Source organism: Saccharopolyspora sp. NPDC050389, from assembly GCF_040655595.1.
Lineage (GTDB): Bacteria > Actinomycetota > Actinomycetes > Mycobacteriales > Pseudonocardiaceae > Saccharopolyspora.
Map to the genome: position 1 here is coordinate 203086 of NZ_JBFAKG010000002.1, position 44293 is coordinate 247378.

At 69.7% G+C, this 44293-nt stretch carries 34 protein-coding genes, 2 tRNA genes, 1 rRNA gene and 2 riboswitches; of the genes, 18 read left to right on the plus strand and 19 right to left on the minus strand.

Translation table 11 applies throughout. The features are described 5' to 3' along the window. Positions 1-340: 340 nt before the first annotated feature. The 3 genes from AB0I53_RS02290 to AB0I53_RS02300 are packed head-to-tail and all read left to right on the plus strand — an operon-like array spanning position 341 to position 4280. Positions 341-3199 carry a DEAD/DEAH box helicase gene (locus AB0I53_RS02290; RefSeq protein WP_358595118.1) on the plus strand — a complete coding sequence of 953 codons (2859 nt, stop codon included), beginning with the start codon at positions 341-343 and terminating at the stop codon, positions 3197-3199. After that, positions 3196-4014 carry a hypothetical protein gene (locus AB0I53_RS02295; protein WP_358595122.1) on the plus strand — a complete coding sequence of 273 codons (819 nt, stop codon included), beginning with the start codon at positions 3196-3198 and terminating at the stop codon, positions 4012-4014. Before AB0I53_RS02290 ends, AB0I53_RS02295 begins: the two co-directional genes overlap by 4 nt. Next, positions 3933-4280 (plus strand): type II toxin-antitoxin system PemK/MazF family toxin, encoded by a 348-nt coding sequence (locus tag AB0I53_RS02300; protein WP_358595124.1) that lies wholly within the window; start codon positions 3933-3935, stop codon positions 4278-4280. The genes AB0I53_RS02295 and AB0I53_RS02300 overlap by 82 nt, the downstream gene beginning before the upstream one ends. 4 nt (positions 4281-4284) lie before the next feature. Here the strand turns inward: AB0I53_RS02300 and AB0I53_RS02305 are convergent, their stop codons facing one another. The 9 genes from AB0I53_RS02305 to AB0I53_RS02345 form a co-directional block, all read right to left on the minus strand. After that, complete coding sequence (locus AB0I53_RS02305; protein WP_358595127.1) at positions 4285-5220, minus strand: heme o synthase; 936 nt, start codon at positions 5218-5220, stop codon at positions 4285-4287. Continuing rightward, positions 5217-5615 (minus strand): DUF3817 domain-containing protein, encoded by a 399-nt coding sequence (locus tag AB0I53_RS02310; RefSeq protein WP_358595129.1) that lies wholly within the window; start codon positions 5613-5615, stop codon positions 5217-5219. Before AB0I53_RS02310 ends, AB0I53_RS02305 begins: the two co-directional genes overlap by 4 nt. 119 nt (positions 5616-5734) lie before the next feature. Next, positions 5735-6823, minus strand: a complete 1089-nt coding sequence (locus tag AB0I53_RS02315; protein WP_358595130.1) for an LLM class flavin-dependent oxidoreductase — start codon at positions 6821-6823, stop codon at positions 5735-5737. A gap of 285 nt (positions 6824-7108) precedes the next feature. Further along, positions 7109-8416, minus strand: a complete 1308-nt coding sequence (locus AB0I53_RS02320; protein ID WP_358595133.1) for a lysine N(6)-hydroxylase/L-ornithine N(5)-oxygenase family protein — start codon at positions 8414-8416, stop codon at positions 7109-7111. Positions 8417-8507: 91 nt separating this feature from the next. Then, entirely contained in the window at positions 8508-9335 is an 828-nt protein-coding gene (locus AB0I53_RS02325) for a siderophore-interacting protein (protein WP_358595135.1), read from the minus strand. 97 nt (positions 9336-9432) lie between these two features. Further along, positions 9433-10824 carry an MDR family MFS transporter gene (locus AB0I53_RS02330; RefSeq protein ID WP_358595138.1) on the minus strand — a complete coding sequence of 464 codons (1392 nt, stop codon included), beginning with the start codon at positions 10822-10824 and terminating at the stop codon, positions 9433-9435. Further along, positions 10824-11012: an MbtH family protein gene (locus AB0I53_RS02335; protein WP_358595141.1), complete on the minus strand. Its 189-nt coding sequence runs from the start codon at positions 11010-11012 to the stop codon at positions 10824-10826. Before AB0I53_RS02335 ends, AB0I53_RS02330 begins: the two co-directional genes overlap by 1 nt. Positions 11013-11142: 130 nt before the next feature. Next, entirely contained in the window at positions 11143-18387 is a 7245-nt protein-coding gene (locus AB0I53_RS02340) for an amino acid adenylation domain-containing protein (protein ID WP_358595143.1), read from the minus strand. A gap of 92 nt (positions 18388-18479) precedes the next feature. Then, the gene (locus AB0I53_RS02345) at positions 18480-19835 is read right to left on the minus strand and encodes a GNAT family N-acetyltransferase (RefSeq protein ID WP_358595146.1); all 1356 of its coding nucleotides are present in this window, start codon (positions 19833-19835) and stop codon (positions 18480-18482) included. Between the two features lie 315 nt (positions 19836-20150). On the opposite strand from AB0I53_RS02345, the gene AB0I53_RS02350 reads away from it, so the two are divergent. After that, complete coding sequence (locus tag AB0I53_RS02350) at positions 20151-21113, plus strand: hypothetical protein (RefSeq protein WP_358595149.1); 963 nt, start codon at positions 20151-20153, stop codon at positions 21111-21113. 12 nt (positions 21114-21125) lie between these two features. Next, entirely contained in the window at positions 21126-21530 is a 405-nt protein-coding gene (locus AB0I53_RS02355; RefSeq protein WP_358595151.1) for a hypothetical protein, read from the plus strand. Between the two features lie 19 nt (positions 21531-21549). On the opposite strand, the gene AB0I53_RS02360 is transcribed toward AB0I53_RS02355, so the two are convergent. Further along, on the minus strand, positions 21550-21849 hold the full coding sequence (locus tag AB0I53_RS02360) for a DUF2218 domain-containing protein (protein ID WP_358595154.1): 300 nt from the start codon (positions 21847-21849) through the stop codon (positions 21550-21552). A gap of 142 nt (positions 21850-21991) precedes the next feature. Between AB0I53_RS02360 and AB0I53_RS02365 the strand changes: the two genes are divergently transcribed. Next, complete coding sequence (locus AB0I53_RS02365) at positions 21992-23107, plus strand: polysaccharide pyruvyl transferase family protein (protein ID WP_358595157.1); 1116 nt, start codon at positions 21992-21994, stop codon at positions 23105-23107. Positions 23108-23557: 450 nt separating this feature from the next. On the opposite strand, the gene tenA is transcribed toward AB0I53_RS02365, so the two are convergent. From tenA to AB0I53_RS02380, 3 genes are all read right to left on the minus strand, one after another. Next, positions 23558-24268 carry a thiaminase II gene (tenA, locus tag AB0I53_RS02370; RefSeq protein WP_358595159.1) on the minus strand — a complete coding sequence of 237 codons (711 nt, stop codon included), beginning with the start codon at positions 24266-24268 and terminating at the stop codon, positions 23558-23560. A 280-nt stretch (positions 24269-24548) separates the two neighbouring features. After that, entirely contained in the window at positions 24549-25346 is a 798-nt protein-coding gene (gene thiD, locus AB0I53_RS02375; RefSeq protein ID WP_358595162.1) for a bifunctional hydroxymethylpyrimidine kinase/phosphomethylpyrimidine kinase, read from the minus strand. After that, a riboswitch (TPP riboswitch) is annotated at positions 25334-25428 on the minus strand. (Overlaps the previous gene by 13 nt.) A gap of 47 nt (positions 25429-25475) precedes the next feature. Continuing rightward, the gene (locus AB0I53_RS02380) at positions 25476-25733 is read right to left on the minus strand and encodes a hypothetical protein (protein WP_358595165.1); all 258 of its coding nucleotides are present in this window, start codon (positions 25731-25733) and stop codon (positions 25476-25478) included. 212 nt (positions 25734-25945) lie between these two features. Between AB0I53_RS02380 and AB0I53_RS02385 the strand changes: the two genes are divergently transcribed. After that, positions 25946-26686, plus strand: coding sequence for a hypothetical protein (locus AB0I53_RS02385; RefSeq protein ID WP_358595167.1), 741 nt, complete (start codon positions 25946-25948; stop codon positions 26684-26686). Between the two features lie 90 nt (positions 26687-26776). On the opposite strand, the gene AB0I53_RS02390 is transcribed toward AB0I53_RS02385, so the two are convergent. Further along, complete coding sequence (locus tag AB0I53_RS02390; RefSeq protein WP_358595170.1) at positions 26777-26962, minus strand: hypothetical protein; 186 nt, start codon at positions 26960-26962, stop codon at positions 26777-26779. Between AB0I53_RS02390 and AB0I53_RS02395 the strand changes: the two genes are divergently transcribed. The 5 genes from AB0I53_RS02395 (at position 26961) to AB0I53_RS02415 (ending at position 30803) form a co-directional block, all read left to right on the plus strand. Further along, on the plus strand, positions 26961-27518 hold the full coding sequence (locus tag AB0I53_RS02395) for an NIPSNAP family protein (RefSeq protein ID WP_358595172.1): 558 nt from the start codon (positions 26961-26963) through the stop codon (positions 27516-27518). The two genes, AB0I53_RS02390 and AB0I53_RS02395, sit on opposite strands and share 2 nt — an antisense overlap. A 454-nt stretch (positions 27519-27972) precedes the next feature. Next, entirely contained in the window at positions 27973-28170 is a 198-nt protein-coding gene (locus AB0I53_RS02400) for a hypothetical protein (protein ID WP_358595175.1), read from the plus strand. 122 nt (positions 28171-28292) lie between these two features. Beyond that, positions 28293-29930 (plus strand): AMP-binding protein, encoded by a 1638-nt coding sequence (locus tag AB0I53_RS02405; RefSeq protein WP_358595177.1) that lies wholly within the window; start codon positions 28293-28295, stop codon positions 29928-29930. Positions 29931-29978: 48 nt separating this feature from the next. Then, positions 29979-30620, plus strand: a complete 642-nt coding sequence (gene orn, locus AB0I53_RS02410; RefSeq protein ID WP_358595180.1) for an oligoribonuclease — start codon at positions 29979-29981, stop codon at positions 30618-30620. Positions 30621-30730: 110 nt separating this feature from the next. Continuing rightward, positions 30731-30803, plus strand: a tRNA-His gene (locus tag AB0I53_RS02415). 103 nt (positions 30804-30906) lie between these two features. Here the strand turns inward: AB0I53_RS02415 and AB0I53_RS02420 are convergent. Further along, entirely contained in the window at positions 30907-32049 is a 1143-nt protein-coding gene (locus tag AB0I53_RS02420) for an Ig-like domain-containing protein (protein WP_358595182.1), read from the minus strand. A 357-nt stretch (positions 32050-32406) separates the two neighbouring features. Here AB0I53_RS02420 and AB0I53_RS02425 point away from each other — a divergent pair. Next, positions 32407-32479, plus strand: a tRNA-Lys gene (locus AB0I53_RS02425). 303 nt (positions 32480-32782) lie between these two features. After that, positions 32783-33394 (plus strand): DUF5134 domain-containing protein, encoded by a 612-nt coding sequence (locus AB0I53_RS02430; RefSeq protein ID WP_358595184.1) that lies wholly within the window; start codon positions 32783-32785, stop codon positions 33392-33394. A 94-nt stretch (positions 33395-33488) separates the two neighbouring features. On the opposite strand, the gene AB0I53_RS02435 is transcribed toward AB0I53_RS02430, so the two are convergent. Next, on the minus strand, positions 33489-34136 hold the full coding sequence (locus AB0I53_RS02435; RefSeq protein WP_358595187.1) for an alpha-ketoglutarate-dependent dioxygenase AlkB: 648 nt from the start codon (positions 34134-34136) through the stop codon (positions 33489-33491). Positions 34137-34272: 136 nt separating this feature from the next. On the opposite strand from AB0I53_RS02435, the gene AB0I53_RS02440 reads away from it, so the two are divergent. Next, entirely contained in the window at positions 34273-35214 is a 942-nt protein-coding gene (locus AB0I53_RS02440) for an iron-siderophore ABC transporter substrate-binding protein (RefSeq protein WP_358595190.1), read from the plus strand. A gap of 30 nt (positions 35215-35244) precedes the next feature. On the opposite strand, the gene AB0I53_RS02445 is transcribed toward AB0I53_RS02440, so the two are convergent. After that, entirely contained in the window at positions 35245-37614 is a 2370-nt protein-coding gene (locus AB0I53_RS02445; protein ID WP_358595193.1) for a glycoside hydrolase family 3 C-terminal domain-containing protein, read from the minus strand. 117 nt (positions 37615-37731) lie between these two features. After that, positions 37732-37947: riboswitch (cobalamin riboswitch) on the plus strand. A gap of 110 nt (positions 37948-38057) precedes the next feature. On the opposite strand from AB0I53_RS02445, the gene AB0I53_RS02450 reads away from it, so the two are divergent. From AB0I53_RS02450 to AB0I53_RS02460, 3 genes are all read left to right on the plus strand, one after another. Beyond that, positions 38058-40472: a ribonucleoside-diphosphate reductase subunit alpha gene (locus tag AB0I53_RS02450; protein ID WP_358595196.1), complete on the plus strand. Its 2415-nt coding sequence runs from the start codon at positions 38058-38060 to the stop codon at positions 40470-40472. A gap of 170 nt (positions 40473-40642) precedes the next feature. Further along, positions 40643-41731: a ribonucleotide-diphosphate reductase subunit beta gene (locus AB0I53_RS02455; RefSeq protein ID WP_358595237.1), complete on the plus strand. Its 1089-nt coding sequence runs from the start codon at positions 40643-40645 to the stop codon at positions 41729-41731. Between the two features lie 170 nt (positions 41732-41901). Continuing rightward, complete coding sequence (locus AB0I53_RS02460) at positions 41902-42153, plus strand: zinc-ribbon domain-containing protein (RefSeq protein WP_358595199.1); 252 nt, start codon at positions 41902-41904, stop codon at positions 42151-42153. On the opposite strand, the gene ilvD is transcribed toward AB0I53_RS02460, so the two are convergent. Beyond that, positions 42154-43854 (minus strand): dihydroxy-acid dehydratase, encoded by a 1701-nt coding sequence (gene ilvD, locus AB0I53_RS02465; protein ID WP_358595202.1) that lies wholly within the window; start codon positions 43852-43854, stop codon positions 42154-42156. It abuts the gene before it with no gap. A 128-nt stretch (positions 43855-43982) separates the two neighbouring features. Continuing rightward, a 5S ribosomal RNA gene (rrf, locus tag AB0I53_RS02470) occupies positions 43983-44099 on the minus strand. Positions 44100-44293 lie beyond the last annotated feature (194 nt).

Below are 44293 nucleotides of genomic sequence, written 5' to 3' on the forward strand. Positions count from 1 at the left end.
AACCCCGCTTCTTAATTTACCTAATTCTGCTTAACGCCCCCGCTTCCGCCCCCCCGGGGGCCGGTGAGTTTTTGGCCACCAAACCCCACCAAAAACCCCCCACGGCCCCGTTCGGAAGCCGCACCGGAACCGCGTTATTCGCGGCGCCTCCGCAGCGGTGGATTCGCAGGTCAGCGACGCATTGGATGGCATCTTCGATGATTTGTCAAATCAGTTCGAGGACAGGATCTGCGGCATTTGTCAAATAGCGCGCTGAACAGGATTTCTGGGCAGCGCAACGATTCTTGTGTACCGTTCGTCGGCGGCGGGGAAATCGTGGCATCGCGTTCGGGGGACAACTGTGCCCGCCGACCGGCCTGAACGGAGGACACCCATTACCGCTCCGGCACGCACCAGAACATCCGGCATCCCGGCGCGGCTGCAGGCGACCTTCCGGCCGCGCGGCCCGCTGCCATCCGCCGGGCACCTCGCCCTGTGGGGCACCGACGACCCGTCCGCGACGGCGAGCGACCTCGGGTTTCCCCTTGGTGCGCAAGAAGAACTGCCGACCGTCCTGCCGTCCGGCCGCGAGGTCGAGGCGGCCGACGTGCCCGCCGTGCTGATCCCGATCGGCTACGCGCTCGCGCCGCTCGCGGCCCTGCCGAGCCCGGACCGGTGGCCGGGCTGGCGCCGTCCCGGCGACTCGCTGATCGCCTGGAGCGTCGCCGCGAAACTGGCACTGGAGCACGTCGCCGCCGGACACCTGGTGCCCGAGGCGCGCGACGACGTCGCCTGCTGGCGCCTGGCGAACCCGCACGACGACCGGCTCGCCGCGCTCGCCGAGGCCCTGCCTCCGGCCGCGCACGCGCTGCGCCGCGACGGCGTGCTCTGGAGCGCGGCGGAACTCCTCGCCGCCTTCGGCGACGCCGTCGCGGACGCGTGCGCGCGAAGCACGGCGATCGCCGGGAACGGCTCCTGGGGAGGCAGGTGGGTCACCGCGCTGACCGGCCCGGATCCGGCCGTGCGGCTCGACGAGCAGGCGAGGACCGAGGTCCTGGCGTGGGCCCGGCCGCTTCCGGCGGGCCCGCCCGGTCCGCTCGGTGGCCGGCTCCGCCTGCGCCTGGAGGTGCCCGCCGATGACGGCGCACCGTGGGCGCTGAGCTTCCACCTCCAGGCCGCCGCCGACCGGAAGGTGTCGGTGCCGGCCGAGCGGGCCTGGTCTGCCGGCTCCGCGACGCTCCGGCTGCCGGGCGGTTCCATCGGCGCACCACAGGATTCGCTGGTGCGCGGGCTGGCCGAGGCGGCCCGGATCTTCCCGCCGCTGGACGCGGCGCTGTCCGAGCAACGCCCGACCGAAGCCCGGCTGGACGTCGCGCAGGCGGCGGAGTTCCTGGCCACCGGCGAGGCCGAGCTGACCGCCGCGGGCATCGCCGTCGACGTGCCGACCGACCTCACCGGGGTGCGCCGCCTGCGGGCCCGCCTCCACTCCCTGGATTCGGCGCAGTTCCGCTGGGAGGCCGCCATCGGCGACCGGGCGTTGACCGCGGACGAGCTCGACGAGCTGATCGCGGCGGGCCGCCCGCTGGTGCGCTGGCACGGCCGCTGGGTGCGCGTCGACGTGCACGAGGCGAGGAACGTCCGTGCCGTGCTCGGGAAAACGCAGAGGTTGTCGGAGTCCGAAGCGCTGGCGGCGGTTCTGGAGGGACGCCGGGCCACCGAGCTCGGCGACGTCGAGGTGTCCGCCGGTGGCCGACTGCGCGAGTTGGTGGAGCGGCTCGGCGAACCTTCGCGAGAACCACGGTTGGTCGGCATCGACGCGACGCTGCGCGGCTACCAGCAGCGCGGCGCGGCCTGGCTGCAGAGCATGGCCGAGCTGGGATTCGGCGCGGTGCTCGCCGACGACATGGGGCTCGGCAAAACGCTGCAGACCATCACGCTGCTGGCGGCACGTGCCGGTGCGCGGCCGCAGCTGGTGGTGTGCCCGACGTCGGTGGTGGACAACTGGCAGCGCGAACTCCACCGCTTCGCGCCGAAGCTGCCGGTCGTGCGCCATCACGGCCCCAGGCGGCCCACCACGCCCGACGCGTTCGCGCCCGGCTCCGTCGTGATCACCACCTATCCCCTGCTGCGCACCGACGCCGGCCTGCTGTCCGAAGTGGACTGGGAGGTCGTGGTGCTGGACGAGGCGCAGCAGATCAAGAACCACGCCGGGCAGACCGCGCAGGCCGCCCGCCGGTTGCGCGCAGGCGCCCGGGTGGCGCTCACCGGCACGCCGGTGGAGAACCGGCTCGCCGAGCTGTGGTCGATCATGCACTTCGCGAATCCCGGCCTCCTGGGCGGATTCCCCCGCTTCAAGGAGCGGTTCGCGGTGCCGGTCGAGCGCTGGCAGGACGCCGACGCCGCGCGGCGGCTGCGTTCGGTCGTCGCGCCGTTCCTGTTGCGCCGCCTCAAGAGCGAGGTCGCCACCGACCTGCCGCCGAAGGTCGAGTCGGTGGTGACCTGCACGCTGACCGACGAGCAGGCCGGGCTGTACCGGAGGACGGTGCGGGACACCTTCGACGACGGCCTCGGCAGCGGAATCGGTCGGCGCGGGCGCATTCTCAAGCTGCTGACCGCGCTCAAGCAGATCTGCAACCATCCCGCGCAATTCCTCGGCGAGGCCGGGCCGCTTCCGGGCCGTTCCGGGAAGCTCACCCGCGTCACCGAGATGCTGGCCGAGGTGGTGGCGGCCGACGACCGGGCGCTGGTGTTCACCCAGTACCGGGTGATGGGCGAACTGCTCGCCGAGCACCTGGCGGCCGAGCTGGGCCTGCCCGCAGTCCCGTTCCTGCACGGCGGCGTCACGACGGCGCGGCGGCAGGCGATGGTGGACGCCTTCCAACACGACGACACCGCCCCGCCGCTGCTGATCATCAGCCTGAAGGCGGGCGGCACCGGCCTGAACCTGACCCGCGCGACGCACGTCGTGCACTACGACCGGTGGTGGAATCCGGCGGTGGAGGACCAGGCGACCGACCGGGCGCACCGGATCGGCCAGTCCCGCCGCGTGCACGTCCACAAGCTGGTCACGCACGGGACGCTCGAAGAGCGGATCGCCGACCTGCTGGAGCAGAAGCGAGCCCTGGCCGACTCGGTGATCGGCAGCGGCGAGACCTGGCTGGCCGAACTGACCGACGACGCGCTGCGCGAACTCGTCGAACTGTCCACGGAGGACTCATGAGCGGCAAGCAGCGGACGGAATCCTTCGGCGCGACGTGGTGGGGACGGCGCTGGCGGCGCGCGCTGGAGTCACTCGGCGCCACCTACCCAAACCCGCGGCTGCCGCACGGAAGATCGCTGGCGCGCAAGGGCGCGGTGCAGGGCCTGGTCGTCGAGCCGGGCCGGATCCGCGCCCAGGTGCAAGCGCGCAGCCAGGCCCACGACGTCGCCCTGACGCTACCGGCTTTCGCCGACGACGATTGGGAAACGGCCGTCGAGGCGCTCGCCGGTCAGCTCCGGCATGCCGCCGCCCTGCTGCAGGGCGAGCTGCCGGAAGATGTCGACGACACGCTGCGCCACGTGGATCTGTCGCTGTTCCCGCGCCCCGGCGAACTCGGCTCGACATGCACCTGCACCAGCAAGATCGAGCCGTGCGCGCACGCCACGGCGGTGCACTACGTGCTGGCCCCGATGCTGGACGCCGACCCGTTCCTGCTCACCAGGCTGCGCGGCCGCGACCGCGAACCGCTGCTGGCCGCGTTGCGCGCGGCGCGCTCCGGCCGACGAAGACGTCAGCTTCGTCGACGAGTATGCCCAGCAGATCGGCGCACCATCCCGCTCGGCAGTGATCCACCAGGCGATCAACCTGCTGCGCAGCGCCGATCTGGAAGACGCCTACGCCAGCGCCTGGGAGGAATGGGACGGCAGCGACGACGCGCGGCTGTGGGACGCGACGGCCGCCGACGGGATCGTCGATGCGTCGCGGTGACATCTACTGGGTCGACTTCGAACCGATCCGCGGCTCGGAGGCCAACAAGACCCGGCCCGCGGTCGTGATCAGCAACGACGCCGCGAACCGCAGCGCCCAGCGCGCGGGCCGCGGGGTGATCACCGTCGTGCCGGTGACGTCCAACGTCGACCGGGTCCACCCGTTCCAGGTGCTCCTGCGGGCCGACGAATGCGGCCTGCCCAACGACTCGAAGGCGCAGGCCGAGCAGATCCGGGCGGTGGCGGTGAACCGCTTCGGCAACAGAATCGGCACGCTACCGCGCAAGACCTTGGAGAGACTCGACAACGCCCTCCGGCTGCACCTGCGGCTGTAGCGGCTCAGACCACGGCGGGCAGGCCGACCGCGGCGTCCACCGCGATCGCCACGAACAGCAGCGCCAGGTACGAGTTCGACAGGTGGAACAGCTTCATCGGGTTGAAGGCACGGCCGTTGCGCACCGCCACGTGCATGCGCTGCGCGACGATCAGGAACGCCGCCCCGGCGAGCACCGCGAACGCCAGGTACACCCAGCTCGTCACCGGCACCAGCAGCAGCGTGCAGCCCACCGTCGCCCAGCTGTAGGCCAGGATCCGCGCGGACACCTGCCGCGTGGTGGCGACCACCGGCAACATCGGCACGCCGGCGCGCGCGTAGTCGTCCTTGTACTTCATCGCCAGCGACCAGAAGTGCGGCGGCGTCCACAGGAACACCACGCCGAACATCACCAGCGCCGGCCACTCCACCTTGCCGGTGACGGCGGCCCAGCCGACCACCACGGGCATGCAACCCGCCGCGCCGCCCCACACGATGTTCTGCGAGGTCCGGCGCTTGAGAACCAGCGTGTAGACGAAGACGTAGAACAGCAGCGCGACCGTGGCCAGGATCGCCGCCAGCAGGTTCGCGCCCAGCCACAGCACCGCGAAGGACACCACGCCCAGCACGATGCCGAAGATCAGCGCGTTGCGCCGCGGCACCTCGTAGCGCACCAGCGGGCGCTTCTTGGTCCGGTGCATCACCGCGTCGATGTCGGAGTCCGCCACGCAGTTGAGGGCGTTCGCGGCACCGGCCGACATGGCGCCGCCGAGCAGGGTCACGACGACCAGCCACGGCGACGGGATGCCGCGCTGCGCGAGGAACATCGCCGGGATCGTGGTGACCAGCAACAGCTCGATGACGCGCGGCTTGGTCAACGCCACGTAGGCGGCCAGCACGCCGCGCCGGCGACCGGCGGGCGGGGCGGACTCGGGAGCGGCGGACTCGGGGATGGCTGTCATGAGGCGCGCGATTCCTCCGACTTCGCGGGGCTCTGCGGCTCGACGATCGGCTTGCCCGCCATCCGCAGCTCGTGCCAGTGCGTCACCTTGCGCTCGGCGACGAACGCGCCGAACGGGATCGTGCCGGCCAGCAGCACCAGCAGCATCCGGCCGATCGGCGCGCGGAGCTGCGTGGTGGCGACCACAGCGACGAGCAGGTAGACCATGTACAGCCAGCCATGCGCCACGCCGATCCGGAAGGTCCACGTCACGCCTAGCTGCTGGGTCGCGGAGCCCTCCGCCCACAGACCGGCGTAGTGGCCGTACTTGAGCACCATCGACGCGCAAAGCAGGATCAACAGCACCGCGGTGACGTACGCCATGATCCGGTAGAACGCCAGCACACCAGGCTTCACGCCAATCCCTCAATCCCGCCTCGTGCTTAGAAAGACCGGTGTCAATAGACCGTACGCCACACGTCAGGAGGACCTGCGCCGACCTCGAACAAGAGTGGCGGCGCCCACCTGGCGATCGGCTAGATCATCCGGTACGCCTTGGCGATCAGCTCGAAGGAGTGCAGCTTGCTGTCCCGGTCCGGGACGTTGGCGGTCAGCATCAGCTCGTCGGCGCCGGTGCGCTCGCGCAGCTCGTCGAGCCCGGCCCGGACGGTGCCCGGCGCGCCGTGCACGGCATCTGCCAGCCAGCTGTCGAGGAAGCTCCGCTCCAGCTCGGAGTACGGGTACTCGCGAGCCTCCCGGCGGGTCGGCTGCTTGCCGGGCATGCCGCGCCGCAGCCGAAGCATGCTCAGCGCGACCGGCCGGATGATGTCCAGCGCCTCCTCGTCGGTGTCGGCGGCGATGGCCTGCACGCCGATCAGCGCGTACGGCTTGTCCAGCACCTCCGAGGGCTTGAACGACTGCCGGTAGAGCTCCAGCGCGGGCAGCGTGTTCCGCGCGCTGAAGTGGTGCGCGAAGGCGAACGGCAGGCCGAGCTCGCCGGCCAGCTGCGCGCTGAAACCGCTGGAGCCGAGCAACCAGATCGGCGGCGTGGGGCCGTGCGGCACGGACTGGATCGCGGCGTATGGATGGTCGACCGGGAAGTCGTCGCCGAGGAAGGCGATCAGTTCGCCGAGCTGCTGCGGGAAGTCGTCGGCGGACAGCGGCCCGGTGGTGCGCCGCAGGGCGCGGGCGGTGGCCTGGTCGGTGCCGGGAGCGCGACCGATGCCGAGGTCGATGCGGCCGGGGTGCAGCGCCTGGAGGGTGCCGAACTGCTCGGCGACGACCAGCGGCGCGTGGTTCGGCAGCATCACGCCGCCGGAACCCAGGCGCAGGCTGGTGGTGTGCGCGGCGAGGTGCGCGATCACCACGGCGGGCGCGGAGCTGGCGATGCCGGGCATGCCGTGGTGCTCGGCGACCCACAGCCGGTGGAATCCCCACTGCTCGACGCCGCGCGCCAGCTCGGTGGTGGTGTTCAAGGCATCCGTCGGGCTGTGCGCGACGCCGACGGTGGACAGGTCGAGCACCGACAGCGGCACGGGCGAATCGCCGCGGGCCACGCCCCTGATCGGATCGTCCTGGTAAGAGGTCACGCTGCCCTCGCGCTCCGGCGTCGCATCAGTCTCCATCGCCAAACCCAACCACCGGGCCGTTGCCCTTGTTCCCCGGCCACGCCGGCTGTGCCCGCGATTACAACGCGCCCGCAGCGCCCCGCTCCCGGCCAATCCCCGGGTTCAAGACGTTCCGATTTTAGACAAAATTGGAATCCGCCCCACCCGGGAATCCGCACGCCGGCGATCGGAAGTTCCCAATTTCAGGCAGAATCGGGAACACGAGAGGCCCGCGTTTCGAGCCGGTGCGGCGAGCGGGCTCCCAATGTCAGGCAGAATTGGAAGCCCGCCGCAGTGGCGATTTCAGCCTGGTGTCAGGGCGTAGTCGCGGGTGGTTTCCGGTGCCAGGCGGCGGGTGATGATCGAGTCGCGGATCTCGCCCGCTCGGACCGCTCCGTTCGACAGCAACGACGACGTGAGGCCGTGGGTGTGCTCGGTGCCGCCCTGGAGGTAGATGCCGCCCCGGAGATCGTCGGTGGTGCGGATCCGGTAGTCGCGTTCCACCTGCAACCGGCCCTGGTCGTCGCGGGCGCAGTACCGGGCGGCCTCGCCGAGGAGCCCGAACGGATCGCGCGGGCGGCATCCGGTCGCGTACACGAGCACGTCGGACTCCAGCACCGTCCGCTCGCCCGAGGGCAGGAACTCGACGGTGACCGCCACGCCGTCCGCGCGCGTCGAAACGTCGGTGACGCGGGAGGCGTTGAGGATCCGCAGCCGCTGCTCGCCCCGCACCTTCTCCTGGTACGCCCGCGAGTAAAGCTCCTCGATGAGGTCGAGATCGACCACCGAGTAGTTGGTGTTGCGGTGGTAGTTCATCAGGTCACCGCGGACCTCCGGGGACGCCGCGTAGAAGTCGTCCACCGCCTGCGGGTCGAAGATCCGGTTGGCGAACGGGCTGTCGTCGGCCGGGCTGAACCCGTACCGGCTGAACACCGAGCACACCTCGGCGGCGGGGAACGTCCGGTGCAGGTACTCGGTGGCCTCGGCGGCGCTCTGCCCGGCACCGACGACGACACAACGCCGCGGCGCGTCGGTGAGTTCGCCGACGCGGTGCAGCAGATCCAGGTTGTGCCACACCCGGTCGCCGGGCTCCGCGCCCGCCGGCAGGTTCGCTTCCAGCCCCACCGCGAGCACGACGTTGCGCGCCCGGTGCACCGTCGGCCGGCCGCCGTGGCGCACCACCACCTCGAAGTGCTCGCCGTCGGGCCGGACCTCGACGACCTCCGAGTCGTAGCGCACGACGTCGTCGAGCCGGGCGGCGGCCCATTCCAGGTAGTCGTGGTATTCGACGCGGGTCGGGAACATCGTCTTGTGGTTGATGAAGTCGACCAGCCGCTGCTGGTCGTGCAGGTACGAGAGGAACGAGAAGTCACTGGCTGGGTTGCGCATCGTGACCAGGTCCTTGAGGAACGACACCTGCATTGTGGTGCCGTCGATCAGCATGCCCTGGTGCCACCCGAACGCCGCCTTCCGCTCGAAGAACACGCCGTCGAGCCGGTCGGCCTCTGGCGCGGTGCGGTTGTGCTCCTCGATGGCGATGGCCAGCGCCAGGTTGGACGGTCCGAATCCGATTCCCAGCACGTCGTGAATTTTTTCGTCGACCGAAGACACGTCTTCCCCTCAGCTTCGCCGGCACCGTTTCGCGGGCACCCGGATTTACCGGCGAAATCCGCTGGATCGCGCCGGGGCCCGGACCGGGTCGTCAGTCCCGGTCGTGGTTGTGCTTGTCGTGGTATTCCGTTTCGGCCATGCCGTATTTCCAGTAGCCGATGGCGAGGACCGACTGCGCGCCCATGCCGCGGTCCGCGCGCAGGTGGCGCCGGATGCCGCGGACGATTCCGGATTCTCCCGCGACCCACGCCGAAACGTCCACGTCCGACGGCATTTCCAGCCCTTGCACGGCGTCGATCAGCCGCTGCGAACGGCCGGCGGTCACGCCTTCCCGGGGCAGCCAGGTCCACCGCATGTCCAGCGGCGTCTCGACGTGCTGCTGGTAGGCGGAGTCGCCGATCTCGACGAACACCTGGCCGCGCGCGGTGGGCGGCAGGCCTTCGACGATCGCGGAGATCGCGGGCAGCGCGGTCTCGTCGCCGACGAGCAGGTACCAGTCGGCGGCCCGGCAGGTCTTGCCGCCCGGCCCCATCACGCCGAGCCGGTCGCCGGGGCGGGCACCCCGCGCCCAGTTGGAGGCCACGCCGTGCTCGCCGTGCAGCACGAAGTCGATGTCGAGTTCGCCTCGGCCCTCGTCGTAGCGGCGCACGGTGTAGGTGCGCATGGTCGGGCGCTCGTGCAGCTCCGGCCACCGGTAGCGGCCGGTGTCCTCGTCGACCACCGGCAGCACCGGGCTCTGCTGCCCCTGCTGCGGCACGAAGACCTTGACGTTCGGGCCGGTGTGCTCGTCCAGGAATCCCGCGAGTTCCGCGCCGCCCAGGGTGATCCGTCGCATCGACGGGCCGAGTTCAGCTGTGCGCAGCACCTGCAGGTCGCGCGCCGGGGGCCGGTTGCGCCGGATTCGATCCGCGGTTCCCATCGGTCATGCATTCCTTCCTGCCGCCCGTAATCATGTCAGTTAAGGCTAACCTAACCACAGACGTCGGTCGTTGTCTTCCCCGCGGTGGCTCAGATCTCTACCGCCGCCCGGCGACGAGTTTCCGGCCCAGTGGCGCGGAATCCGGGATGCGCGCCGCGAGGATCACGCCCACCAGCGCGAATCCGGCCGACACCAGCATCGCCAGGTGGTAGCCGCCGAGCCCGTCGGTGCCGGCGGCCGCCAGCACGGTCGCGGTGATCGCCACGCCCAGCGCGGACCCGATCTGGCGCTGGACGTTGAACAGCGTCGAGGCTCCGCCGGTCGCGGACTTGTCGATCGTCGCGAAGGCGACGACCTGCAGCTCGGCGGAGGCCGCGCCGACGAAGAAGCCCGAGGCCAGCTGGACGGTGGCGGCGAGCCAGGCGTCGCCGGGGCCGATCGTGTTCATCAGCGCGAACGACGCCGCGGCGCCGAGCATCGAGGCCGCGATCAGCCGCCGCGGCCCGAATCTGCGGTGCGCCCAGCCGACCAGCTGCGAGGCGATCATCAACCCGATCGCCTTCGGCAGCGTCACCAGCCCGGTCTCCCACGCCGACGCGCCCAGTCCCGACTGGTACATCAACGTGAATCCGTAAAGCGTGCCGAGGAATCCGGCGACGCAGGTGAACAGGATCAGGCTGCCGCGCCGGAACGACGGGTCGGCGAGCAGCCGCAGGTCGAGCATCGGCTGCTCGGCCCGCAACTGCGTCCGGACCAGCACCGCGAGGCAGCCGAGCCCGGCCAGCCCGCAGGCCCAGAAGTGCGGCGAAGCGGGTCCGGTCTGCGACACCGCCTCCAACGCGAACATGACCAGCCCCAAGCCCGGTGCGGCCAGGGCGAATCCGAGCCCGTCGAAGCGCTTCGCGGGCTCCTCGACGTGCTCGGCCAAGAACAACGCGCCGAACAGCAGGGCCAGCAGCCCGACCGGCAGGTTCACGTAGAAGCCCCAGCGCCAGGTGAGGTGCTCGACGAAGAACCCGCCCAGCACCGGGCCGAGCGCGGGGGCCACCGCGGTCGGCAGCAGCAGCACGCGGGACAGCCGGATCCGTTCTTGCGGCGGATAAGCCCGGAACAGCATGGTCAGCGCGACCGGGCTCATCACCCCGCCACCGGCGCCCTGCAGCACCCGCGCGAGGGTCAGCTGCGTCAGGTCGGTGGCCAGCCCGCAGAGCGCCGACGCGACGACGAACGCCCCGAAGGCGCCGAGGAAAACCCGTTTCGTGCCGAAGCGGTCGCCGAGCCAGCCGGAGACCGGGATGCACGCCGCCAGGCTGACCAGGTAGCCGACGTTGATCGCCGAGGTGGCGGTGGGCGGGACGGCGAACTCGGCGCCGATCGCGGGCAGCGCCACGTTGACGATCGTGGCGTCCATGCCGTTCATGAACATCGCCGCCACGTAGCAGACGCACACCGCGACCTGCGGGCGAACACCGCGCAGCAGCGTCGCCATCAGCGGGCGGGCCGCATGTCGGTCCAGTTCACCTCGATGTGGTCGACGCAGGACTCCCGGTCGGCGGGGCCGTGCGCGACGCTCCACCCGGCGGGCACGTCGATCGCGGCGGGCCACAGCGAGTACTGGTCCTGCTCGTTGATCAGCGCGTAGTACTCCGCGCCCGGATCCTCGAACGGGTTCGTCATGGTCGTGCTCCTTGCAGTGTTGAACTCCCACCGGCCGCGATGGTCCGTGAGTGTTTTGGGGTGCCATCGCGCCCCAAAACACTCACGGAAGCGGCCCGCAACGCTCCTGGCGGACAGGATTGGCGCCCGGTCACGTGGTGATCTCGGTCAGGGCTCGGTCGACGATCGCCGCGATCTCCGCGAGCGGTTCGCGTTGCGTCATGTCCTTGTGCTCGCAGGCGACGTCGTGGTTGTGCACCGTGCCATCGACGTACGGCTGCCACATCTGCGCGGTCAGCTCCGCCTTGGCCGGGTTGACCGTGGCGGTGAAGAACAGCACGTCACCGCGGAACTTGTCGTGGTCGGCCTCGTTCTCCAGCACCGCGCAGTTGGCGAAGTTGTCGATGATCGCGGTGATGCTGTGCTCTTCGAGGTTGGCCAGCGCGCTGCCCTCGGCCGACAGGATCGCCATCACGTCCGCCCTGGTCAGCGGCCCGGCGCCCAGCTCGGAGAAGTCGTAGCCGGCCATGTAGAGCAGCGCCATCAGCGCTTCTTCCTCGGTCGGCAGCTCGTCCCACACGTCCTTCGGGTACGAGTCGAGCATGCACAGGAACCGCACCTCTTCGCCCTGTTCCTGCAGCTGGGTGCTCATCTCGTGAGCGACGACGCCGCCGAAGGACCAGCCGAGGAAGTAGTACGGCCCGTGCGGCTGCACCTCCCGGATGTGCTCCAGGTATTCGGCGGCCATTTCCCGCAGGCTCGCCGCGACGGGCTTCGGCTCGGCGAGCCCGCGCGACTGGACGCCGTAGATCGGCCGTTCGTCGTCGATGTGCTTGAGCAGCCCGGAGAACGGCCAGGCCAGCCCGGCCGCCGGGTGCACGCAGAACAGCGGTTCCTTGCTGCCTTCGGTGCGCAGCGGCAGCAGGATCTCCAGCGCGTCGCGCGATCCTCCGCTGTGCAGCCGCTCCGCGAGGCCGGCCACGGTCGGCGCGGCGAAGAGGCTGCCGACGTTGACGCGCAAGCCCAGCGCGTCGCGGATGCGGCCGATCAGCTTGGCGGCCAGCAGCGAATGCCCGCCGAGGTCGAAGAAGCCGTCCTCGATCCCGACCCGCGGCAGCCCGAGCACCTCGGCGAACAGCCCGCAGAGGATTTCCTCGGTCGGGTTGCGCGGCATCGCGTTGCCGACGGATTCGCCGAGGTCCGGCGCGGGCAGCGCCCGGCGGTCGAGCTTCCCGTTGGGCAGCAACGGCAACGCGTCGACGAACACCACCGCCGCGGGCACCATGTAGTCCGGCAGCGACTCGCCCACGTGCCGCCGCAGCTCGGCCGGGTCGCCGCCGCCGACGACGTAGGCGACGAGCCGCTTGTCGCCCGGCGTGTCCTCGCGCACCACGGCCGCGACCTGCGCGACGTCGGGATGCTTTGCCAGCACCGCCTCGACCTCGCCGAGTTCGATGCGGAACCCGCGGATCTTCACCTGGTCGTCCGCGCGCCCGGCGAAGTCCAGCACGCCGTCGGCCCGCCAGCGCACCAGGTCACCGGTGCGGTACATGCGGGAACCGGGCGGCCCCAACGGATCGGCGACGAAGCGCTCGGCGGTCAGGCCCGGCCGGTCGAGGTAGCCGCGCGCCAGCCCGTGCCCGGCGACGTAGAGCTCGCCGACCACGCCGGGCGGCGTGGGCTGGAGCTCCTTGTCCAGCACGTAGAGCCGGGCGCCGGGATCGGGCACACCGATCGGCACCGTGCTGCCGACGACGTCGGGATCGCAGTCCCACAGCGTGGAGTTGACGGTGGCTTCGGTCGGCCCGTAGCAGTTGAGCATCCGCCGGTCCCGAGCCCACCGCAGCACCAGCTCGGACGGCACGCTCTCGGCCCCGCACAGCAGGGTCGCGTTCGGCGGCAGCTCGGTGTCGGCCGGGAACATGCCCATCATCGACGGCCCGATCGCCAGGTGCGTGACGCGGTGCCGCCGGGCGTACTCCGCGAGCGGCTCGCCCGGCACCCGCAGGTCCGAGGGCACCACGACGAGCGTGCCGCCGCCGAGCAATCCCATGCACATCTCCCAGAACGCCACGTCGAAGCTCGGCGAGGCGAACTGCAGCACCCGGCTGTCGGCGGTGATGCCGACCCGGCGGTGCTGGGTGGCGAGCAGCTTGGCGATGCCGCGGTGCGGCACGACCACGCCCTTCGGGGTGCCGGTGGAGCCGGAGGTGTAGATGACGTACGCCGCGTCGTCCAGCCCCGGCCTCGGCAGAAGTTCCTTTCCTGCAGCGTCTGCTTTATAAGCGGCGTCAGCCGCTTGCGGTGTGGGACTCAGCTCGCACCGCCGCGGGTTCTCAGACTGTGCCCGCCCGAAAGGGCTCTCGGCGAGGACAGCCCCAGCGTGGTGTATTGGACATACATGAGTCGGGGATCCCGCAGTCGAGGCGGCGTCTGAGGTTCCGCTACCGGCGCCGCTACGCAAACCGCTTTCGAAACCGTCTTTAGGGTTGTCTTTGCAGCTCAGCAAGGCTGTTGGCAGGTCGGCGCGGAGATCGTCGGTGAGCACCAGGCGCGGTTTCGCATCCTCGACCATGTGCCGCAGCCGTTCCGCCGGGTACTCCGGGTCGAGCGCCAGGTACGCCGCGCCGGCGGTCATCACCGCGACCAGGCCGATGATCAGCTCGGGCGAGCGGGGCAGCAGCACGCCGACGATGTCGCCCGGGCCGACGCCGTGCTCGGCCAGCAGCCGCGCCTGCTCGGCCACCCGCCGGTCGAGCTCGCGGTAGCTCAGCTCCACGTCTTCGAAGATCAGCGCGGGCTTGTCCGGCTCCCGCGCGACCTGCTCGGCGAACAGCTCCGGGAAGGTCCCGGCCGCGGCCACGTCGCCGGCGGCGTCGCCCCAGGCCAGCACCTCCTGCCGGGCCGCATCGCCCAGGACGTCCAGGCGCTCGATGGGCGCGGCCGGGTTTTCGACGGCGGCGGCGAGCAGCCGGACGAACCGCGCGGCCAGGTCCTCGACGGTGCGCTCGGTGAACAGGTCGGTGCTGTACTGCACCAATCCGTCGGCCCCGCCGTCGGCGCCTTCGCTGAGGCTGAACGCCAGGTCGAACTTGGCCGCCCCGGCGGGCACGGTGTCCACTGCGGTCTCGAGTCCGGGCAGGTCTGCTGCGACGGCCTCGGCCGCGCCCCAGTACGCGAGCATCACCTGGAACAGCGGGTGCCGGGACAGCGAGCGAGCCGGGTTGAGCACCTCGGCCAGCCGCTCGAACGGCAGCTCCGCGTTGTCGAACGCGGCCAGGTCGACCTGCCGCACCCGGTCGACCAGCTCGGCGAAGCTCGGCTCCCCGGAGGTGTCGGTGCGCAGCACGAGGCTGTTGACGAAGAACCCGACCAGGTCGTCGAGCGAATCGTCGCCGCGACCGGCCACCGGCGACCCGATCGGGATGTCGGTACCGGCGCCGTGCCTGGTCAGCAGCGCCGCCAGCCCGGCCTGCAGCACCATGAACACGCTGGCGCCGTGCTCGCCGGCCAGCCGCCGAATCCGCTGGTGCAGGGCGGGATCGAGCTGGAACCGCACCGCCTCGCCCCGGTGGCTGGACACCGCCGGGCGCGGGAAGTCGGTGGGCAGCTCCAGCTGGTCGGGCAGGTCGGCGAGGGCCTGTCGCCAGAACGTCAGCTGCCGCCCCGCGAGCCCGCCCGGATCGGTCTCGTTCCCGAGCAGTTCCCGCTGCCAGAGCGTGTAATCCACGTACTGCACGGGAAGATCCGGCCATTCCGGGGCCATGCCCGCCGCCCGCGCGGCATAGGCGGTCGACAGGTCCCGCACCAGCGGTCGTGTCGACCACTCGTCACCGGCCACGTGGTGCAGCAGCACGAGCAGCACGTGCTCGTCGCCGGTCTCGAACAGGGTGGCGCGGATCGGCTGCTCCTGAGCCAGGTCGAAGCCCTGCCGCACCGCGGTGGCGAGATCACCGTCCACATCGGACGACTGCACCACCGTCAGCTCGGGCGCGGTGTCGAGCACCTGCTGCCGGGGCTCGCCCAACTCGTCGGGGAAGATCGTGCGCAGGCTCTCGTGCCTGCGCACGACGTCGCCGATAGCGGCGCGCAGCGCCGCCACGTCCAGCTCGCCGGACATCCGCAGCACCAGCGGCATGTTGTAGGTGGCGCTAGCGCCTTCCAACCGGTTCAGGAACCACAAGCGCTGCTGTGCGAACGAAAGCGGGATCTGCTGCGGCCGCTCCACCTGCCGCAGCGCGGGCCGACGCGCACCCGTTTCGAGCTGCGCGGCGAGGCCCGCGACGGTCGGGTGGTCGAAGAGGCTGCGGATGGTCAGCTCCGCACCGAGCTCGGTGCGCACCCGCGCCAGCAACCGGGCGGCCAGCAGGGAATGCCCGCCCAGCTCGAAGAACCCGTCGTCGATGCCGACCTCGCCGACGCCGAGCACCTCCGCGAACAACCGGCACAGCGTCGCCTCGACGGCGTTGCGCGGTTCCCGGCCACCGCCATCTCCGCCGAAGTCCGGCGCGGGCAACGCCCGGGTGTCGAGCTTCCCGTTGGCGGTCAACGGGATCGCATCCACCGACACGAAGGCCGACGGCACCATGTAGCCCGGCAGCCGCTCCGCCAGGTGCCCGCGCAACTCGATCGCCGCGACCGCGCCCACCGCGTAGCCGACGAGCCGCTGGTCGCCCGGCTGGTCCTCGCGCACCACGACGGCGGCCTGCCGCACCGCCGGATGCGCGAGCAGCTGCGCCTCGATCTCGCCGAGCTCGATGCGGAATCCGCGCACCTTGACCTGCTGGTCGGCGCGGCCGACGAACTCGATGCCGCCGTCCGGCCGCCACCTGCCCAGGTCGCCGGAGCGGTACATGCGGGTCCCCGGCGCACCGTGCGGGTCCGCGACGAACCGCTGCGCGGTCAGCCCGCGCCGCCCGAGGTAGCCGCGGGCCAGGCCTTCGCCGGCCACGTACAGCTCCCCGACCACGCCCGGCGGAACCGGCTGCAGCAGCCCGTCGAGCAGGTAAACCCGCAGGTCCGGGATGCCGCGGCCGATCAGGCTGCCGTCGCGGCGGCGGACCACCTCGCGGTCGAGCTCCGCATAGGACACGTGCACGGTGGTCTCGGTGATCCCGTACATGTTGATCAGCTTCGGCGACTCCGGCCGCCGGGCGTACCAGTCGTCCAACCTGGACAGTTCCAGCGCCTCGCCGCCGAAGATCACGCACCGCAGCGCCAGCTCGGTGCCCGGGCTCTCCCGGTCGGCCTGGCTGAGCTGGTAGAACGCCGAAGGCGTCTGGTTGAGCACGGTCACGCGCTCGCGGGCGAGCAGCCGCAGGAACTCCTGCGGCGATCGGCTGACCTCATGCGACACCACCACCAGCCGGCCGCCGTGCAGCAGTGCGCCCCACAGCTCCCACACGGAGAAGTCGAAGGCGTAGGAGTGGAACAGCGTCCAGACGTCGTCGCCGCCGAAGGAGAACCACGGGTCGGTGGCGCCGAACAGCCGGACCACGTTGTGGTGCGGGATCGCCACGCCCTTGGGCTGCCCGGTCGAGCCGGAGGTGTAGATCACGTAGGCGGCGTGCTCGGCCGTCAGCGGCCCGCGCTCGCCCGACTTCGGGTCGCGCTGCGAATGCCGCGCGATCTCCTCGATCTCGCCAGGATCGTCCAGCAGGATGCGGGTGATCCCGTCCGGCAGCCGGGCCGCGTGTTCGGCGTCGCTGATCAGCACGGTCGGCTGCGCGTCGCCGATGATGTAGCGGATCCGCTCGGCCGGGTGCCCCGGGTCCAGCGGCAGGTACGCGGCACCGGCCTTCAGCACCGCCAGCAGCGCCACGACCAGCTCGGCGGAGCGTGGCAGCGCCAGCGCGACCAGCTGCTCCGGCCCGACGCCGTGGTCGATGAGGTGGTGCGCGAGCTGGTTCGCCTGCGCGTCGAGCTCGGCGTAGGTGAGGTGCTGCTCGCCGAAGGTGACCGCGACCGAGTCCGGCGTGCGCAGCGCCTGCTCCTCGAACAGCTGCGGCAGGGTCGTCGCCGGTTGTTCCCGGATGCCGGGCAGCGGCGCGTTCCACTCGTTGAGGATCCGGTCGCGCTCCTGCGGCGAGAGCAGATCGATCCGGCCGACCGGGGTGTCGCCTGCGCAGTCCGCGAACGCCTGGAGGAACCGCAGGAACCGTTCGCGGTGCGCGGTGAGCTCCGGCTCGCTGTAGCGCTCCGGGTTGGCGTCGAACTCGAACCGCAGGTCGTCGTCGCCGGTCGCGTACGCCGCGACGGTCAGGTCGTCGACCGGCCCGGCCGCGAGGTTGTGCACGGTCGCCGGGCTGCCGTCGAAGGCCAGCCCGTAGTCGAAGGACTTGATGTTGATCAGCGGCCCGAACAGCGGCCGGTCCGAGCCCAGCAGCCCGAGGTCACGCCGCAGGTCTTCGCCGCGGTAGCGCTGATGCTTGTGCACCTCGCGCATGGCCTTCCCGACCTGCGAAATCAGCTCGGCGCGCGTGGTGTCCGGGCCGATCCGCAGCCGCAGCGGCAGCACGTTGACCACCATGCCGGGCACCCGCAGCAATCCCGCCGACCCGAGCCGCCCCATCACCGGCAGCCCGAGCACCACATCCGCCGCTCCGGTCATCCGGTGCAGGTAAGAGCCGAAGGCAGCGATGAGCGCATGGGTCCCGGTCGCGCGGCTCTCGCTCCCGGCGAGGGCCAGCGCGCGCCCCGCCGCGGAGGTGTCGGCCTGCCGGCGGAAGGTGTGCGCGGTGGGGCTCGAATCGCCGGCCAGCGACACGACATCCGGGTGGTCGGCGAACTGCTCGCGCCAGAACTCCGCGTCCCGGGCGAACTTCGGCGACTCCCGGTAGTCCCTTTCCGCGGCCGGCAGCGAGCTCAGCGGGCCGAACGGCGACGGCCCGGCGTCCGGCGCGTTGTACAGCTCGGCGACCCGCAGGAGCAGCAGCGAGAAGCCGTACCCGTCGATGGCGACGTGATGGATCCGCTGGTACCACCACCAGCGCTCGTCGCCGAGCTTGAGCAGCGCCGCGGTCCACAGCCGGCCGCCGTCGGCCCGCGACCGCGTCAGGTCCACGGGTTCCCGCAGGTCGGCGCGCATCCAGGCAAGCGCCTGCGCGTCGGGGTCGGCGGCGGTCGAGCAGTCGATCACCGGGAGCTCGAAGTCGTCGGGCTCGTCGATGACCTGCCGCGGCTCACCGGCCTCGTCGACCACCCGCAGCCGCAGCGTCTCCGCCTCGGCGACCACCTGGCGCAGCGCCGACGCGAACCGGGCCGGGTCCACGGGCCCGTGGACCTCGACGTACTCGGCGGTGTTGAAGATCGGGTTGGCCCGATCCAGCTGCTGCGCGAACCAGATCCCCGCCTGCGCGGTGGACAACGGCAGCTGTTCGTCAGCACGGCCCGGCATCGCTCTCCCCACGATCAACAAAACAGGTAAGGCTTACCTTAATTCTTGCCCGTTCCGCGGTACAGCCGATAGCCGCAACGGCCGACGTGGGACTACTCACCCAACGCGAGCCGCCCGAACACCATCAGGGCCGAGTTCTTGTTCGGCAAACCCACCTCGGCGGCCTGACCGAAGCCGGCCTTGCCGAACGCGCCCACCGAAGCTCCATTGTGGACGTTCGGCTCGGCGACGACCCGCCGGCAGTCCGGGTCGGCGGCCAGCAATCCCTCGGCCACCGCCCGCAGCAGCGCCGACCCGACGCCGCGCCCGATCGCATCCGGCTCGCCGATGGCGATGTGCACGCCGAGATCGTGCGGCTCGTGCGAGTAGCAGCGCGCCAGCTTGTCGCGCTGCACCCGGTACAGCTCGACGTAACCGACGTCCCGCCCGTCGAGCCCGACGATGCACGGCACGGAATGCTGCCCGGCGAGCTGACCTGCCAGTTCATCCCGCCACTGCGCCACCGGCCACGCCTGGTCCCAGTTGACCGCGACATGCTCGTTGTTCATCCAGCGGTGCACCAGCTCGACGTCCGGCCCGCCGTCGGTGCCCTCGACCCGGACCGGCCGCAGCGACCAGCCCGCGCCCAGCTCCGGAATCGGCACGCCGGGAACGTCCGGAACGTCCGAGCGCAGCGGGTTCCGCACCTCGAACGGCACGGCCCGCACCTGGATCTCCCCCGACTCCGCGCGATACCGCAGCCCGGAACCGTTGAGCGCGGCGAGATCGGTCAGCGTCGGACTGGTCAACCAGTACCCGACCAGCCGATCCACGTCCGGATACGCCTCGGCGACCGCCCGCAGCCGATCCGCGAGCTCGGCGAGCAGGTCCGCCTCGTGCACGACACCGCGCCGCCCCAGCAACCCGATGACCGCGAGCACGCCACGCGTGAGCAGCGCCGCGGTGGCACCGGCGACATCGTCGGGCTGCCAACCACGAGCCGCGGGCAGCAACCGGCTCTCGACGTGCGAGGACAACCAGCGCCGCGCCTCCGCGGCATCGGAAATCGAGCGGGCCACCGCGACCAGGTCCTCGGGCAGCGCCAGCGGATCGACCGCGCGGCGCGGCAAGGCGTCCACCAGCCAGTCCAGCAGCGAGCCCGAGCCGGCGGCGTTGATCGGCGCATCGGGCAGCGCGCGGGCGCGCGCATCGGCGGAGCACGCGGCCGCGAGCAACGCGGGCTCGGCCGCCTCGACCGGCGCGCCCGACGCGTCCAGCACGTGGATCGGCCCGAAGCCGTGCGCGCCGGTCGGCGAGTCGTAGACGACGTCCGCGCGCAGACGCAGCGATCCGACGGTCAACCGCAGCGGACCCTCGGCGACCGGGGTGTGCGTCTCGGCCAGCCACCGCCGCAACAGCACCGAGGTCCGCTGGTGCGGCTGCCCGGCAAGGTCGACTCCAGTCGTCACGCAACGCTCCCTAAGCACAGCAATCCGTTCCGGTCTGTGAGCGAAGCCTAACCTGACTACCCGATCTCGTGACTGTGGCTCACCCGACTGACGCATCCCGGCACCCGGCCGACCCGGACGCGTCACCAAACGTGCGAAACGAGCACAGTGGACGAATCCGCGTCACGATCACTGAGCGTGCGCTGAGGTTTTGATCGCCTGATCATCAGTACCTGATCTGGTGATGATCGTTGTTTTCCGCTGGGCGAGCACCCACCATCGCCCCTACTCTCCGAGCTATCGAATCGGCCGCACCGTCCGGAGAGGAGTTCACCAATGGAAGACGCCGACTCTGTCGTGCCGCTCCGGCCGGGGTTCGACATCCAGGTCCGAGGCTTCAACCGCCACCAGGTCATCGAGCACCTGGAACTGCTGGAGGACCAGCTGCGGCTGGTCACCATCGATCGCAACGAAGCGGCGCAGCTCAACTCGGACCTCCGCAAGCTCTGCGACGACACCCGCCGCAGCCTGGACGCCGCCGAGCAGCGGCTCAAGCGGATCGAGTCCTCCGACACCGGGCTGCCCGCCGCCTCCCAGCGCGTGCAGAACATGCTCTCGATCGCCGAAGAAGAGGTGCAGACCCTTCGCGATCAGGCGCGGCGGCAGGCCGAGATCATCCGCGGCACCGCGGAGACCGAGGCGCGCGAGCTGATCAGCGAAGCCGAGCGGGCCGCCGGCGAGCTGCGCAACGAGTGCAGCGAGCTGGTCTCGGACGTCGAGTCGAGGCGCGCGCGGCTGCACCGCGAGCACGACCAGAAGGCCAGCGACCTGCGCACCCGGGAACACCGGCTGCGGCAGAACATCCGCAACGAGTACAAGCAGACCGTGGCGGCGGCCCAGGAAGAAGCCGACGAGCTGATCGCCCAGACGCGGCGGCAGTGCGGCCAGTGGGACGCCAAAACCGAGCAGCTGCGGCTGGCGGCGCTGGAGGAGATCCGCACCAAGCAGCTCCGGCTGGACGAGATGCGCACCTCGGTGCTGTCGGCGATGGACAACGCCCGACGCCTGCTGGACGACTCCGCGGCCGACCTGCGCGGCCACAACACGGCGCCGAGCATCGCGGACGACGAAACCAAGCAAGTCACGCAGGAGAAACAGGTCGAGCAGGTCGAGCAGGTCGAGCAGCAGCCGGTGCGGCTGCCCGAACAGCGCGAGGACGTGCAGACCTACACCATTCCCATCGAGCGGGCGCACACCAACGGCACCGCCCCGCACCCCGGACCCGCCCGGCAGAGCTGATCGGAGCACCTCGTGGACCTGCTCGTGCTGATGTTCGTCACCGGTTTCGCATTGGCCACGCTGATCTTCTGGCCGCTGCTGCAACGGGCGAACCGACGTCTCGCCGAGAGCGGTGTCTCCGAAACGGCGATCGCGCCGAAGGGCAAGCACGCGCTGCGCACGCCGGCCGGCCCGCCCAAGTCGGCCGCGCCGACGGTCATCGCCCGGCGGCCGAGCACCGATCAAGCGGCGCAGGAGGAGCCCGAACCGAAGCCCGAGGAGCCCCAGCCGGTGCCGGTCGCCCCGCAGCAGCGCACTGCGGAGCCGGGGGAGATCCCAGAGCTGCCGACCGACCTGTTCGAGAAGCACTTCGAGGCCAAGTTCAACCGGTCCCGCCAGCGCCTGGCCCGGCTCCGCGACGAGATCGGCAAGGAATGATCCTCGCGGCTGTTAATACTCAGTCGTTCGTCCAGTCGACCTTCAGCTCGTCGCGCTGACCGAACCGCTCCAGGTGGCGGCCGATCACGTCCTGCACCCGGTCGAGCACCTCGGCGTTCTCCGCCTCCGCACGCAGGGCGAGCGCGTCCGGCTCGCTCACCAGCAGGCAGCTGCCCACGCCGCGATCGGCGGGCAGGGCGATGCGGATGCCGTCCGATTCCTCGGACACCTCGCACTTCCGGCCGAGGTGCGCGGACAGCTGCTTGGCGTAGCGGGCCGGCTTGTCGGTGCCCACCTTCGCCTGCGATCGAATCGTCAAGACGCCTCCAAAGTTAAGTTAGCCCAACCTAATTAGTACCAGCGGCGGCAACCGGGTGCGAGATGTCACTCGCCCCGGCGTTCGGGGCTTTCTCGTTGCTACGTTCGAAAGGGACTCGGCACCCGAAGGCTGGAGCCCACCGTTGACCAACCCGCCGACCATCTACCTGGTCGCCACCACCGGCCATCCGAACTACGGGGACGAACTGATCGCCGCCGCCTGGTTGAAGCACCTGGCGCGCGTCGCCCCGGACAGCGAGATCTGGGTGGACTGCCCAAACCCCGGACCGAGCGAAGTGCTGCTCGGCCACCTGCACCCGCGAGTCCGGTTCACCGACACGTTCTGGCGGCTGTGCTGGGAAGCCCCGTCCGACGGCCCGTGGGAAGTCGCGTCGTTCGTGCAGCACGCGATCGAAAACCCTGGGCTGGCGCCGCGCTGGGTGGCGGGCATCGAACTGGCCGCCGGGGTGGACCTGGTGCACGTCATCGGCGGCGGATTCGTCAACGGCATCTGGCCGCGCCACCTCGGCCTGCTCGCGGCCGCGGTCGCGGCGACCCGCCGATCCGGCGGCCGAGCGGTGATGACCGGTCAGGGATTCTGGCCGGTCGCGCCCGAAGCGGAGCCGCTGCTGCGCAACCTCGCCGCGCAGTTCGACGTCGTCGACGTGCGCGACGAGCCGTCGGTCGCGCTGGCCAGCGCCGCCTCGCACACCGGCGACGACATGTTCTTCGGCGTCGAACCCGGCCTGTACCGGGACGACGACCTGCGCGAGGTCATGGTGTGCCTGCAGTCGGACCTGCTCGACGTGTCGGTGCCCGCGCTGGCCGGATTCCTGCTGGACACGCTCGGCGAATGGGGCGTGCGCCCCGAGCAGGTCGGCATCGTCGAGGGCATCCCGCGGGTGGACCGCGAGGTCTTCGCGCTGGTCGAGCACGACCTGCCGGGCGCCCGGTTCTACGCGTTCGCCGAGATCATGGACGCCGGGCTGCCGGCGGCGGCCGGGCAGCGCTGGCTGTCCAGCCGGTTCCACCTGCACCTGATGGCCGCGGCGGCCGGGGCCCACGGAGTCGCGGTGTCGATCAACTCCGGCTACTACACCAACAAGCACCGGTCGCTGATCGACCGCGGTTCGGGCTGGACGCTCAGCGAGGGGCTGCGGGTTCCGGCCATGCCGACCAGCGGCGGATTCGCGCCCGACGTGCTGCGAGAACTCAAGCAGGGCAAGGAAGAACTCGCGAAGGCGATCTACGGGAGCTGACCTACTCCTCGGCGGCGACGTCCTCCCGCTGCCGGCGGCGGTCGGCGATGTAGAACGGCGCAGCCGCCAACACGGGCACCAGCATGCCCGCCAGGACGATCAGAAGAGAAGTGCCCACGGCCGCCGAAACTCCGTCCACGGGTGGAAGAATCCACGCTTTGCTCCTCGCCCGGACGGGCGTCTCGCTGAGAGCATCGCTGCACCGGACGATACGTTAACGGCGCAACATGTGTGCCCGGTCACACCGAGCCGGTGCGGATTCTTCCCACGCCGCAACGGGTTTCACTTGTCACTCTTTTGAGGCGGCGCAGCCGCTTAGCCCGGCTTCGCAACCGGCACCGCCGCGGGTTCTCAGAGGTCTTCTCGCGAGGGCAGCCGGGGATCCCACAGCGAGAAAGACGCTTGAGATTCCGGCACCCGCTCTTCTGCGCAGACCGAGCCTGGAAATCCTTACCCGAGGAAGCGGGCGGTGGGCCATTCCTCCTTGATCCAGGCGCTGTTCCAGAACAGCCACTCGTACTCCGTGGCCCGGGTGAACGCTTCGAGCATCCGGTGCCGGGTTTCCTCGTCCGCGCCCTTGGCGACCCGGTCGGTGAGGTCGCGGGCCGTCAGCACCGCCTCGGCGAACTCGTCGTCGGCGTAGGTCTGGATCCACGCCCGGTACGGGTGGCCCTCGGCGCCTCCGGTGGCCTCCAGGATCGCGGTGCCGACGTGCTGGTACACCCAGAAGCACGGCAGGATCGCCGCCAGCAGCACCGGGTACGACTCGGTCAGCGCGTTCGCCCGCAGGAACGACGTGTAGGCCAGGCAGGACGGGGACGTGCCGATCCCGGCGATCTCGGCGTCGGACAGGCCGAACTCCGCGACGTATCCGGCGTGCAACCGGCGCTCCTCGACCAGCGCGCCCTGCGAAGCGCCGGCGAGGAACGCGGCGTCCTCGGCGTTGTCGGCGCGCGTCGCGGCTGCCGCCAGCGCCTGCGCGAAACCGACCAGGTAGCGCGCGTCCTGCACGATGTAGAACGCGAAGCGGTCGCGGTCCAGGGTGCCGTCGGTCAGCGCGGCGTTGAAAGGGTGCTCGACGATCGCCTGCTGCAGATCGGCGGTGTGCGCCCATGCCTTGGCGCAGAAACCGTCGGCGGGCGGAGCGGGCAGCTTGCTCATCAGAACCTCTCGTAGCGTGTGGGAGCCCTTGCACTCAGGGCTTTACAGGTGTTTGGGAAGTCGGTTTTGGCTTTTGTTCTTGAAGCGGCGAAGCCGCTCAGCCCCCTACGCAACTTGCACCGCCGCGGGTTCTCAGACGTCTTCTCGCGAGGACAGCCCCGATGCCGCGTATTGGGTCATACACAAATCGGGGATCCCAGAGCGAGAAGGCGTCTGTAACTCCCGCAGGGGGGCCGCTACTTGCACCGCCACGCAAAACGAGCCTGGAAAGCCGAAAAGGTCACCACCAGCGGTGGAAGTGGTGCACCGGGCCGTGGCCGTGGCCGACGTCGAGCCGTTCCGAGGCGCGCAGGGCCTCGGTCAGGTACTCCTTGGCTTCGCGCACCGCTTCGAGCCAGTCCGCCCGCTGCGGCCGCAGCGCGGCGATCGCCGCCGACAGCGTGCAGCCGGTGCCGTGGTCGTTGGTGGTCGTGACCCGCTCGCTGGACAGGAACTCGGCGATCCCGTCGCCGTACAGCAGGTCCACGCTGGACCGGCCGTCGAGGTGGCCGCCCTTGAGCAGCACCTGCTTGGCGCCCAGCCCGGCCAGCCGCTCGGCCTGCGCGGGCATGTCGGCGGGATCGGTGAGCTCCGGCTCGCCCAGCAGATCCGCGGCCTCCGGCAGGTTCGGGGTGATCAGGTCCACCCGCGGCAGCAGCTCCTCGCGCAGCACGCCGACCGCCTCCGGCGCGAGCAGCCGGTCGCCGCTCTTGGCGACCATCACGGGATCCAGCACGACGTGCGGCGGCGCGTAGCGGTCGAGCACCTCGATCACCGCGCGGATCACCTCGGCGTTGGCCAGCATGCCGATCTTGACCGCGTCCACCCGCACGTCGTCGAGCAGCGTGACCAGCTGCGCGGTGATGAACTCCGGCGGCACCTCGTGGACCTCGGAAACCCCGGTGGTGGTCTGCGCGACCAGCGCGGTGATCACGGACATGCCGTAGGCGCCGTGCGCCGAGAAGGTCTTCAGATCGGCCTGCACGCCGGCGCCGCCGCTGGGGTCGGTGCCGGCGATGGTCAGCACATTGGGAACCATGACGTCCCTCCGCTAGTACGAGCTAGGTCAGGTTCAACGGGTCTGTTCTCAGCCCGGCAGCCGGGCACCCCGCGTCACTGCCACCAACCTAACAACCGCGGGCGGCCCACGACCACGCCCGGCACCGCCTCAGTCGATCAGGCCCACCACCACGCCGGCGGTGAGCACCTCACCGGGCCGCACCTGATGCCACAACGTGCCGGTGGCCAGCGCCGAAACCCAGCCGATCGTCCGGCCGCAGCAGTCGCCGCCCACCCGGACCTCCGCCAACCGGTCGCCCACGCACACCCGGCTGCCGTCCGCGACCAGCCAGCACACCAGCACTCCGCGCGACGGACCGCGACCGGCCTCCCGTCGGCCCAGTTCAGGGAAGTGCACCTCGGTCATCTCGCCCCCTCGATGATCGCCCCAGCATTGCCCCGAGTGCGCCGCGCGACAAGACCATTCGGCCGCCGGAACGCTCCGGTCGTCGAGCCGACGGTCTGCGCCGATCGGCCCACATCGCCCCGGGCCGATCCGGCACAGCGATCGAATTCACACCGTGAAGGCCCCCACCGGTAGGCAAGGTGAACCTTCATCGCGGACTAAAGTGGTTGATGATGGAAACCACGACCGATGCCCCGAGCTTCGCCCGTTCCCGCCGGCAACCCCGGCCGGAGGATCCCGCCCGGATCTGGGCCCCGCTGGCGGACCTGACCGAAGCCGCCGTGGCGGCCGCCGGTTCGGGGACGGTGGCGATCACCCGCGGATTCGACCGCAACAGCAGGCAGCGCGCGAAAGCGCTGCGCGAGCTGCTGAACCGGCGCGACGTCGCCGCCGTCGAGGTGACCCCGGCTCCGGGCAGCGCTCGGCTGCTGGCAGACGTCGAGATCACCGCGGTGGTCAACCTGATCGGCGCCGGATCGTGGCAGCCCTACCGGGTGGCCGCCGAACTGCGCGCCCCGGTGCTCACGCCGAAGCCCGGCGACGGCGCGGCCGAGGAGGCCACGCGGGACGTGATCGCCCTGGCCGGCGACTCCGGCCAGCGCGACGTCGCGATCTCGCACGTCGCCGTCCGCTCCGAGGATCCCGCCGCCAGCCGGCTGACCCTGACCTACGACGGTGAGCAGCTGACGGTGCCCGGCGGCTGGTTGACCATCACGGTGCACGGCAGCGAGCTGCAGGCCAAGGTCGGCGGCGTGGACTTCCCGGAGCGAACGCTGACCACCGGCAAGATCCGGGTGGAGGCCTTCGACGCGCCGCACCGGCTGGTCCGCGACGAACTGCCGATCGCAGACTTCGAAGAAGCCGCGGTCACCTTCACCGCCGAGCCGAACGGCCTGGTGGTCCGCCCGGTCTGAACCGCATTCCGCCGAAATCCCGTCCGCAGCTTCTACCGGAGCTGCGGACTTCTGCTTTCCAGGGAACCGCCGCTCAGTTGTGGATCGGGTTCAGCATTGACCATTGACCATTGACCGCTCAGTCTCCGACACCGCCCAGCTGATGGTCTCGGCCCAGTCCGTGAATCCGACCGCGGGCGGCACGTCTGATTCCTCGAGGACCTCGGCCAGCTCGACACCCGCCTGGCCGGTTGATGCCCCGGAATTGTCGGGAAGGTCCGCTACGGTCGCGGTCATGACGGAGCAGGTGTGGTGTGGCGTGGTCGAGCTGCGGCAGTACACGCTGAAACCGGGGCAGCGGGACGTGCTGATCGAGCTGTTCGAGCGTGAGCTCGTCGAGCCGCAGGAAGCGCTCGGCATGCGGATCATCGGCACATTCCGCGACCTCGACGACCCAGACCGGTTTGTGTGGCTGCGCGGGTTCGCCGACATGGCGGCCCGCCACGCCGGCCTGACCGGCTTCTACCACGGGCCGGTCTGGGCCGAGCACCGGGAAGCCGCGAACGCCACCATGGTCGACTCCGACGATGTGCTGTTGCTGCGGCCATGCGGGCCGTTCACGCGACCGAAAACGCCCGGGAAGCTAGTCACCGTCACCGTGTCCGACCGCCACGTCACGGGCAGCCAGCTCGTTGCGACCTTGCGCAGCGAGCATGCGCCCAACACGTTCCAGGCGTTGCCGGTCCGCGAGAATGAGGACGTGGCCGTCACCGTCGCCGTGCAGGACCACAGTCCCGAGCCGAGCCCGGAGACTCTCCGCTTGGAGCCGACCGCGCGGTCCTGGCTGCGCTAGCGCACCTGCCGGAAGAACGATCGGACCTCGTCGACGTACAGCTGGGCAGTTCCATTGTGGATCCCATTGACCGAACTGGCGGCTCGGCTGAGTCTGACGAGGGTTTCCGAGCGAAGGGCCCCGGCACCGAGTTCGGTGCCGACGATCAAACGACGAAGCCCCCGGCGGATTCACTCAATCACCGAGGCACAGTAGCCACTCCACAACCAGCGAACGCATCCTCAACACGCCGCCAGGCCCACCAACAACCCGTTCCGGTTACTGACCACCCATGCACAAGTCATCGCGAGCTGGTCACTCGGGGTTCCTAGATCACCCGGCAGAGATGTGTTCTAGAGCACTCCCGCGACTGATTCCGGCATATGCCGTCACGGTTCATACCAAGCCGCGTCCCTCGATCAATACCGCGCGCTGGAGGCAGAGCGCGCGAACTGCAACAGGGAGGCTGGAGATCGTGGAGCCCACCAAGCAGTGGCATGTGAGCTGCCGCGATGTCGCCGGCAGACGTCGGGACATGTCGGTGTTCGTCAACCAGGAGAATGTCGTGCTGATCGCCCCACCGGGCGAGACGGCGGTGCTGTCACCGCTGGAAGTCGGCAGGCTGCGAGCGGCCTTGCGCGACGCGATCGTGCAGGCTGCCTCGCTCGAGTGAACACCCCGAGAGCGCGGGGACGGGCGACGGCCCGCCCCCGCGCTCTCGATCTCGGTCTTCCCCCCGCAGTCCGCTCACGGCATTATCTACTCCCGGTAACCTGGCGACCGAGAGGTGACTGCGTGAGCACGTTCTGGCAACGATCAGCCGCGCTTCTCGGGCGCGGAACGTCCGGTCTGCACACGGCGTTCGTCCTGGTCAAGCAAGGGGTGATCAGCCCGCTTCGACCGGACAAGCTGCTGCGGGTCGTCCTCGCCTGGCGCCGCTGGGGCATCACGCCGCCGCTGGGCTTCGCCGTCGGCGCGGTGCGCCACGCCGACCGCCCGGCCGTGATCGACGAGCGCGGCGCGCTCAGCTACGCCGAGCTCTCGCAGCGCACCACCCGGCTGGCCAACGGCCTGCACGACCGCATCCCCGGCGGCACCCGGATCGGCGTGCTGTGCCGCAACCACCACGGGCCGGTCGAAACGATCGTCGCCGCCGCCAAGCTCGGCGTCGACGTCGTGCTGCTCAACACCGGCCTGAGCAGCCGGCAGCTCACCGACGTGATCGCCGAGCAGCGGGTCGGCCTGCTGGTCCTGGACTCCGAATTCAGCAGCCACCTGCCGAACCTGCCCGAGGACCTCGATGCCGTGCTGGCGTGGACCGAGGGCACCACCCGGCACGACACGCTCGAGCACCTGATCACCACCGCCCCGGCCAAGCAGCTGCCCCGGCCGGGCCGGCACTCCCGGATGATCGTGCTGACCTCCGGCACCACCGGAACCCCGAAGGGCGCCCGCCGCCCCGATCCGCCGGGGCTGGCGCCCGCGGCGTCGATCCTGTCCCGGGTGCCGCTGCGCAACGGAGAACGAGTGCTGATCAGCGCGCCGCTGTTCCACACCTGGGGAATCGCGGCGTTCCAGCTCGGCTCCGTGCTCGGGGCGACTCTGGTGCTGCACCGCAAGTTCGATCCCGAGCGCGCGCTCAGCGCCGTGGAGCGCCACCAGTGCACGTCGATGTTCGCGGTGCCGGTGATGCTCCAGCGCATCCTCGAACTCCCCGAACGGATCCGCGCCAAGTACGACCACGACGCGCTGCGCATCGTGGCGAGCAGCGGTTCGGCACTCCCCGCCGACCTGGCCACCAGGTTCCAGCGCGCCTTCGGGCCGGTGCTCCACAACCTCTACGGCTCCACCGAGGTGTCGTGGGTGAGCATCGCGACACCGCACGACCTGCGCGCCGCGCCGGGCACCGCTGGCCGTCCGCCGCGAGGCACGACCGTGCGCATCCTCGGCGACGACGGGACACCGGTGCGCCGCGGCACGACCGGACGGATCTTCGCGGGCAACGACATGCTCTTCGAGGGCTACACCAACGGCAGCAGCCGGGAGATCCGCGACGGCCTGATGTCCACGGGCGACCTCGGGCGCATCGACGCCGCCGGGCGGTTGTTCGTCGTCGGCCGCGAGGACGACATGATCATCTCCGGCGGCGAGAACGTCTATCCCAAGGAGACCGAGGACGCCATCGCCGGAATGCCCGAGGTGTCCGAGGCGGCCGTCATCGGCGTCGACGACGCCGAGTTCGGGCAGCGCCTCGCGGCGTTCTTGGTGCTCCGCGCCGACGGCGGCCTGGACGCCGAGCAGCTGCGCGACCGGCTCCGCGGCCGGCTGTCGAAATTCGCCATGCCCCGCGATGTGGTGTTCCTCGACGAGCTGCCGCGCAACGCCACTGGCAAGGTCGTGCCGCGCGAGCTGCTCGCCCGCCTGGAGGCATGACCGGCACGGCTGCACGATCACCCCCCGTGGCGAGTTAGGCTGCCTCGGGTGAATGACCGTCTAGTGTGGATCGACTGCGAAATGACCGGTCTCGATCTCGGCAAGGACGCGCTGATCGAGATCGCCGCCCTGGTCACCGATGCCGACCTCAACATCCTCGGCGAAGGCGTGGACATCGTCATCCACGCCGACGACGAGGCGCTCGCCGGAATGCCCGACGTGGTGCGCGACATGCACGACCGCTCCGGGCTCACCGAAGAGGTGCGCCGCTCCGAGGTGACCCTCGAAGAAGCCGAACAACGGGTGCTGGAATACATCCGCCAGTACGTGCCGACCGACCGGTCCGCGCCGCTGGCCGGCAACTCGATCGCCACCGACCGCGGCTTCATCTCCCGCGACATGCCGCGACTGGACGCCCACCTGCACTACCGGATGGTCGACGTGTCGTCCATCAAGGAGCTGTGCCGCCGCTGGTACCCGCGGATCTACTACGCGCAGCCGGAGAAGGGCCTCGCGCACCGCGCGCTGGCCGACATCCGGGAGTCCATCCGCGAGCTCGCCTACTACCGGCGGACCGCGTTCGTCCCGCAGCCGGGGCCGACCAGCGAACAGGCCCAGGCGGTGGCCGCCGACCTGCTCAACGGCGATGGCGCGGACAAGGCCCGCGAGACCCCGGAATCCGGCCGCTGACCAGCGCGCACCGGGATAACCGGAGCCGGTGGAAAACCCGGTGACAGCGCACGCTACTATGTGAGCGTTGCTCCGGAAGGAGCCCGGAAGGGCCGGTCCGAGCGGCCGAGGTGGGTGTAGCTCAGTAGGTAGAGCACTGGGTTGTGGTCCCAGATGTCGCGGGTTCGAATCCCGTCACTCACCCAATGAAGAAAGGCCCCGTTCCGCTGGAACGGGGCCTTTCTTCATTGCCCGGTCGTCGGGGCGAGTGGTTGTTCCCGGTGCGAACCGGGAACAACCGCTCAACTCACCTGTTGCCCTGCACCCACTGGTCCCACGGGATCTGCCAGTCCCCGAAACCGTCCCAGGAACGCAGGTTCGGCCCGCCGGAATTGGTGATCTGGACGACGTCGCCCTTCTTCAGCAGGTCGAAGACCCACTTGGCGTTGTCCATGCTCATGTTGATGCAGCCGTGGCTGACGTTGCGCCGGCCCTGGTCGCCCACCGACCACGGCGCGGCGTGCAGGAACTCGCCACCGTTGGAGATCCGGACGGCCCACTTCACCTCGGTGCGGTAGCCGCCGGCCTCGATCGGCAGGCCGTAGGTCGAGGAGTCCATCACCTTCGTGGCGTGGTGCTCGGTGACCACGTGCACGCCGTTGTTGGACGGGAAGGACGGCTTGCCCAGCGACACCGGCATGGTCCGGATCACCTGGCCGTTCTTCTCGATGCTCATCTGGTGGCTGGCACCGTCGGCCTTCAGCACGACCGCATCGCCGATCGTGATGTTGGCCTTGCGGTCCTCCTCGCCCCAGACCCCGTTGCCGAGGTCCTTGCCGTACACGTCGACGTCGATCGACACCTTGGTGCCCGGCTTCCAGTAGTCCTTCGGCCGCCAGTGCACCTCGCGGCTGTTGAACCAGTAGAAAGCACCCTCCACGGCCGGCTCGGTGCGGACCTTGATCGCTTCCTCGGCCTTGGCCTTGTCCGGCGCCGGGGCATTCGCGCTGAAGTAGAACGCCAGCGGCTGGCCGACGCCGACGGTCTGCCCGTCGAGCGGGTTCATCGACACGAAGCTCTGCTTGCCGGGCTTGACCGTGCTGAAGGTGGATTGCTGGGTGATGGCCGGCCCGCTCGCCCCCTGCGCGGTCACGGACAGCGTGTACGTCTTGTCGTAGCCGAGCTTCTCGCTCGCCTTCCAGCTCGCCCCGTCCGGCGCGATAGCGCCGGCCAACTTGCCGCCCTCCGAATTGGTCAGCACCGCCTCGACGATCTTGCCGTTCACCGCGGTCGCGCTGATCGGCCCGGCCGGCGAGATGTCCTTGGCGCCGTTCTGCGGCGCCAGTTCCAGTGTTGGTGCGGGCGGCACCCCATCGGACGCCGGAGTGGCCCCCGAACCCGATTCGCTGCAGCCGGCGACGAATAACGCCGCCAAGCCGAAGATCAACATTGTCAACAGTCGTGAAACCCGTACGGGAACCCCGACCGAATTACGCCACTCCCTCATGGGCAACAGTCCGTCCGATCCGATGCGCCACTACGCCTGTGAACAGTGTGCAGCAATGCCCCGACAGTGTGTGAAGGGACCACGAGATACACATGGGGTGACCGCCCCTGGTCGATCGCCCTCCATGAGACGCAACGCCCCACCCCGAGGTTGCGTTCCCACCTCCGGCAACCTCGCCGCCGCCAAAACCGACCCCCCTGTTCGGCACCCCCACACGACCGTGCTAATGTTTTCCACGTCGCCAGGGAGACCGGCCGGAACCGAAAAGGAACCGAATGGATCAGAACTGACCGGCAGCCAGCGCCAATAGCTCAACTGGCAGAGCAGCTGACTCTTAATCAGCGGGTTCGGGGTTCGAGTCCCTGTTGGCGCACTCCATATGCGAAACGCCCTGCTTACGCGGGGCGTTTCGCTTTTTTCATATCTCGTCTTTGCATTGGGGGGTCGAACCCCCCAAACCCCCCACGGTGCGGTGGCCGCTTGCCGTTGTCGGGTCACGTTGTGCGTGCTCCCGGGCCTGGGTGACTCCTGGACCATAAAGGCATCCTTTGGACTGGGTGGTTCCTCTTCTCGGCTTGTGTTGGGCGCGTCAGCTCTTGCCTTGGGATGGTCGGCTTCAGTACCCGGTCGGACCTGGTTTCTTTGTTGTCTCTTGGCCAAGAATCGGCTGGCGTAGGTGATCGATCGGGGGTTGCTGGCCGTGGTCTTGATCAGCTCCTTGCTCACCTGCCTGGTCATCGTGGTGACCTTGGCGTGCGTGGCTCGGCTGGCGCTGCGGTCGCGGCATCGCGGGGTTCGGAGCACCGATCGCAGCTTGGACTTCTCCCACGCATTGATGGGCGTCGGGATGAGCGCCATGTTGCTGTCCCCCGCGCTTCCTTCCGGCTTGTGGGCCGCGCCGTTCGTCGCGAACTCCGCTTGGCTGGGCGTGCTGGCCCTGCGCCGCCGTCCCGCTCGCGCATATCTGCACCACCTGACGGGCGCGCTGGCGATGGCTTACATGTTCGCCGCTGCGCGGTCTCACTCCGCCGCTTCGCAGACGTTCTCGTTGCCCTCCGGGCACTCGTCCGGGCACTCGCACGGCAGCGTGTCGGCCGTCTTCGACGCCCATCCCGCCGGCTTCGCCTTCCCGCTCGTCGCTTGGGTGCTGATGATCTACAGCTTTCTCAGCGCCGGCTTCGCCGGCACCGATCTGCTGCGCCCGCCGCCGGCTTGCCACCGGTTCGCTGCCGCGACCGAACTGGTCCTGTCGCTGAGCATGGGCTACATGTTCCTGACCATGCTCTGACATCAGCCTGGGTGCTCCGTTTCGCCAGGCAACTGCCCGTGCGTACTTCGTGTTGCCATAGCGACACAAAGTACGCACGGGTCACCACGGGCCTTCAGTCCATTCCGGACACTCGGAGGGTGATGTTCAGGCGGCCTGCCGTCATGCCTATTTCCGGGCTCGTGCCCGGGAACGTCTTCGGCACTCCGTGGTAGGCCAGGCGGGACTGGCCGCCGAAGACGAACAGGTCTCCCGAACACAGCTCCACGTCCGTCCACGGCCTGTTGCGGTTCTCCGTGTTCCCGAAGCGGAAGACGCACGTGTCGCCGAGGCTCAGCGACACCACCGGCTCCCGGCTCCGCTCGTCGCGGTCCTGGTGCATGCCCATCCGCGCGTCGGCGTCGTAGAAGTTGACCAGCGCCACGTCCGGCCGGTAGTCCTCGGCGGCGCGGCCGTAGGCGTCGGCCAGCGCCCTGCGCCCCAGGTCGCCGAGCCAGTCCGGGAACGGCGTGACCGGGGAGCCGTCGCCGTCGTCGACCGTTCGCGAGTACCGGTAGGGATACCAGTGCCAGCCGAGGCACACGGTTCGCACCGACATCATGCCGCCGCTCGGCAGCCGGGCCGATCGCATGCCCGCCGGCGAACGGGCCCATTCCCGGCACGCGACGACCAGTTCGCGCTGCCGCTCGGCGTCCAGCCAGTCGGGCACGTGCACCGCTCCCGGGGCGATCTCGGCCCGCTCGCGCGGGATCAACGACTCCATGCCAGTCCCTCTACCACGCCATGATCATCCGGGCTCGGCGATCTCCGCGTGAGAACGCTCTCAATGCTGGTCTCCTTACTCCGATCAGGTTAGGCTTGCCAAACTTTTGGAGCCAACCGGACAGGCAGGGAGCACCATGTTCCGTCCTCGTCGACTGCTCGCGGCCATCACCACCGTGCTCGCGCTCGGCACCGCCGCGGCGTGCGGCACGTCGACCCCCGATCAGTCCACCGCGCCCCAAGGCAACGAGCGGATCGTCACTCACGCCAAGGGCCAGACCAAGATCGCCGGCACCCCGCAGCGGGTGGTCGTGCTGGACACCGGAGAACTCGACGCGGTGCTGGCGCTGGGAGTCAAGCCGGTCGGAACCGTGCTGCCGGACGCCAACAAGACGCTGCAGCCGTACCTCGCCGAGAAGGCCGGCAACATCGAGGTCGTCGGCACCATCGGCTCGCCCAACCTGGAGAAGATCGCCGCGCTCAAGCCGGACCTGATCCTGTCCAGCAAGGTCCGCGACGACCAGAACTACGACGCGCTGAGCAAGATCGCGCCGACCGTGTTCGCCGAGACCGTCGGCAAGACCTGGAAGGAGAACTTCCTTCTCGACGCCGAGGCGCTGGACAAGAAGGCGGAGGCGCAGCAGATCCTCGACGCCTACCAGCAGCGCGCCGCCGACATCGGCAAGCAGGTCGGCGACCCGGCGACCCGCAAGGTCAGCATGCTGCGGTTCATCCCCGGCGAAATCCGCCTGTACGGCAAGGGCTCCTTCATCGGCACGATCCTGGCCGACGCGGGCTTCAGCCGCCCCGACAACCAGCAGATCGAGCAGACCCACGCCAAGATCAGCCGCGAGCAGATCTCCCAGGCCGACGGCGACCAGCTGTTCTACGCCGCCTACGGCGAGAGCGCCAAGCAGCAGATGACCGGCGTGGTCGACTCGGTGCAGTGGACGACCCTCAACGCCGTGAAGAACGGCAAGGCCGTCGAGGTCCACGACGACACCTGGTTCCTCGGTCTCGGCCCGATCGCCGCCAACCTGGTCCTGGACGACCTGCAGAAGGCCTTCGCGCAGCAGTGACCCGGAGAAGAGCCCGTGGGTCCGCCGGACTCACGGGCTTTTCGCTGCGCTGATCCGCAGCTCGCCGGCGCTGCGCCCGACGCGCAGCTCGCGCGCCCCGGGCTCGACGTCCACCACCACCGACACCTCGGCTCCCGCCTCGGCCTCGGCGACGGCGAACCCCGCCAGCCGCAGCGGCTCCACGGCGTACACCTGCACGACCTCGCGTCCCGCTCGGTCACCGGTGTTGCGCAGCTTCACCCGTACGTTCTCGCCTTCGGCGACGACCTCCAGGTACTCCCAGGTCGTGTACCCGAGCCCGTGTCCGAAGTGGAACGCCGGCGTCACGCCCCGGTCTTCGTAGGCGCGGTAGCCGACCAGAGTTCCCTCGGCGTAATGCAGTTCGCCGTCCACCGGCTGCACGCCGGGCAGCGGGACCGGGACGTCGGCGAGCTCGGCCGGGAACGTCGTCGGCAGCCGGCCGCCGGGCTCGGCCCGCCCCAGCAGCACGTCGGCCAGCGCGTCCCCGTATTCCTGGCTGCCAAACCAGGTCCACAGCACCGCGGGCACGTCGGTGGCCCAGGGCATGAGCACCGGCGAGCCGGCGTTGACCACCACGACGGTGTTCGGGTTCGCCGCCGCCACCTTGCGGACCAGCTCGTTCTGCGCGCCCGGCAGGTCCAGCGAGACGCGGTCGCGGCCCTCGGTCTCGACCTCGTCGTTGGTGCCGACCACGACCACCGCGACGTCGGCGTCCCGGGCGATCGCCAGGGCCGCGGCGAGTTCGCTGGCGTCGTCCCATTCCCGCGCGCGGTGCCCGATTCCGACCGCCACCAGCGCATCGAGGCTCTGCGGGGTGAACTCCACGGTCAGCGCGGCCTGACCGGCAGCGTCCAGGTCCGATTCCACGAGCACCACGTTGAACCGCTGCTCGGGCGGTTCCAGCATGTCGCCCAGCGGGTCGCCGATCCCGTCCGCTCGCACCACGTCCGCGGCCAGCACCTCCCGGCCGGAGAGTTCGACGCGGAAGCTGCCGGTGCCGTTCACCCCGAACACGTGCTCACCGACGTCGAGCCGGAGAATTCCCCGCAGGCGAAACGACTTCGTCCCGGCAGGCAGGCCACCGAGCCACACCAGCCGATCGGTGCCGCGCAGTTCGCTCTCGAGCACCGCACCGTCGGCGCCGAGGTAGTCGACCCGCAGGCCGCTCCCCTCACCTTCCGGATCGGTGCTCTCCGCGTCCGGGATCACGTCCAGCAGTCGCCTATGCCGGACACCGCGCTGGTACACCACATCCGCGTCCGGCAACGCCGCCCGCAGCCCGTCCAGCGGCGTCACCACGTGCGGCGGGCTGACGTGCGACGAGCCGCCGCCCTGCACCGCGGGGATGGTGGCGTTCTCGCCGATCACCGCGACCTTCGCGACCTTCGGGTCGATCGGCAGCAGTGGCGCGTCGGCCACGATCTCGTTGCGCAGCAACACGAATCCCTGCGCCGCGAGCCGCCGGATGACCGGCCGGGCCTCCTCCGACGGTCCGCCGCCGCCGGGTTCGGAGTCCTCGAACGCACCGACGCGGTCGGCCAGCCGCAACACGCGCAGAACCTTGTCGTCGAGCACCTCCTCGGGAACCTCGCCCCGCTCCACGGCTTTCGCGAGCTTCCCGCCGCTCCAAGGGCTTTTCGGGCCGGGCATCGCCAGGTCGAGGCCGCCAAGCGCTGCCTCCTTGAGCGAGCGGGTGGCGAACCAGTCCGACACGAGCATCCCGTCCCACGCCCACTCGCTCTTGAGGATGTCGTTCACCAGCGCGGAATTCTCGGTCATCGTGCGGCCGTTCACCGAGTTGTAGGCGGCCATCAGCGCCCACGGCGAGGCCTTCGCGATGATCCGCTCGAACGGCTTGAGGTAGACCTCGCGCAGCGTCTGCTCGTCGACGACCGCGTCGTAGCTGAGCCGCTCGGTTTCGCTGTCGTTGGCGACGAAGTGCTTCGGCGTCGCGGCCACCCCGCGCGACTGGATGCCCGCCACCACCTCGGCGCCGATCTCGGCGATCAGCAACGGATCTTCGGAGAAGTTCTCGAAATGCCTGCCCCCGAAAGGACTTCGATGCACGTTGATCGTCGGCGCCAGCACCACGTGCACGCCCCGGCGGCGCGCCTCGTCGCCGAACATCTCCCCCACCGCCCGCGCCGCCGCCCGATCCCACGTCGCCGCCAGCGCGGACGCCACCGGGAACAGCAGCGAGGTGTCGCGCTCGTCCCAGGTCGTGCCGCGCACCCCGTTCGGGCCGTCGGAGAGCACCAGCGACCGCAACCCGATCTTGGGCATCGGGTGCAGGGTCCAGAAGTCGGCGCCGGTCAACAGCAGCGCCTTGTCCGCCACGGTCAACTCCGAAACCAACGACCGAAGCTTCGCCTCGTCCACCGGTACCCCTTTCGCCAGCCCTCGGCCGCCCAGTCTCGGGCAATGCGCCCGGACTGTCGACCGGTACCGCGCCACGCCGTTATCTGCCCATGCACGCCGTCTCTGAACCCAACATGTAGTGTGTCGATCGCTGGTGGTTCACCGGAGGCATCCGGTGAGGCAAGAGGGAACCCGGTGCGAATCCGGGACTGCCCCGCAGCGGTGAACGGGAACGAACGTCGTGACCCGACTGCCGAAACGGCAGCGGGTAGAGCACTGGGCGAGCAGCCTGGGAAGCCGCGACCACTAGGCCGCCCGTGAGTCCGAAGACCTGCCGCCGGTGCACGCGCGAAGCGTGCAGTCCGGGACCTCGAGGGCGGGTCTGCGCGGACGACCAGCGGCTGCCGCCGCCGGGTCTCCTCGCGCGCCGTCGTGGTCCGCCGAGCTCGCGAGGGAGAGAGCCCGTGACGGCGACACTCAACGACTGGACCCGCGTGTCCACTGTGGTCCACCAAGCCTGCGCCGGGCTGTCCGGCGTGTCCGCGGAAGCCGTGCTCGACGAGGTGCGACGCACCGGCTACACCGGCATCAGCGACGACGAGCTCGCATTGGCCCAGGTCATGGCGGCGCGCACGCTGATCGAGACCGAACCGAACTACTCGCAGGTCACCGCCCGGCTGCTGCTGGACCGGATGCGGCGCGAGGCGCTGAGCTTCCTCAGCGAGCCGCAGGAGGCCGACCAGGAGGAGATGCGCGCCCGCTACCCGAAGTACTTCGCCGACTACGTGCGGCGCGGCATCGAGCTGAACCGGCTAGACCCGGAGCTGGGCACCTTCGACCTGGCGCGACTGGGCGGCGCGCTGGCTCCGGAACGCGACCTGACCTTCGGCTTCCTCGGCCTGCAGACCCTCTACGACCGCTACTTCCTGCACCACGACGGCACCCGGTTCGAGCTGCCGCAGGCGTTCTTCATGCGGGTCGCAATGGGCCTCGCGCTGCGCGAGGACGACCGCGAGGCCCGGGCCATCGAGTTCTACCACCTGCTGTCGTCGTTCGACTTCATGTGCTCGACGCCGACGCTGTTCAACGCCGGCACCACCCGGCCGCAGCTGTCGTCCTGCTTCCTGACCACTGTGGACGACGACCTGTCCGGCATCTTCCACTCGATCAGCAACAACGCGCTGCTTTCGAAGTACGCCGGCGGGCTGGGCAACGACTGGACGCCGGTGCGCGGCATCGGCGCCCACATCAACGGCACCAACGGCAAGTCGCAGGGCGTGGTGCCGTTCCTGAAGATCGCCAACGACACCGCCGTGGCGGTCAACCAGGGCGGCCGGCGCAAGGGCGCGGTGTGCGCGTACCTGGAGACCTGGCACATCGACGTCGAGGAGTTCCTCGACCTGCGCAAGAACACCGGCGACGACCGCCGCCGCACCCACGACATGAACACGGCGAACTGGGTGCCCGACGAGTTCCTGCGCCGCGTCGAGGCCGACGGGCAGTGGACGCTGTTCTCCCCGGACGAGACCCCGGACCTGCACGACCTCTACGGCCGGGCGTTCGCCGAGCGCTACCGCGCCTACGAGCAGGCCGCCGACCGCGGCGAGATCAAGGTGTTCAAGCGGGTCCGAGCGGTGGAGTTGTGGCGGCGGATGCTGACCATGCTCTTCGAGACCGGCCACCCCTGGATCACCTTCAAGGACCCGTGCAACCTGCGTTCACCGCAGCAGCACAACGGCGTCGTGCACTCCTCGAACCTTTGCACCGAGATCACCCTGAACACCAGCACCGACGAGGTGGCGGTGTGCAACCTCGGGTCGATCAACCTGGCCCGGCACGTCACCGCCGACGGCATCGACGCCGAGAAGCTGGAGCGCACCACCCGCATCGCCGTGCGGATGCTGGACAACGTCATCGACATCAACTTCTACACGATCCCCGAGGCGCGCCGGTCCAACCTGCGGCACCGGCCGGTCGGGCTGGGGCTGATGGGCTTCGCGGACGCGCTGTTCGTGCAGCGCATCCCGGCGTCGTCGGATGCCGCGGTGGAGTTCGCCGACCGCAGCATGGAGCAGATCAGCTACCACGCCATCGCCGCGTCCAGCGCGCTCGCGGCCGAGCGCGGCCGCTACGAGTCCTTCGACGGGTCGCTGTGGAGCCGCGGCGTCCTGCCGATCGACTCGCTCGAACTGCTCGCCGAGGCCCGCGACGGCGACGTCGACCTGGACCTATCGTCCACACTGGACTGGGAGGCGCTGCGGGCGCGGGTGGTGCGCGACGGCATGCGCAACTCCAACGTGATGGCCATCGCGCCGACCGCCACGATCTCCAACATCTGCGGCGTCAACCAGTCCATCGAGCCGGTCTACCGCAACCTGTACGTCAAGGCGAACATGTCCGGCGACTTCACCGTGGTCAACCCGCACCTGGTCGCCGACCTGAAGCGGGCCGGGCTGTGGGACGAGGCGATGGTCGCGGACCTGAAGTTCCACGACGGCAGCCTGCTGCCGATCGAGCGGATCCCACAGGAGCTCAAGGACCTGTACGCCACCGCGTTCGAGATCGAACCGCGCTGGCTGGTGGAGGCTGCGGCGCGTCGGCAGAAGTGGATCGACCAGGCGCAGTCGCTGAACCTCTACGTCAGCCGGCCCAGCGGCCGCACGCTCGACGAGCTCTACCGGCTCGCCTGGCACAAGGGCCTGAAGACCACGTACTACCTGCGCTCCACCAGCGCGACCCACGTGGAGAAGAGCACCCTGCGCGGCACCGACGGCAAGCTCAACGCCGTCCCGACCGCGGTCCCGGTTTCGGAGATCCCGACCGCGTCGGCCGGCGCGGCCTGCTCGGTCGAAGACCCCGACTGCGAAGCCTGCCAGTGAGAACGAGCCGGCCGGCCGATACCGGCCCTGCCTGACACCGGACGCCCGGCCGCGGGCCGAAGGTTCCCGATTTTGCCTGAAATCGGGAACCTTCGCGCGCGGCGGCTCCGCCGGCCACACCATCCCCAGTCACCCATCGCAGTTTCGCTGAAACTGTCCGCATCACCGTTCTGGAGCACCAGCGCATGACCACCACCCAGCCGAACACTTCCGCCGGGCTCGGCGAGATCGACCGCTCCGGCGGCCGCGTCGCCGTCGGCGACAAGGCGATGATCAACGCTCGCGCCGACGTCAACCAGCTGCTCCCGCTCAAGTACGGCTGGGCCTGGGAGAAGTACCTCGCGGGCTGCAACAACCACTGGATGCCCACCGAGATCTCGATGCAGGCCGACATCGCGCTGTGGAAGTCCGCCGACGGGCTCAGCGCCGACGAGCGCCTGCTGCTCAAGCGCAACCTCGGCTTCTTCGCCACCGCGGAATCCCTGGTGGCCAACAACATCGTGCTCGCCGTCTACCGGCACATCACCAACCCCGAGTGCCGCCAGTACCTGCTGCGCCAGGCCTTCGAAGAGGCCGTGCACACCCACACCTTCCAGTACATCTGCGAAAGCCTCGGCCTCGACGAGGGCGAGCTGTTCAACATGTACCGCGAGATCCCGTCGATCGCCGACAAGGACGCCTGGGCGCTGCAGTACACCCGCAGCCTGGAAGATCCCGACTTCGCCACCGGCAGCACCGAGGCCGACCAGGCATTCCTGCGCGACCTCGTGGCGTTCTACGTGATCTTCGAGGGCATGTGGTTCTACACCGGGTTCGCGCAGATCCTCGCGCTGGGCCGGCGGAACAAGATGGTCGGCATCGCCGAGCAGTACCAGTACATCCTGCGCGACGAGTCGATCCACCTGAACTTCGGCATCGACTGCATCAACCAGATCAAGCTGGAGAACCCGCACCTGTGGACCGAGGAGTTCCAGGCGGAGATCCGGAGGATGCTGGCGGAGGCCTGCGAGCTGGAGATCGCCTACGGGCGCGACACGATGCCGCGCGGGCTGCTCGGCATCAACGCCGAGCTCTGCGCCCAGTACATGCACTTCATCACCAACCGGCGCTGCGCCCAGCTGGGCCTGGAGCCGGTGTTCCCGGAGGCCGACAACCCCTTCCCGTGGATGTCGGAGGCCATGGATCTGAAGAAGGAGAAGAACTTCTTCGAGACCCGGGTGATCGAATACCAGTCCGGCGGCTCCCTGTCCTGGGACTGAACCCGGCGACATAAAGCGAACGGCCTGTTCACTCCGATAGGCGGCGCGAACAGGCCGTTCGCTTCGATGTGAGCACTCCCACTCATCGACGATCGAGCAACCCGCCCCGCTCGAATCCCGGCCGGCCCTAACGTCGGCTGGCGATCACACACCGCACCGGGGAGGAAAGCGTGATCATCTGGGGATTCCGGAGCAGGGTCCAGCGGCTGGCCAGCCTGCAGCTCACCTGCCCGGGCTGCCGCGGCACGTACGCGACGACCCTCAACAAGGGCATCACCAAGTTCACGCTGTTCTTCATCCCGCTGTTCCCTACCAGCACCCGGTACGCGTTGACCTGCACCTGGTGCGGCACGACGTCTCGGATCACCAAGGAAATGGCGGAACAGCTCCAGGCCCGGCCGCAGCAGGGCCCGCGAACCTGATCACTCGCAAACCGCTCCTTCCGCCGCCGAGCCGACCAGCTTCGCGTACTTGCCGAGCACGCCCTTGCGGAACCGCGGCGCCGGCGGAAACCAGTTCTCGCGGCGGCGCAGGAGTTCTTCGTCGGAGACGAGCAGGTCCAGGGTGCGATTGGCGAGGTCGAGGCGGATCGGGTCGCCGTCCCGCACCAGCGCGATCGGTCCGCCGTCGGTCGCCTCCGGCGCCACGTGCCCGATGCACAATCCCGTGGTGCCGCCGGAGAATCGGCCGTCCGTCACCAGCAGCACGTCCTTGCCCAGTCCGGCACCCTTGATCGCACCGGTCACCGCGAGCATCTCCCGCATGCCCGGCCCGCCGCGCGGCCCCTCGTAGCGGATGATGACCACATCGCCGGGTTTCAGCGTGCCGTCCTCCACGGCATCCATGGCACCCTGCTCGCCGTCGAAAACGCGCGCCGTGCCGTCGAAACTCGTCGAGTCGAAACCCGCGCTCTTGACCACCGCGCCGTCGGGCGCGAGCGATCCGCGCAGGATGGTCAGCCCGCCGGTGGGGTGGATCGGGTTCGAAAGCCGGTGCAGCACCTCGCCATCGAGGTCCGGCGGATCGAGTTCGGCGAGGTTCTCCGCAACGGTGCGGCCGGTCACCGTCATGCAGTCGCCGTGCAGCAGGCCAGCATCGAGCAGGGCCTTCATCATCACCGGCACGCCGCCGATCCGGTCCACCGCAGGCATCACGTACCGGCCGAAGGGCTTGACGTCGGCCAGGTGCGGCACGCGATCGCCGATCCGGTTGAAGTCGTCCAGTCGCAGGTCGACCTCGGCCTCCCGGGCGATGGCGAGCAGGTGCAGCACCGCATTGGTCGATCCGCCGAAGGCCATCGTCACCGCGATCGCGTTCTCGAACGCCTCCTTCGTCAGGATCTGCCGAGCGGTCAGCTGCCGGGCCAGCATGCCGACCGCCAACCGACCGGCCTCGCGAGCACCCGCGTCACGACGCCGATCCACCGACGGAGGGCTGGCCGACCCGGGCACCGACATGCCGAGCGCCTCGGCCGCGCAGGCCATGGTGTTCGCGGTGTACATCCCGCCGCAGGCGCCCTCGCCCGGACAGATGGCGCGCTCGATGCGATCCACCTCGGCGCGCGTGATGAGGCCGCGCGCGCACGCCCCCACCGCTTCGAAGGCGTCGATGATGGTGACCTCGCGGTCGTCGACACGGCCCGGCAGGATCGAGCCGGCGTAGACGAACACCGACGCCAGGTCCAGCCTCGCCGCGGCCATCAGCATGCCCGGCAGGCTCTTGTCGCAGCCCGCGAGCAGCACAGAACCGTCCAGCCGTTCGGCTTCCATCACGGTCTCGACGGAGTCCGCGATGATCTCCCGGGACACCAGGGAGTAGTGCATTCCGACGTGCCCCATCGAGATGCCGTCGGAGACGGAGATCGTGCCGAACTCCATCGGATATCCGCCGGCCTCGTGCACGCCTTCCTTCGCCGCCTGCGCCAGACGCTGCAGCGAGAGGTTGCACGGGGTGATCTCGTTCCACGAGGAAGCCACCCCGATCTGGGGCTTCGCGAAGTCGGCGTCCTGCATGCCGACGGCGCGCAACATCCCGCGCGCCGCCGCCCGCTCCATTCCTTCGGTCACCTCGCTGCTGCGAGGCTTCAGCGTGCGCTGGTCGCTGGTGAGCTTGGCATGGTCCACACCCCGACTGTAGTCCGCATCACAGCCGAGGCGCTTGCCGTGCGGTGGTGTAAGCGGGCACCGAAATAGAAGAAGGGCCTCTTTTTCTTCCGGTAACCAGAAGAAAAAGAGGCCCTTCTCAAATAGTGTGTCGGCGGTGTCTTACTCTCCCACACCCTGTCGAGTGCAGTACCATCAGCGCTGGGGAGCTTAGCTACCGGGTTCGGAATGGGACCGGGCGGACCCTCCCCGCCATCGCCACCGACAACCCTCAACCCCACCCACAGGTGGGAAACTCGTGAGGCGTCGATAATCGACACGCGATCATCTTCACTTATCAACAACAACCATCACCTGGTTGCTGTCTCAGATACCGTATAGTGGGTGCGTAGCAATCTTTGTGAGCAAGTCCTCGGCCTATCAGCACCAGTCAACTCCACACGTTACCGTGCTTCCATAT

What these genes read in the sequence shown, in the direction of transcription:
- AB0I53_RS02295 (WP_358595122.1), top strand. Translation starts at nt 3,196, where the DNA reads ATGAGCGGCAAGCAGCGGACGGAATCCTTCGGCGCGACGTGGTGGGGA.
- AB0I53_RS02300 (WP_358595124.1), top strand. Translation starts at nt 3,933, where the DNA reads ATGCGTCGCGGTGACATCTACTGGGTCGACTTCGAACCGATCCGCGGC.
- AB0I53_RS02305 (WP_358595127.1), bottom strand. Translation starts at nt 5,220, where the DNA reads ATGACAGCCATCCCCGAGTCCGCCGCTCCCGAGTCCGCCCCGCCCGCC.
- AB0I53_RS02315 (WP_358595130.1), bottom strand. Translation starts at nt 6,823, where the DNA reads ATGGAGACTGATGCGACGCCGGAGCGCGAGGGCAGCGTGACCTCTTAC.
- AB0I53_RS02325 (WP_358595135.1), bottom strand. Translation starts at nt 9,335, where the DNA reads ATGGGAACCGCGGATCGAATCCGGCGCAACCGGCCCCCGGCGCGCGAC.
- AB0I53_RS02330 (WP_358595138.1), bottom strand. Translation starts at nt 10,824, where the DNA reads ATGGCGACGCTGCTGCGCGGTGTTCGCCCGCAGGTCGCGGTGTGCGTC.
- AB0I53_RS02335 (WP_358595141.1), bottom strand. Translation starts at nt 11,012, where the DNA reads ATGACGAACCCGTTCGAGGATCCGGGCGCGGAGTACTACGCGCTGATC.
- AB0I53_RS02340 (WP_358595143.1), bottom strand. Translation starts at nt 18,387, where the DNA reads ATGCCGGGCCGTGCTGACGAACAGCTGCCGTTGTCCACCGCGCAGGCG.
- AB0I53_RS02350 (WP_358595149.1), top strand. Translation starts at nt 20,151, where the DNA reads ATGGAAGACGCCGACTCTGTCGTGCCGCTCCGGCCGGGGTTCGACATC.
- tenA (WP_358595159.1), bottom strand. Translation starts at nt 24,268, where the DNA reads ATGAGCAAGCTGCCCGCTCCGCCCGCCGACGGTTTCTGCGCCAAGGCA.
- thiD (WP_358595162.1), bottom strand. Translation starts at nt 25,346, where the DNA reads ATGGTTCCCAATGTGCTGACCATCGCCGGCACCGACCCCAGCGGCGGC.
- AB0I53_RS02380 (WP_358595165.1), bottom strand. Translation starts at nt 25,733, where the DNA reads ATGACCGAGGTGCACTTCCCTGAACTGGGCCGACGGGAGGCCGGTCGC.
- AB0I53_RS02385 (WP_358595167.1), top strand. Translation starts at nt 25,946, where the DNA reads ATGGAAACCACGACCGATGCCCCGAGCTTCGCCCGTTCCCGCCGGCAA.
- AB0I53_RS02395 (WP_358595172.1), top strand. Translation starts at nt 26,961, where the DNA reads ATGACGGAGCAGGTGTGGTGTGGCGTGGTCGAGCTGCGGCAGTACACG.
- AB0I53_RS02390 (WP_358595170.1), bottom strand. Translation starts at nt 26,962, where the DNA reads ATGACCGCGACCGTAGCGGACCTTCCCGACAATTCCGGGGCATCAACC.
- AB0I53_RS02420 (WP_358595182.1), bottom strand. Translation starts at nt 32,049, where the DNA reads ATGTTGATCTTCGGCTTGGCGGCGTTATTCGTCGCCGGCTGCAGCGAA.
- AB0I53_RS02435 (WP_358595187.1), bottom strand. Translation starts at nt 34,136, where the DNA reads ATGGAGTCGTTGATCCCGCGCGAGCGGGCCGAGATCGCCCCGGGAGCG.
- AB0I53_RS02440 (WP_358595190.1), top strand. Translation starts at nt 34,273, where the DNA reads ATGTTCCGTCCTCGTCGACTGCTCGCGGCCATCACCACCGTGCTCGCG.